Genomic DNA, 57,671 nt, shown 5'->3' with positions numbered 1-57,671 from the left:
AGACGCTGGATCCCAGCTTCCGCTGGGATGACGACTTCAGCGCGCAACGGCGGTTTCAGGCCCTGTCTCAGAAAGTGACTGGCGGAGCGGCTTCGCGAGGCGGGTGACCGAGGCGCTACGCACTTCTGAAACGTCATGATTGAAACGTCATCCCGGCGAAAGCCGGGATCCAGTGCCTTTACAAGCGCGGAGAAGGAGGCTGGATCCCAGCTTTCGCTGGGATGAAGACTTCAGCGCCAAACGCCGCTTTCAAGCCCTGTCTCATAAATTGAGACGACCCACCGGTGCAATGCCGTTCCACGACGGAGCGCACCCGATGAACGCCTTGCCCAACCCCCTGGCCCAACGTGCGGTGCGTCACGACGGCGCCTTGGCCGCGCCCGCCTCTGGTGGCGACCAGCTGGCGCGGCGACTCGCGAAGCGTTATGGCGACCGCATCACCGGCGCCTTCGTGCTGCCCGGCCGTGAGGGCCAGTACGCAGCACTCCCCGGTGACATGCCTCCCGCACTCGCGCAGGCCTTGCGCGCTCGCGGCATCGAGCAGCTCTACGCGCATCAGGCGCAAGCCTGGAACGCCACCGCCGCCGGCGAGCACGTGGTTATCGCCACACCCACCGCTTCGGGCAAGTCGCTGTGCTACACGCTGCCGGTCATCAGTGCAGCGATTCGTCAGCAGGCCAAGGCGCTGTTCCTGTTTCCCACCAAGGCGCTGGCGCAGGATCAGGTGGCTGAACTGCTCGAGTTGAACCAGGCCGGTGCGCTTGGCGTCAAGGCGTTCACCTTTGACGGTGACACTCCGGGCGATGCGCGACAGGCCATCCGGCTACATGGCGACATCGTGGTGAGCAACCCGGACATGTTGCATCAGGCGATCCTGCCGCATCACACCAAATGGGCGCAGTTCTTCGAGAACCTGCGCTACGTGGTGATCGACGAAGTGCATACGTATCGCGGCGTGTTCGGTTCGCACGTAGCCAACGTGCTACGGCGGCTGCAGCGCGTGTGCGCGTTCTATGGCGTGTCGCCACAGTTCATCCTGTGCTCGGCCACCATCGGCAATCCCGCCGAACACGCCAGCGCGCTGATCGAGCAACCGGTTACAGCCATCACCGAAAGCGGCGCACCCGTGGGCGAGAAACACGTGCTGCTATGGAATCCGCCGGTGATCAATCCCGATCTCGGCCTGCGCGCCTCGGCGCGTTCGCAGTCCAACCGCATTGCGCGCACGGCGATCCGCGCGGGGCTCAAGACATTGGTGTTTGCGCAGTCGCGTCTGATGGTGGAAGTGCTCACCAAGTATCTGAAAGACGTGTTTGACAGTGACCCCCGCAAGCCACCACGCATTCGTGCCTATCGTGGCGGCTACCTGCCGACGGAACGCCGCGCCGCGGAGCGCGAGATGCGTGCGGGACAGGTAGACGGCATCGTCAGCACCTCCGCGCTGGAACTTGGTGTGGATATCGGCGCGCTGGACGTGGTGGTGCTCAATGGTTATCCCGGCAGCGTGGCCGCCACCTGGCAACGTTTCGGTCGCGCGGGTCGCCGGCAGCAGGCATCGCTTGGCGTGCTCGTGGCCAGCAGCGATCCGCTCGACCAGTATCTGGTGCGCCATCCCGAATTTTTCCAGGGTTCGCCGCCGGAACACGCACGCATCGCGCCCGACCAGCCGCTGATCCTGCTCGACCATATCCGCTGCGCCGCCTTCGAGCTGCCGTTCAACCATGGCGAAGTGTTCGGCGCACAGGACGCCACGCCATGGCTGCAAGTGCTGGCCGAAGAAGGTGTGCTGCACCAGGAAGGCGAACGCTTCGAATGGATCGCCGACAGCTACCCGGCGATTGCGGTGTCATTGCGCTCGGTCGCGGACGGTAACTTTGTCGTGGTTGACCGTACCGACGGTCGCCAGACCATTGTGGCCGAAGTCGACTTCAGCGCGGCGTCCCTGACGTTGTACGAAGGTGCCATTCACATGATCCAGTCGGTGCCGTATCAGGTGGAACGTCTCGACTGGAACGGTCGCAAGGCCTATGTCACACGCACTCATGTGGACTACTACACCGACGCTATCGACTACACGAAGCTCAAGGTACTCAAAGCATTCGACGGATCGCCCGCCGGCAAAGGCAGCGCGCATCACGGCGAAGTGCACGTGGCGCGTCGCGTGGCCGGCTACAAGAAGATCCGCTACTACACGCACGAGAACATCGGCTACGGCCCGGTGAATCTGCCTGACCTTGAACTGCACACCACCGCCGTCTGGTGGCAACTGCCACAACGCGCGCTGGACCAGGCGTTCGATCACCGCCAGCAGGCACTGGACGGCTTCCTCGCCGCCGCGCATGCATTGCACATCGTCGCGACGGTGGCGGTGATGGCCGAGGCGCGTGACCTGCAGAAAGCCGTAGGCAGTGGCGATGGCGCATGGTTCGCCACACCCGATACCAACGGCCGCGCGCAGATCCGCGCCAACCTCGGCGAAGGCGATGGCGCCATGCGCGGTCCCTTCGTGCCCACGCTGTATCTCTACGACGCATTTCCCGGCGGCGTGGGCCTGAGCGCGCCGCTGTACGAACGCCGTGAAGATCTGGTGCGACTTGCGCGAGAGCTGGTACGCCGCTGCGATTGCCGTACAGGCTGCCCTGCCTGCGTGGGCCCGGTGCTGGCGGCCGATGAACAAGGCGACCATTCGCTGAAATCGCTTGCCACCCGCGTGTTCGACTTGATCGTCGCCTTGTGAGCGCGCTTGCCGACAAATTACGCGGCTTGCGTCGCCAGGCCGGTGTTGCAACCGTGGCGCAGCCACGGCGCCCGGAACCGCTACCCGACAACCTTCGCCAGTTGCTCGGCATTCGTCAGCGCGCCGGTGTCAAACCTCGCCCTTCGACCGAACTTGTGGCGCTGCCCGGAAGCACGATCGCGCCTGGCCTGCAGCTTTCCGAAACAGTCAGCGCGTGGCCGCCAACGCCGGCAACGTTTCATGCGGAGTTCGCGCGCGTTGATGAATGGATCGATCCCGAGCGTTTGCTGTTGTTCGATACCGAAACGACCGGCCTCGCGGGCGGCACCGGCACACGCGCCTTCATGATCGGCGTGGCCGACTGGCACGAGGGACAGTTTCGTGAGCGCCAGTTGCTGATCACCACGCTGGCTGCCGAAGCGGCCATGCTCGACTGCTTCGCTTCCTGGCTGCGACATGACACGGTGCTGGTGAGCTACAACGGCAAGTCCTACGACTCGCCGCTGCTCAAGACGCGCTTCCGTCTGCACCACCGAACCTGTCCGCTCGAAGGGCTCACGCACATCGACCTGCTGCATCCCGTGCGCCGCCGTTGGCGTGGCGCATGGGAGAACTGTCGCCTTGCCACCGCCGAGCGCCAGCTGCTGCGCGTCGCGCGTGAAGACGACCTGCCTGGCTCCGAAGCACCCGCGGCATGGCTAGGCTTCCTCCGCGGCGGCTCTGCTGCACCCTTGCACCGTGTCGCGCGCCACAACAGCCAGGATCTGCGTAGCCTCGGCGGCATTCTCAAGCATCTTGTGACGCAGCACGAAGCCCCACCACGGGAATAGCGCAAGCCATTGGCCATGCGGCAAACAGCGCCGCCATGAGGCGCCATAAAAAGCGAAGAGCCCGGTGATAGCCGGGCTCTTCTACATGCCAGTCTGCGCTAACGCATGCCGTCACTCGCCATCGCCACCTTCATCCTCGTAGCGCGCTCCATAAGGTGCGCCGTACACAACCGTGCGGGGCTGCTCAACGGGCGCGTCTTCATAGACCACCGTCGTTGGCTGGCGATAGACGACGGTGGTCGGCTGGCGATAGACCACCGGCGGGGCCTGTTCGTAATAGACAGGCGCCGGGGCCTGCTCGTAATAGACAGGTGCCGGTGCAATCGCACTCTGCACAAGCCCAGCTACCGCGCCCACCACAAGCGCACCGGCGATCCAGCGCCCGCCGCTCCAGTGGCCACCGTGATGCCCACCGTCATGTCCCCAGCCACCGCGATTGTAATAACCGTGATCGCGCCCCTGATGGTGCCAATCATCATGCCCCCGACCGTCACGTGCCGACGCGGCAAGTGGCGCCGCCGCCAGGGCGACTACGGCTAGGCCGATCAGTATCCGATTGCCAACAAAGCGCTTGGTCATGACATGTCCCCGTGGATTGGGAACGGATGCTCTGCTTGCGCAACTTAATGCGGACTGAAGTGTTCGCGGGCCCGCCACGCGGCAGAAATCCAGGAGCTGATCTTCGGAGAAACGGCACTAAGCGATTACTAAGGACGACGTATGGATTGCCTCTGATGTGGCGCACGCGCCAGCGATGGATCGGACCTTTTCATCGCGACTCGGAGCGCCCGCCCAGGTGCCTGAATGTCGACCCTGGGCTAGCCCTGGCCTGCCTTCCGGTAGCTCATCGGACCAGACGGATCAGTCCGCTCAGCAATACCGATCCGCCAGCGCGTCCGTGGCGGTAACCAGCACGTCAACGATCGCCGGATCGGCCGCGCTGTGACCGGCCAGCACAATATGGAGCTTCGCCTCGGGCCATGCGGTGGCGAGGTCGTATGCGCTCTTCACCGGGCAGATGATGTCGTAGCGGCCGTGCACGATGGTCGCGGGGATGTGGCGAACGTGCTCGATGTCGCGAAGCAACTGGTTGGGTTCGAGAAAAATGGCATGGCGAAAATAATGCGCCTCGGCGCGCGCCACGCTGATCGCCGCCTGCGGGTTCTCGAAATGGCCCGGCTCATCGGGATCGTGTATCAGCGTGGTGCTGCCGCCTTCCCAGTTGCCCCAGGCCATCGCGGCGGCGAAGCGCACCGCCTCATCGTCACTGTCGAGCCGGCGCCAATACGCCTCCACCATGTTGCCGCGCTCTTGCTCAGGGATATACGCCAGGAAACGTGCCCAGCGCTCGGGGAAGATCCGCGAGGCGCCGCCATCGAGTTCGTTGAACCAGCGCACCTCGTCGGGTGTACCGAGGAAAATGCCACGCAACACCAGCCCAAGCACACGCTCGGGATATTTCTGCGCATAGGCCAGCGCCAGAGTCGAACCCCACGAACCGCCAAAGACCACCCAACGCTCGATACCGAAGTATTCGCGGATCGCCTCGATATCGGCAACCAGATGCCACGTCGTGTTGTTGCGCAGTTCCGCATGCGGCGTGGACTTACCTGCGCCGCGCTGGTCGAACAGCACGATGCGGTAACGCGCGGGATCGAAGAATTGCCGGTGAAAGCTTGAGACTCCGGCACCCGGACCTCCGTGGAGAAATACCACGGGCACTCCCTTCGGATTGCCGCACTCCTCCACGTGGAGTTCGTGAACGTCGTCGACGGCAAGTCGGTGCGTGGCGTAGGGCTCGATGGCGGGATATAGCTCGCGCATGGCAAGTCTCCGTGGGGACTCCCCGAGCATAACTGCGCCCGCATGACCTGCGGAAGCCATCGTGCAAGAACACTTGCGCTTCCGAGACGACTTGAACCACCCGTCATTCCAGCGTTCGCTGGAATGACGGGCCAATCACCTCAGATTGTCCACGGTGCGAAACGCCCGCCCCGTGGTTCAGCTCAAAGCTTGTAGTTAATGCCGAACATTACCGTGCGTCCCCACGTGTTGTAGTCGAGCGGACGACCCACGATGACGTTGTTGGGCAGCGCGGAGATCTGTCGCGTCCTGACCGGCTCGTTGGTGAGGTTGGTGACCTGCAGCAGCACCGACAGCCCGTTCCACTTGCCTTCGGAGAACGCATAACCAGCCTGGAAGTCGGTGCCCAGCTCCGGAAGGATCTGGATGTAGCCGAGCTGGTCGAACAGTGCAACGGCCTCACCGGTGTACGAAGAGCGATAGCGTTCAGCGATGCGCGCAGACCAGCCGTTCTTCTCGTAATACAAGGCCAGATTCGCCACCTTGCGCGAGAGACCGGGCAGTGTGGACGGCCCACCGGGAATCGAGGAAACCGAACTCACCGGAATGCTGCTGTTGGTCAGCGAGAAGTTGGCTTGCACGCCAAAGCCATCCAGCGCGTGCGTCAGCAGTCCGCCTTCGAGGGCCGCCGCCAGTTCCAGGCCCTGCATCTTGCCGCCGGTACCGTTTTCTGGACGGGTGAACGAGCCGATGGGGCTCGTGGGCGTCAGCGTCGGGTTGTCGTTGATGAAGCCGGCCTGCTCGAAATTGAAGTCCAGAACAGTCTTGTTGTAGATGTAGTTGAGCAGGTTCTTGCCGAACACCGCGGCCGCCACGTAGCTGGACTGGCCGAAGTATTTTTCCCACGACAGATCTGCGCCCACGGCGACATAAGGCTTCAACAGCGGGTTACCGCCGCTACCGGACCACAGCACCTGCCCAGCGGCCGGCCCCTCCGTTACCTGTGACACGCTGGCCGAACTCGCCACCTTCTCGTCGTCGATACGGCCGCGCGCCATGGTCTTGGCCAAGCCGAAGCGAAGGTACTGGCGATCGGCGATCTCCGCATTCAGGTTGAGGCTGGGCAGCACATTGTTGTACGTGGTGCCACCGGTGAGCCTGCCGACCAGCGCGTCGCCATTGGTCTGCAATGCTTCGGACGACTGATCGGTATGCACGAACTGCACGCCCATGTTGCCGCGCAACGGCACGTCGCCCAGCATGGTGTCGATGTTGAACTTCAGGTAGGCGACCGGCACCTTCTCCTCGACCGAATAATTGCGGCTCCAGTCCGACTGGCCGTTGCGCTGCGTGAGATAGAACTGGTTCGACAGCGCATCAAGCACGTTGTAGTTGAGGATGCCGCCGATACCGCCATAGCCCAGATCAGTCGGGCCATGCAGGTATGCCGGATTGACCGGCACGCCCATCGTGTGGTCGTACGTGCCCGAGTCCGAGCCGTTGCCGTTGAGCCATGCGAAAAAGACATCCGCCGACTTGGTCTTCTTGCGGTCGGAGTAGTTCACGCCCAGGTCGAACGTGCTGAAGATCCAGCCCACCGGATGGGAGATCTGCAGACGGATGGCCTTGATGGTGTCCTTCTGCTTGTCGAACTCCTCGCGACCGTTGTAGCCGTAGTTGTCCGGATCGGTGAATACGACCGAGCCGGGATCCGCAAGGCTCACGTCCGGCCTGAAGTTCGGGAAGCCGAAGTTGAGCGGCGTGCTGTAGTTCACGCTGGTCGTGCCGCCATTGGCGAGGCCACTGAAGAGATACGCGTCGCGCAGGTCCACCTTGGCCGTCGAGTACGAGAGGTCGGCCAGGCCCTGCCAGCCGCTGCCGAAGTCGTACTGGTTGTTCCAGCCCGCCGAGAACAGCTTGTCGTGTTCCTTGTTGTAGTCGTTCTGCAGGATCGGCGCGATGTTGCCCATGGTGCCGGTGGTGACGATGGGATACGGCTGCGACGGCACCACGCCCACGTTGCTGTACACGGCGGGGCCTGCGTTGTCGTACGGGCCACTGGCCCACTGCGCGCCGTTGGTGAACTTCTTCTCGTTGAACGTGGAGTAGTACATGTCCAGCGTGGAGTGATAAGAGTCGTTCGGCGCCCACTCCAGCACGGCCATCAGGCCGTTGCGCAATTGACTCTCTGACTGCGCGCGAAGCTGCATGCCCTGTTGCGAAATCACGCCATCGGGCATGCCCGGGGAGTGCGGGCCGCCCCATGCCTGCTCGATGCTGCCCGGACCGTTGTCGATGCTCCACCACCACGCCTGGTACTGCTTTTCCTGAATCGGCGAGTCGAGCTGCGCAAAGCCAATGGCCAGTCCCAGCGTGTGATCGAAGAACTGATCGATGTAGGAGAAGCTGGCGCGATGGCCCAGGTCGCCCACGCCGCTGCCCGGATTGAGCTTGCCGTTGGTCGTGTATTCGCCGCGCAGGTTGGCGGCCATTGCACGACCGGGTAGATCCAGCGGCTTGATCGTGTGCAAATCGACCGTGCCGGACAGACCCTGGCCGACCAGACTGGCGTCGGGCGTCTTGTAGACCACGGCGCCGCTGATCAGCTCGGCCGGGTACTGGTCGTACTCCACGCCGCGGTTTTCACCAACGGTGGCCTGCTCGCGCGCGTTGAGCGTCGTGCCCGCGAAGTCGGGCGACAGGCCGCGGATGGAAATGAGATTCGCACGGCCATCGGCGCGTTGCGTCGCCAGGCCCGGCAGGCGCGACAGGCTTTCGGCGATGCTCGCATCCGGCAGCTTGCCGATGTCCTCGGCGGAAATCGCTTCGACGATGTTGTCCGAGCTCTCTTTCGTCTTCAGCGCGTTCTGGATGCTGCCCGCAATGCCCGTGACCACGATGGTGTCGAGGTTTCTTGCCGTGTCCTCTGACTTCCTGGCGGCGGGCTTGGCCGGCGGCTGAGCCGGTGCCGCTTTGGCATCGGCAGGCTTGGGCGGCGTCTGATCTTGCGTCTCCTGTGCGGAGGCTGCACTCACGGTGGCCAGAGCAAGCACTGCGGCCGCACAAGCGACGGCTAGTGGACGCCGGTGCCATCGATCGGAACACACGACCCGCACCTGCGGTAAGCGGCGATAGCTCATTCCCTTCCCCATATTGTTGTATTTAAAAGGCTGCGGCCCTTCGCAGCCAGGCGCGAAACGCATTCAGACACGCCGGCCATGTTCTTGCGCCAGCCGATCGGTCAGTGCGTTGTTTTATGTGCTGAAAGCATGATCGAGAGAAATTGCCGCTGTCATCATGCGTCGCAGCATCGTTCGGTCGCAACAACTCACGATTCGAACGCGATACCCCTGGGCACGGAAGGACCCGAGGCCAACTCACTTCCCCACGGCGGCCGTGCAACCCGCGACGATGGGGCCCGCATTCGGCCCGGCGGTGATGTCGTACAGGTTGCCGTTGTTGCCCTTGGTCCACCACGTGTAGCGGCCGGCCACGTATTTCACGCCGGAAGCGGCCACCGTATCGACAAAAAGCATCGGCTGGCCGTCCACCGGTACCAGCGCAAAGCTTTGCCCGGCGTGGCTGTTCCAGTAAGTCACCACCAACGACTTGCCGCCCTCACACTGGTACGTGTAGACCCGCGTGGAGTCCACCTGGACCTGGGGTACCTTCAGGGGACTGGCCGCCACGACTGCAGACAATAGCAGCGCCACACCGCCGAGCAGAACTTGAAGCCGGTTTCGTCTCGGCGGTGCCATGCGCTATTTCACCTCGTCGTAGTCGTACTCGTGCTGCCCGTCGCGCAACACCAGCTTGCGGCTGGCGGATGCTCCGGACACCACAAATTCGAAACCGTCCGAGCCCGGCGAGATGGTCACAAACGAGATGGAACCGTCGTCGTTTTTCCGCGAAGCCACCTCGCTATGCCAGGCGCCGAAGTTGAACACGGTGGCCTTGCCGCTGTGTTCCACCTGGATACTGCCGACCGCGGGGTTGCGATAGTTCTCGGCAAGCTTCGCCGACTCGGCAGCATCCGCCGGCACGGTGAGCCGCTTGCGCTCGGCGGCAATCTGCGCCTTGAGCCGCTTCACGCCAGCATCGATATCTCCCTGCGCGACGGGCTTGCCATCGAACAACACCTCCAGCAGACGCCGCTGAAACGGACCGCGGATAAACACACCAGCATCCGCGTTGGTAAGGATCACTGCGCCCACGCCCTGTTGCGGCAGCCACATCATGTCCGAATGGAACCCGGCCAGGTCGCCGCCGTGATGGACCACGGGAATACCCCAGGTGCGATCCACCATCAGGCCCATGCCATAGCTCGCCGTGGTGCCGATCGCAACATTGGGCTTGCGACGCTCAAGCAGCGCCTCCTTCGATACGTAGCGCTTGCCGTCCGGCAACACGCCGCTGTCCAGTTCCATCTGCACGTAGCGAAGCATGTCGCTCACCGCACTCCACGCCGCACCTGCAGGTCGCGCGGCGCGAATGGAATCGTTGATGCCCATACCGGCGACGGCTGTATGGCCGTCCACATCCAGCCCGTGTGGCGTGGCATGATCACCCAGCAGTGCGCGGTCATAATCGAACGTAGTCAAACGCATGCCCAGCGGATCGAACACCTGCTTCTGCATGGCCAGATCGTAGGCCGCACCCAGCTCCATGTTCGGATACAGCACATGCCCGCCGATGTAACCGGCAGCGGCAGCCATCAGGTTGGAATACTGGAACAGTTCACCGAACTTGCTGGTGGGCTGCATGCCACCCAGCGCCCTCATCACCGTATCAGGCGTTGCGTCCCGGCTATTAAGCAGCCACTCCATGTCTTGTCGCGGCATGCCGGTGCAAGCGCATATCAGATGGCGGATCAGCACCTGTCGCGTGGTGTCGGCATCGCCCAGCTTGAACGATGGCATCACCTGCACCACGGGCGTTTCCCAGCCGAACTTCTTCTGGTCCACCAGACGCGCCAGCATCAGCGTGGTAAGCGCCTTGGTGTTGGAGGCGATCATGAAGAGCGTGTCTGCATCGATCGGCTCGGGTTTGCCGATCTCGCGCACGCCCAGACCGCCGGCAAACACCACTTTGCCGTGATCGATCAGGCCGATGGCCACGCCTGGCACGTCATAAGCCTTGCGTGCTTCGTCCACAAATGTTTTGAGCGACTGAACGCGAGCGGCGTCCAGCGCATGCGCCTTCCTGCCGGCAAAACTTTCGCGCTTGTAACCCTTGGGCAACAAGCGGTCGGAAATGGCGCGCAACTGCGACCCGCGCTTCTCGCCCACCGCATTGGCCACGTCGTAGATCAGCACGGTGAATTGCTCGCCATGACGATAGGCGATGGCAGTAACGCCGCGCTTGTCGTTGGCGGACGTCTCGTAACTGTAGACGCGGACCTGATCCCAGTTGTCGCGCGGCGAACTATCGGTGGCTACCTGCAGCGGCCAGGTCTTGGCGGGTGCGTAGATCTTCCACGCCTGTGCCACCGCCGCATCAGCGTCCTTGGCCTTCACGTCGACCAATACAGCCTGTGACCCTGCCTCCGGCGGAGCGAGCGTTACCTTGGGGCCGCTGACGCGCACCGACCATTCAGCAGGAACCACAAACTGCGTGCCTGCCGATGTCGTCCTGGGTGTATCCGCCTTGACTGCTACCGCAGCAGCTCCCGGCGATGGCGTCGCCGCCAGCATGGGCGTGGACAGGCCAAGCAAACCCAGAAACACAACACATCGCATCAACATGGAGGTACCTCGTGTGTGGAGGAAACGCTCTGGTGTCAGTACATGCGCTGGATCGACGACCCACGCGCATTGTGGCGAGTGACATTGGGGACTCCGGCGGAGTCTACACAGGTTGGCTTGGCTTGCCAGTGCGGCCAGGAATGCTTTGGTGGCTGAAGAGGCTGCGACGCTCGCTTTCACCTCCGCGTTCGGCTCACTTCGCGCACCGACGGAAAGACAACGCCACGCAGCATGCCTGCAAGGAAGGACTCCTCGTTGGCGACGTCATACGGTGTTCTGGCCTGCTCGCAGTAACGGACCGACTTGGCGACCAAGCGTCATCGACCGGCGTGCACTACGCCGCTGGCGTATATCTGAATTCGATGCGCGTGCCGCCGGGCTCGCGCAACATGCAATGCACGTTGGGGCCCTTCCCCACCGACTCGGGCGCAAATTCGGTCACCACACCCGGCCACGCCGATACGCGTGCATAGACATCGTGCAGACTCGCCAAATCCGCCACTTTTAGCGCGAGATGATGCAAGCCGATGTTCTTTCGCCGATCGAACGCGACATAGCCGCCCGATTTGTCGACCTGCCACAACGTCAGCCGAAAGTGACCGTCCGAAACAAACACAGCCGGATAGTCCGGATTCTCGCCAACCACCTGCCATCCAAGGCAATCCGTGAAAAAACTACACGAGCGCTTGAGATCCTCCACAGTGAGACCTATGTGATCCACACCCATCGTCAAAATGTTCTGCTTCGGCATGGATTGCGCTCCCAGATCAAATGGCAGTGAAGAAAACGTAGCGGTAAACGGGAAGCCTCGCCCACGGCACGAAGCCAAGTTAAGTTGACTTGATGAAACGGTGAATAGATATCGCTCGGAAGAGGATCTTCCCTTCCGACCGAATCCGCCCATCGCATTCGCGATGGGTTATGGCTGAGATTGGCTTGAATAGACAACCATGTCGTGATCGCGCGACTTTCCATCAAAGACTCGTCCTTTCGCCAGGATCCTTCCGCGCCGAGGAAGGTCGACTATCGATGGATGGTTGTTCGCTCGAGGAGCGAACAGGCCTAGCGTCCACCGACCGAGATCGCACTTGGAATGCTGGGCCATCTTCACCCGCTACATGCGTGCGCTCACCAATATAAACCCCGCGACGAACGGGTGGAGCTTCTCCCATGAGCAAGAACCCTGTCAGACCACGCCCGGTGCGACTACTGCTCCTGTTGCCGTTCCTGGCATTGCTCTATGTGCCCTCGTATGACCGGGCCGAGCCTGCCCTCTGGGGCTTTCCATTCTTCTATTGGTATCAGCTTCTGTGGGTACCCATCACCGTCCTCCTGATCTGGGCTGTCTATCGGAGGACATCCCATGACGACTAAACCCGACTATGTGGCGATCGGAGTTTTTGTCGCCTTCTTTGTACTCGTCACCGTGATGGGCTTCTGGGCTTCCCGCTGGAAGCGGTCCTCGACGCAGACGAATCTGGACGAATGGGGTTTGGGCGGGCGCAGTTTTGGCACGTGGATTACGTGGTTTCTCGTCGGTGGTGACTTCTACACCGCCTATACCGTCATTGCGGTTCCCGCCCTGGTCTACGCTGTCGGCGCATACGGATTCTTTGCACTTCCGTACACCATCATCGTCTATCCCTTCGTCTTCGCCGTCATGCCCTTGCTTTGGCGAGTGGCGAAACAAAATGGCTATGTCACCGCGGCGGATGTGGTCTACGGACGATACGGTTCACGTGCGCTCGAACTCGCCGTGGCCCTGACGGCAGTACTTGCGACCATGCCCTACATCGCACTGCAGCTGGTCGGCATGACGTCCGTGTTCGTGGCGCTTGGCATGCATGGTGAAATTCCGCTCGTCATCGCATTCGTTGTATTGGCGGTCTACACGTATTCGGCTGGTATCCGGGCGCCGGCGCTCATCGCATTCGTGAAGGACATCATGATCTATATCGCCGTGATCGCCGCCGTGGCGGTGATACCGAGCAAGCTCGGAGGTTACGCGGCGGTGTTTGATGCGGCTGACCAGGCATTCAAGGCCAAGGGATCGGGCGGCATTCTGCTGACTCCCGACCAATTTGTTCCCTATGCCTCACTGGCACTCGGTTCGGCGCTCGCGGCATTCATGTACCCGCATACGCTCACTGGTGTCTTTGCAAGCAAGAGCAGCGACACCATTCGAAAGAATGCCATTCTCCTGCCGGCATACACGCTTCTTCTCGGCCTGCTCGCGCTGCTGGGATACATGGGGCATGCTGCGCACCTGCAGCTCGCAAGCAATAACGATGTCGTGCCAGCGCTGTTCAAGACGTTGTTCCCGAGCTGGTTTGCCGGCTTTGCATTCGCCGCCATCGGGATCGGCGCGCTTGTGCCTGCTGCCGTGATGAGCATTGGCGCAGCCAATATTTTTACGCGCAATTTCTGGAAGGCGTACGTCAACCCCGCCGTTACGCCAGAAGCCGAGGCTCGCGTAGCGAAGCTGGCGTCGCTGGTCGTGAAGGTGGGCGCGCTGCTGGCCATCTTGTTCTTGCCAACCCACTTCGCCCTCGATCTGCAATTGCTCGGCGGCATGTGGATTTTGCAGACACTGCCCGCAGTTGTGTTCGGTTTGTTCTGGCCGCGCCTACGGGCCTCGTCGCTCCTGGCTGGGTGGGCTGCCGGCCTGTGCAGTGGAACCTGGCTGATCTGGTCCGATGGCCTCAAGCCCATTCATCACCTTGCTATCGGAAGCTTCAGCGTGTCCATGTATACCGGCTTGATCGCGCTTGCCATCAACCTCGTCGTCATGGCGGTCATTCACCTCGCCGGACACCTGTCACCACTTTCCACCGTCCGTTCTAACCGCGACACATAGATCCCGGGCGACCGAAGTCTTACGACACGTCCGACCACATGCGCATCAGGTTGTGATAACAGCCGGTCAGTTCGATGCGCGTGGCCGGATCACTTTGGTTTGCATTGAGGCGCTGAATGCTTCGGTCCAGGTCGAACAGAAGAGCTCGCTGTTCGTTGTTGCGCACCATGCTCTGCACCCAGAAAAAACAGGCCAGTCGCGCACCGCGCGTTACCGGCGTGATCTGATGAAGGCTGCTCGATGGGTAGACGATCATGTCGCCCGCCGCCAGCTTCACCGACTGCGTACCGTAGACGTCCTCAATCAACAATTCGCCGCCGTCGTAGCTCTGCGGGTCGGCCAGAAACAATGTGGCCGACAGATCCGTGCGGATCTTGTCCTTGGTGCCCGGCAGAAGTCGTACTGATCCGTCGACGTGGCTACCGAAATGCATGCCATCCTGGTAGCGGTTGAACATCGGCGGATAGACCCGATGCGGCAACGCCGCGCTGATGAACAGCGGATAGCGCTCCAGCACCGCCAGGACGATATCGCCGAGCTCATGGGCGAGAGGTGTTCCCTCGGCGATCTGAAGATTGCGTTTGACCTGCGCGCCCTGGTGGCCGGCCGTTGCGCGGCCATCCACCCAGGGCGCGTCGTCGCTATCCAGACGCCGCCGGAATAATCCCAGCTGTTCTTCGTTGAGGATGCCTGGGATCACGACCAGCATGGCTATCGGTTCCTTGCGATCAAAGCCTATAGGTCACGGTCAGCATTTCCGTGGCACCCATGCCCGGAATCGAGCGACCGCCATCGGACTGGATGACGCCGACAAAATACTTCTTGTCGGTGAAGTTGAGCAGGTTCAGGCGAATATCGTACTTCGGCTGATGATAGGCGACGGTGGCGTCCCAGCGCGTATAGCCGCCCACGCTCACCAGGTTGTTGTTGGCCGCGTAGCGTTCCGACTGATAAGTCGCGCCACCTCCCACTTCCCAATGCTTGGCGAAAGTGTAGGTGCTCCAGGCCGTACCGCTGTTGCGCGGCGTGTTGGCAAGTTCGTTGCCCTGTGTGCCGTCCAGCGCCTTGACGATATCCGAGTTGAGATGCGTATAGCCGGAGAAGATCTGCCAGTGTTCCGTCAGGCGACCGGTCGCGCCCAGCTCGATGCCACGCACGCGCACCGTGCCCTGCAGTTCGTACTCGCCGGTGGAGGTCTGGGTTCGCGCGTTGGTCTTGGTGACCTGGAAGGCGGCGGCATTAAGCAGTATGCGATCGTCCGCCAGATCCCACTTGCCGCCCACTTCCTGGGAGCGGTTCTTCTCTGGCTGCAGAGCCTGCGTGCCGTTGGTCACCGTGAGCGTTTCGAGCGACGGATCGAACGACGTGCCGCACGAAAGGTAATACGACTGTTCTTCGCTCGGCTGGTAAATGAGGCCGCTGCGAACACTGGTGAAGTAAACCGTTTGCGAGGTTTGGAGCGGCGCCGAAATGGTATTACTCAGATCCGCCGAGAAGCGGTCACGCCGCAGACCAGCTACCAGCTGCCAATGATCGCCGAAGTGCATGGTGTCGTTGGCATAGACACCGGCGGTATCGGAACTGCCGAGCGCATGGTTGCCCACGGTGCGCGTGACGCTATCGGGCTGCGCTTGCAACACCGGGTCCAGCAACGAAACCAGTGGGAGATTGCCTCGGGTATAGGCCTGGTTGTCGTAGTTGTCGTGGCCGAGCTCGAGGCCGGTGATTACCGTGTGACGCACGCTGCCTGTATCGAAGTTGGCGACGAGATCGGTCTGGCTGTCGAACGATCGGTCGTGAATCACGCGATCGTGGCTGGCCAGCTGTACCTGCAGATCCTGCAGCGGCAGGTCCGTGGGGTTGCCCAGGTTCCTGTTGAGCGTCACGCCCGTATTGGTCACGATGGTATTGGGCGCCGTTTCGCGAGCATCGACCTTGTAGTTGCTGTACTGCACTTGGCTGCGCAGCTGCAGGTCGTCGCTGAATCGATGATCCAGTCGCGCGCTCAACACGTTGACCGTCTGCGTGGTGCGATCACTCGTAAAACCGTAGTAGTTGTCGTGACTGACATTGGCCGGGCGACCGTTGATGGGCGGCAGGCCGTAATCGGGCTGGTCGACGTTGCGCTGAATCAGCGCGGACAACGTAATCTCGGTAGGCGTACCGATGCCAAAACGCAGCGACGGCGCAATGCCACCATCCTTATTGGAAACGACATCGCGGGTGGAATGGATGTCCTGCGCAAAGACGTTCAGGCGACCCGCGGACGTGGCCGAGAAGGGCGTGTCGAAATCACCGCTGACGCGGTAGTGATCGTCAGTGCCGACGGTGGTCGAAATCTCGGCGCTGGGCTTGAGCTCGGGCACCTTGCTCACCTGGTTGATCACGCCGCCCGTCGAACCGCGGCCGAACAACATGGAAGACGGCCCCTTGAGCACTTCAACGGCGGCGAGGTCAAACGTATCGCGATAGTACTGACCACGATCGCGAAAGCCGTCGAGATAGATATCCGTGCGCGCGGTGAAGCCACGCAGGTTGATGTTGTCACCGATGGTGCCGCCTTCGGCAGCGGTGATGGTGATGCCCGGCACGTTGCGCAGCGCGTCAGCCAGCGATGTTGCGCCTTGCGCATCCAGCAACTCGCGATTGACCACCACCACGGACTGCGGGATATCACGCAACGCGGTGGGCACCTTGGCGCCGATGTTCGATGTGTCGGTGTCGTAGCTATTGCCGATGACGCTACCGGTGACGCGAACGGCACCCAATGTCTTGGCGCTACCGTCGGTGGTCTGTGTGTTGGCCGGAGTAGCCGATTGAGCCCATGCCGACGCGGGAAGCGCGAGCAAGGCGATGAGGGCAGCGTGCAAGGGGTTGGTTCGCAGATTTGTCATGGTTATTGGGGCGAATCAAGCTGACGGTAAAAGGGCATCCATCGCCGGTCTCACTTGGGGCGGAGAAAGCGGCGTGGCAAGTATTGCGAATAAGAATGGTTGTCATTATCAACCTCGATGATCCAACTGGAAAGCGTAATATTTTGCGATTCAGGCACAGTCCCCTGCTGCGCGTGGATGAAAGCAGGCCATCCGGGGGCGCCGTTCTGTTGGGTCTGCAGGTTCGGTTGACGGTGCGACGGCTTGGGAAACGCAACAGCTCACGTGCCGCGAGGCTTGGCCCGGTGTGTCGGCGCAGCGGTCCAAGGGTCGTCTGGCCACGGATGACGGGGATAGCGCCCTTTCAGCTCTTTCTTCACTTCGGGATAAGTGCGTTCCCAGAACCCTTTCAGGTCCTGCGTCATCTGGATGGGGCGGCCGGCGGGTGAGAGCAGATGCAAGGTCACGGGGATCCGGCCGTTGGCGATGCGCGGGGTGTCAGCCAGGCCAAACAGTTCCTGCAGCTTCACGGCGAGTACCGGTGGCTCACCTTCGGCGTATTCGAGGCGACGGTTCATGCCGCTGGGTACGGTGAGGCTTTCGGGTACCTGAGCATCCAATTGCCGGCGCTGTTCGTAGTCGAACAAGCTGCCCAGTGCCTGCGACAGCTCCTCGGCGCTCAATGCATCCAGACGTCGCTTGCCGTTGAGGTAAGGCGACAACCAGTCGTCTAGCGTATCGAGCAGCGCGATGTCGGAGACGTCTGGAAGGCCAAGCTCCGGCATCCATGCGCGCAGGGCCTGAATGCGCGCGCGAAGACGTCTTGCATTTTCGCTCCACGGCAGGGCATCGATACCCTTGGTGCGAATGGCGGCGAGCATGGCGGGCAGCGCATCTTCCGGCTTCACCGGCACACTGCGACGATCGAGCACGATGGCGGCGTAGCGTTGTTCCTCGAAGGCTTCCACGGCGTTGCGCTCGTCGTTCCATCGCAGCACGCGTTCGCGGTGGAATTGCGCGGGATAGTCACGCTGCAGCACGCGCAGATCGAGTGGCGCGGCGGCAAGGATCAGGCTGTCGCGCGCATCGAAGCGAAGATCGAGCGCGACGAGCCACGGCTCGCCGTGCAAGGCGGTGTTTTCATGCAATCGTGCGCCGCGGCCATTGGCCAGCGTGTAGCGCAGGGGATTGTTGTCGTCGCGACGAGCGACACGGTCGGGAAAGGCATGCAACAACAAATCACCCACGGCATGGCTGTCGGGTACGCCGCTCGCTGCCGAGCGCAGGTCAAGGCGACGACGCCAGCCCTTGCTGGCCTGTTCAATGGCGGCCAGCGCGCCTGCATCTGCACCGCCGCGTGCACCGGCCGTGTGGCGATCCCGCCAGGCATGCAATGCGTTGACGCGCGCGCGGAAATCGTCGCTACGCGCTTGCTCGCCACGCAGTGGCGAACGCGCTTCCATCAGCGCCAGCAGATCGGCCACCAAGGCACGCAACTCGGGCGCAGCGCGCAGCGCCGCTGCCCCAAGGCGCGGTGTTGCACCCAGTTCGAGCATTTCGCGGCCCAGCGCAGTGATGCGCCCATCGGCGGCGAGCGCGCCCAACTGGGTGAGCAGTTCGCGTCCCTGGGCCAGCGCGCCGGACGGCGGCGCATCCAGCCAGGGCAATTCGCTGCCGCTGTTGGCGGTGATGCCCCAAGCAGCAATTTCCAGCGCAAGACCGGAAAGTTCCGCCTGCGCAATTTCCGCCGTGCGCGAAGGATCAAGGCGCTTGCTCTGCGGCCACAGGCGATACGCTGCGCCTTCTGCGACACGGCCGGCTCGGCCGGTGCGCTGGTCGGCGGAGGCTTGGGAGATGTTGACTGTCTCCAGTCGCGTAAAACCCGAGTTGGGATCGAAGCGCGGCTCGCGAGCGAGGCCGCTGTCCACCACGGCGCGGATGCCTGGCAAGGTCACGCTGGATTCGGCGACGTTGGTGGCGAGCACGATGCGCCGCGTACCGAGCTCCGCAGGGCTTAGCGCGGCCTGTTGTTCGGCAAGCGAAAGCTCGCCATGCAGGGCAACGATTTCCACGTCGTTGTCGAGCGATTGATCCAGCACGGCTTGCGTGCGGGCGATCTCGCGGCGCCCTGGGAGAAAGGCGAGCACGTCACCGTCGTTTTCCTGCAGGGCCTGGCGTGCGATGCGCGCGAGGTGATGTTCCATGCTCTCCTGCACGCGTGCGTGCGGATACTCCACGCGCACCGGAAAGCTGCGGCCCGGACTGCTGATGCGCGGCGCATCCAGCCACTGCGCGATGCGTTCGCCATCGAGCGTGGCCGACATCACCACGATGCGAAGATCAGGCCGCAGCGTGCCCTGTACGTCCAACGCCAACGCTGCGCCAAGATCGCCGGCGAGATGCCGTTCGTGGAATTCGTCGAACAGGATCGCGCCGATGCCGGTGAGTTCGGGATCGTCCTGGATAAGCCGGGTGAGAATGCCCTCCGTGACCACCTCGATGCGCGTGGCGGCACTGATCCTCGATTCGAAGCGGATGCGGTAGCCGATGGTTTGCCCTACGTCTTCGCCTCGCTGCTTCGACATGAATTGCGCGGCGGCACGCGCAGCGATGCGCCGTGGTTCCAGCACCAGGATTTTTTGGCCGGCGAGCCATGGCTGACCCAGCAGTGCGAGTGGCACCTGGGTGGTTTTGCCGGCTCCCGGTGGCGCTTCGAGCACCAGCCGTGGATGGCAGGCGAGCGAGGCGCTGATCTCGGGGAGTAGCGGGGTGATAGGGAAGGAAGGCGAGGAACTCATGGCGCAGATGATAGCTGCGGGCGATGCGGCAGCCTTTGCGCAGCCTTGCTGGCGCAGATCGGCACTGCTAATTGGGGAGTTTACGCAAGCACCCGCCCCTCACCCCCAATCCTCTCCCCGAAGAGGAGAGGGAGCAAAGCAGCGGCTTCGCTTTAAGCCCTCAGTACATCAACGCGTTGCGGTGTAGCCACAGTCCTTGAGGTAGCACGCCGCGCGGCCGAAGCCCTCCGTAGCCAACGCTTGTACTCGGCATATCGCCCTGAGCCCTTCAGGCCATTTTCTTTGGGTTACTTTTCTTTTGGGCCAGCAAAAGAAAAGTGACTCGGTCGCCGGCAGGCGATCGAAATGCCCGCCGCATAGGCGGCAAGCTGGCGGAAGCACTCAATCCTGAAGCAAGAACCGGTCGCGCACAGGGTGCGCTCCTACATACAGGCAAAAAGGCAATAGGCGTCATCGCAAGACTGCCCCCTCACCCCAACCCTCTCCCCAAAGGGGAGAGGGAGCGAGGGATCAGGGATTCGTGCTGGTCTGCGCCCGTAGCGGTGCCAGCGATTCAAACTTGCGCTGGTATTCGTCCGTGACCTGCCTGGCTTCTTCGCCACTGCCGATCACGCGCGGCGTGATAAGCACGATCAGTTCTGTGCGATTGCGGTTGCGGCTGGTGCTGCCAAACAGGCGGCCCACTACCGGAATGCTGTTGAGGCCCGGAATGCCGGTATTGGTCGCCCCTTCCTGCTGCTGGATCAGGCCGCCCAACAACACCGTCTGCCCGCTCTGCACTGCCACTTGCGTCGCCATCTGGCGTTGGCTGATGGTCGGGTTACCGTTGACCGCGGCCACGGTCGGGTCCACCTGGCTCACTTGCTGGCTGATGTTCATGTAGACCAGCCCGCCGGGATTCACGCGCGGTTGCACGCTGAGGATCACGCCGGTGTTGAGGTAGTTCACCGAGTTGTAGACGGCCGTGCCCACGCCGGGATTCACGCTGGTCTGGTTGATCGGGATCTGGTTACCGACCTGGATCTGCGCCATCTGGTTGTTCATCACCACCATCGACGGCGCCGACAGCGTCTTGGTGTTGCCGCTCACTTCCAGCGCGCGTACCGCTACCTGCAGGTTGTGGTTGATGAAGGAATAGAAGAAGCCATCGCCCGGCGAGGTGCTGGTGCCCGGGTTGTACTGCGAGCCGCCCTGACCCAGTCCCCACTGCTGCTGGTTGCCGGGCTGGCCCGGCGTGTAGGTGCCGTTGCCGTTGTTGGTGCCGCCGATCAGGCCTTCCAGGTACCACTGCACACCAAACTGGAACTGGCCGGTGAGGTTCACTTCCAGGATGCGCGTTTCGATCTGCACCTGCAGCGGCGTGTTGTCCAGCCGCTTGATGGCGGACTCGATCTCGGCCCATTGCGAGGGGCGCGCACGCACCATCAACTGATTATTCGCATCCACCGAACTGATGCGGATGCTGCCATCCTCGGAGGTGTACTGCTGGCTGGCTTGCGCGTTGTTGTTGCTGCCGTTGCCGAACGCACCGCCGCCAAAATTCGACGTACCGATACCACCTTGCTGGCTCTGTCCACCCGTGCTCAGGCCGGTGTTGCTATTGAGCCCGGCATTGCCACCGAGCCCCGCACCGCTGCTGCCGCTGGCGCCGGTGTTGCCAATACCGCCGGTGGTGTTGCTGCCGAAACTGCCGGCGGTGCTACCCATGCCGCTGGCCGAGCCATTGGCGTTGTCCGACAAGCCGAGCGTGCCGGAGGTGAGGCCAGGGCCCACCTTGGCGCCCGTGCTGCCGCTGCTGGCATTGTTGGTGTAGATCTGCCCAAGGTATTGCGCGAGGTCGGACGCCTTGATGTTGCGCACGTCATACACGTACAACTCCGGCTCGTTGCCGCCGCCGCGATCAATGCGCGCGATCCATTCGCCCACTTCGCGCAGGTAGTTGGGTTGCGTGCTGATCACCACCAGCGCATTCGTGCGCTCGATCGGAATGAAGCGCAGCATGCCGGCCAGCGGCGTGTCGCCCTTGGGACCAAACATCTGGTCGAGCTGCGGCATCAGGTCGTTGACGCCCGCATGCTGCAGGCTGAAAACGCCGACCGACATACCACGCAACCAGTCGACATCGAAGGTCTGCACGGTGCGCTGGTAGTTGACCAATTCCTGCGGCGTGCCCGACAGCACGATCAGGTTGCGTGACGAGTCGACCAGCAGCACCGATTCGGGCCGTGCAAAGGGCTTGATCAGCTTCTGCATCTCGCTGGCGGAGATGTAGCGCAGCGGAAACAGCCGCGCCTGCAAGCCACCCTGCGGTGCGGCGGCGCCAAGGCTCGGCACCAGGTTGCCTGCGACGGCGTCCTTCGCCGGCATCACGATGTAGCGACCCTCACGCTGCACCAGCGCGTTGCCGGTCCACGACAGCAGCGTCTCCAGTATGGGCAGCGCCTGACTGCTGTCGACCGGTTCGGACGTGGAGAACGACACGTTGCCCTGCACGCCCGGCACGATGGTGTAGTTCTGCTTGAGCAGGTCGCCGAGGATCGCCTTGACCACCGCCTGCACGGGCTGGTTTTCGAAGTTGAAGGTGACGGCGCCATCGCCCGCCGCCGCCTTGCGCGGTTGCGCCAGCCCGGTGGCCTGCACGAATTGGCCGCTACCGCTGCTGATCTGTGGCTGCACCGTGGCGGGCTGTTCCGCACCACTGCTGCCGTGCGGCGTCGGCGCGGGAGCCGGCTTCTCGGTGCCGGCAAGGGCCTCCCTCTGCAGCTCCCCGTTGTCGCTGGGCTGCGGCAGTGTTTGGCAGCCGGCCAGCCATAACGCCAGAGTGAGCGTGCCGATGCGGTGGATCCGCGACGTGCGCTGGATGGTCATAAATCAGTGTGCTCCCTCGGGGTTCGCTGCCTGCTGTTGGGCGCGACGCTTTTGAATGGCTTCTTTCAGCTGGCGGATGCGGTCCGCCTGCGTGTCGGTGCTGGTGGCCGGCGGCAGCAGCGGATTGCCGGTGCTGGGGATGGGTCCGCTTTGCGCCGGCACTGGGCCGGTCATCATTCGCATCGCGCCCGGAGGCAGCGGCGCCGGCACGCCCGCTTGGCTCTGGGCGGGTGCGGGCGGCGTGTTCTTGGGCATGTCGATGGGCGCGCCGGCAGGGAGTTCCAGCTCGGTGCGTCCGCTGGTCGATTCGAAGACAGCGATACGCGGCTTGAGTTCGGCCAGGCGCCAGCTGCCATCGGGCAGGCTGTCGCCTTCGCGTACGCGCACTTCGTGGTCGCCGCTCTTGTCGTGCAGCAGCGCCATGTGCAGCTGCGGGGTAAGGATGATGCCGGTGAGCTGCATGTCGCCCAGGCTCGCGCCACCGCTGGCGGCACGCAGGCTCGCCTTGCGATCGGGACTGAACAGCGGTTGCTGCCACACCGCGGCGAACTGCGCCAACGGCAGCGGCGGTGGCAATCCCTGGTCATGCATCTGCGGCAGCGGCGTCGCGGGACGCGGCGGCCCCCAGTGCGCGCCACGGCCCACACCGGTCAGCAACAGCAACAACGACACGCCGAACACGACGGCCACGATACCGAGCACGGGGGTCAGGCGACGCTGCGCGGCGGCGTTCACGGCGGTGCTCCCTGCGGCGCATCGCCACCGGTCGAACGCGGCTGATGCACATAACCGGCCAGCGTGAACTGCACTTCCAATGGCGCGGCGGCCTGCTGCATCGCAGCTACCGGATTGCGATAGATGCTCAGGTCGTCCACGAACAAATACGGCGTGCCCTGCTCCAGATCGTGCAGCGTCTCGGCCAGCGGCTGCACCTCGCAGCGCAGGCTGATGCTCACGGCCACCTTGCGATACGGCTCGTCCGGCGCGGCGGGCGGATTGGGCACCGGCATCTTCTGCGTCACGTCGCACGCCCCGCCCTGCGGGTGGGCGGCGACGGCGTCAACGACGCGCTGCATCAGCCCCGCGGCCGCGGCGTTCGGATCATCCTCGGGCAGGAACGCGTGACTGGCCGCCTGCCCTGCACCCATCGCGGCGATGCGCTGTTGCAGCTGCGGCTTTTCGGCGATGGCGGCGGCGAAACGCGCATGCGTGTCGCGCAGGTCGTCCATCTCCCCATGGATGGACTGCAGCGGCGCCACGAACCACCAGTGCAGCAGCACGACATAGGCGATCAGCAGCACCACGAGCAACAACAGGATGGCGGCGATGCGGCTTTCGCGCGGCTTGAGCGCGGTCATCTTCATGGCGCGCCCCCCGTGGCAGCCGGTGCAGGCTTCGGCTTGGCCTCGGCGGGTTTGCGCAGCTGGGCGACCATGTAGAAGCGTTCCTTGCCGGTCGACGGATCGACCTGGATGGTGCCCTGGAAATTGGCGTCCGTGATGACCGGCGAACCTTTCAGCGCATCAACCAGGCGCGCCGCCTGCGGGCTCTGTCCCTGGAATCCGACCTGGCCGCTGTTGTCGATGCTCAAGCGCTCCAGCCACGCATTCATCGGCAGGCGCTGGCTGATGTCCTGCAATACGGCCAGCGCGGACACCGTGCGCGCCTTGCGCTGGGCAAGGAAACCGGCGGCGCCGGCGTTGTCCTGCAATTGCTGACGCAGCGTCGCTACCTGCTGCGCCTCGGCGCGCATGCCTTCGACCTCGCTACGCATCTGTTCCAGCGCGCTCTCGCGGTTGTGCAGGAACTGCAGCAGAGAAAGCAGCAGCAACACGATGGCAGCCACACCCAAAGCCAGATTGAGTCGTTGGCGCGGATGTTGGCGTCGTGGCAGCAACTCGGCGGGCATCAGGTTGACGCCCAGGCGATCGTTGCCCGCTGCCACGTCGACGGCATCCACCTGCAGCCCCGAGGACGACAACCGCGCCAGCAGCGGATCGAGCGTGGCGCGCGGTACTGCCACCAGCTCTGCCGCGAATCGACCCGCCGGAGAGGGCGTGCGCAACTCGCGCACGTCATAGCGCACCTGTTCGACACGGAAGGGCGTCTGGCGGTCCATCTCGAAGGCGCCGATCTGCTGCAGGTTGTCTCTTGCGGCCAACGGCAGGCTCAGGCGCGGCCGCAGGACATCGGAGGGATCGAGGCACAGCGCCACGCGCAGGTCCTCGCGATCGACCCCGCGCAATGCATCACCCAACGCCACCTGTTGACTGCCCGCATCGAGCTGGCTGCTCCAGCGAGACAGCGGATACATGTCACCGGCACGGCGCAGCACCCAGTCGTCGCCCTCACGCTGCAACAAGTGCCACGCCAGGCCACCGCCGAACAGCGCACGCCAGCGCGCGGGCAGCAACGCGGCCAACTGGCCGCTCCACCACGCCAGGAAACGCGGCAACGGCGAGACACGCCACGCACGGCGTACCCGGTCGAGCTGCGATCGCAGCGGCTGTGTTGCCGAACTCATTCCCCGTCTCCCTCCTGCCAACGCAGCACGGCATATGGCGGCGCGCCCGGGCGTATGCCCTGCAGCCTCACCGTGGCGCGCAGGATCGCACGCGTGCCGTCAGCCAGCGTGGCCTCCGCGCGGATACTATGCGTTACTCCCTGCATAGCAGCTAGAGCCGCCTGCGGCGGTCCCGCCGTCCGGGCAGCCACGATGGATTGCGCCTGTTGCGACGTCATGCCGGGAATGGCCTGCAGCGCCAGCAGTGGCGCGGTGGTGGGATCGGGACTTTCCCGGCCCGACCATAACGTGACCTGCGATGCCACCGTGCGATACACCCCCGGCTCCATGCCCAGCACCATCTGCAATTCCTCCACGGTGCCGAACGGACCGTGGCGGGGGTCATAGTCGCGCCCGGCCTGGACATAGGCGGCGTTTGGTCCGGTACCCGTGGTTGTCAGGGAGAAGCTTCGCCAATCCACCACGTTGTGGGTCAGCGCCTGCGCAGCGTTGTCAGCCATGCCGGCAGCGCGGAACAGGTTCTGCAGCACGTCCGGCGAGGCGGCATTGAGATCGACCTTGCCGTTTTCACTGACGACGCTCACGTTGACCTTGGCGCCGTCGAAGTCGAATGGATAGATGCGTCCATCGGGCAGCCAGCGCTGCTGCGTCTGTGGATCCTGCAGGGCGTAGACGGCGCGCATCACGCCCGCCTCGGCGGCGTAGTGGGCCTGCGTCTGCGCGAACTGGTAGCGCGCCTGCAGGCCTTCGGTGCGCGCGAGCATGGCATAGCCACCAACCAGGATCGCCAGCAGCGTGCATGCCCACAGCACGACCAGCAAGGCCACGCCGCGCTGATGCTGGAACGTCACGCGCGTCATTGCGTGCTCCGTCGCTGCAAACCCTTCAGCAGGTCGACCTGGCCCTGCACAGCAGAAGCGTCGACACGTAGCGGTGCATCGAGTTGCGGCCATACGGTGGTGCCGTCCAGCTGAAGAGCGATGCGCACGATGCGTGGCATGGCGCGGTTGTCGCTCCAGTGGTCGCTCCAGTCACCCGGGTGTTGCTGGGTGTCCGGAGCGCGATAGCTGAAGCTGCCGTTCTGGATGCCATCCACCAGCACCTCCGGCTCACCCAGCGAACGAGGCGCACTACCGTCGGGCGGCATTAGTGCAAAGCTCGCCTCCAGCCGCGTGCCACCTTTGCCGTTGGGCACCAGCTTCAGTTGCTGCAACTGTGGCCCCAGCTTGCCCACGTAGCCCGGAAGTGGCGCAACGAAACGCAGTTCATGCGCGTCGCCCGAGAAATAGATCGGGTCGCCGTTGTCGGTGCGGGCGAGCGGCACCGCGCGCGCCTGCGCCAATTCGCGACGCAGAAACTGCTGAGCCGAACGCACTTCGTCGAGACGTGCGATCGACGCCTCGCCCGAACGCACCGCGTGCGTCGCCGTGCGCACGCCCGAATAGACACCAAGCAGCAGCAAGGCGAGCAGCGCGAGTGCGCCCAGCACCTCAAGCAAGGTAAAGCCGCGCGACGCCACGGCGACATGACGTCTTTTCGCATGGGCACGCGCGACGGTCATGGCACTTTCGCCACCGGCGGGCTAAGCACGCGCAGCGTACTGAAGTGCGCGGAGCGCTCACGCGGACGATTGCCCCAGAACACGTCGAGGTCGAGCTTCACCATGCGCATCGGCGCATTCGCGCCGGCCTGGCCCGGGCTCCACGGTGTCACGGCAAGGCGCCAGCGATAGTGATCGTCGAAGCGTCCCTCGCTGCTGCCCGGCTGCAACGGCGTGGTGATATCCACCGTATCGAGCAGGCTGCGCGCCCACAGGGCTGCCTGGCTATGGTCTTCGGCGTTGCGCGTCAGGGTGATGGAACTCCCAGTCACCTTCATCAGCGCAGTGAACGCGATCGCGAGCAGCAGGATCGCTGCGATCACTTCCAGCAGGCTGAAGCCGCGCGCGCGCGTTTTCATCGACGCTCACTCACATCGGCCACGCTGACCGCACCAGTCAGCCACGACACATTGACCCGCCACTGACGGCGCTCACGCTGCAGTGTGATGTGCCCACCGGTGGAACTGCCGTCCGGAAAAAACCGGATGCGGCCGGTGGTGGCATTGACCTGATCTTCCTTCGCGCTGGTGATGCCTATGCGCATGCCCGATGGCAAGCGCACCGGCGCACCGTCATCGGCACGGTAGGTATTGGCGTGGGTGTCCACATCGAAGCGGTGTTCGTTGCCATGCACGATGGCTTGCGTGCGTGTGGCACGCAGCGCAGCGGCCAGTTCACCGCTGGCCGCACTGACACGAGCGCTGGCCAGGCCTTGTGTCACTGAGACAGCCACCGCCGCCGCCGCGATGCCGATCAGCAGGATGACGGCAAGCATTTCCAGCAGGGTGAAGCCGCGCTGCGCATTCCATCGCCTTTCCCCAGACATGGGAAGCGGCGACCCGACGCGTGGCGGCCTCATCGTCATGCTTACTGCCAGTTGCCCACGTCGGCGCTGTAGCCGTCACCGCCGGGCTTGCCGTCCTGGCCGTAGAAGACCAGGTCGAAGCTGCCGTGGTCGCCTGGGTACTTGTAGCCAAACTCATGACCCCACGGGTCATGCAGCTCCGACTCCTTCGAATAAGGACCCTGCCAGTTGCGCGCATTGGGGGGCTTCACCATCAGATCCTGCAGCTGGGCCGGCGGCGCGCCGTTGTCCAGCGCGTAGTTTTCGATCTTCTGGCTGAGCGTAGTGAGCTGCGCCTTGCCAGCGCCGTACTTGCCCTTGTCCACGTTCTTGCCGACCTGGGTCACTACCACCGCACCAATGATGCCAATCAGCACGATCACCGCCAGCATTTCCAGCAGGGTGAAGCCGCGGGTGGCGCGACGACGAAGATTCCTTTGTTGCATGGGCTGATACCTCGGTAATCGAAAATCGAAAGCTGCGTTATGGGGCAACGCGACTCATTGGATGTTGCTGGTGAGGCTGAGCAGCGGCAGCAGGATCGCGGCCATGATGATGGCCACCATCACGGTCATCACGATGGTCAGCGCCGGCACCAGCGCGGCGAGCAGGCGATCGATGGCGCGGCGGCTTTCCAGCTCGAAGGTATCGGCCACCTTCAGCAGCATGGTGTCGAGCTGGCCGGCCTCTTCGCCGACCTGCACCATCTGCAGTGCGAGGCGTGGAAAGCGCTGCGACTGCGCCAGCGCAAAGCTCAGACCGGCGCCGCCCTTGACCTGTTCGCTGGCCTGTTCCAGTGCCTGGTCGAGCGCGCGATTGGCGGTGACCTGGCGTGCGATGCCGAGCGACGTGAGCAGCGGCACGCCGTTCTTGAGCAGCGTGCCCAGCGTGCGTGCGATACGCGCGGTCTGCACTTTCAGCAGCAGTGGACCCACCACGCGCATCGTCAGCAGGCGTGCGTGCCAGGCCAGCAACATCGCCGGATCGCGCAAGCGCGCGCGCGCGATAAGCACGCCCATGACGAGCAAAATCAGCAGTGCCCACCACCAGGTCTGCAGCGTGCCACCCACGGCGAGCACGGCCTGCGTGATCCACGGAATGGGCACCTGCATGTCCTCAAAGATCGGCACGAACTGCGGCACCACGTAGGCCAGCAGCAACAGCAGCGAGCCAAGCACACCAACCAGCAGGAAGGCGGGATAGATCAGCGCGTTGATGATGCTGCCGCGCAGTTGTTGCGAACGTTCGAGGTATTCGGCCAGCCGGTGCAGCGTATCTTCCAGCGAGCCACCTGCCTCGCCGGCACGCACCAGACTGATATAGAGCTTGGGAAACACACCGTGCTCATCATCCAGCGCCTGCGACAGCGGCGTGCCACCACGCACACGGTCGCGCACGCGCTCGATCAGCTTCTTTGCACGCTCGCCTTCGGGCAGATCCATCAGGATGCCCAACGCACGGTCCAGCGGCTGGCCAGCGCCAAGCAGCGTGGCGAGCTGGTGGGTGAACTGCGCCAGCTGGTCGCCGGTGAACGGGCCGCGCTTGAGCAGGGCGGCCAGACCCGTGCCGCCCACGTCGGCATCGGCGGCGCGGGCATCGAGCGGCGTGTGGCCCTGGTCCTGCAGACGGCTCACGACCTCCTCGATACTGGTGGCCTCCATCTGCCCCTGCAGCATTTCGCCAGCAGCGCTGACGGCGCGGTAGCGGAACTGGCTCACGCTTGAAACCTCATCGCACTATGTGGAGCGGAAGCGGGCGACTCAAGTTCGTTGTTGCCTAGCCCACTCGTCATCCCAGCGAAAGCGGGGATCCAGTGTCTTTGGCCTGTGTGCGATACCAGAGCGCAAAGGCGCTGGATCCCCGCTTTCGCGGGGATGACGGTGAGGGATGGCCATGCTCCCGCAAGCACCCGCACGTCACCTCGACCCTCTCCCCAGAAGGGGGGGAGAGAAAGCTCACGATTCCTGCGTGACACGCAGCACCTCCTCGAGGGTGGTGATACCCGCCACTGCCTTGGCGATACCGTCCTCGTACATGGTGCGCATGCCTTCGGCGCGCGCCTGACGCTCGATCTCGCCCGCATCAGCGCGCTGCATTACCAGGCGACGCAGGGGATCGGTCATCACCAGAAATTCCATGATGGCCCGACGCCCGCGATAGCCCGTGGGATTGGCCGCACTGGTGCCCGGCTTCCACAAGCGAATGGGGCGCTCGTGCGTGTATTTGTGCAGCTCGAATTGCTCGATCACTTCCGGCAGCGCCTCGTAGGGCGTTGCGGTTTCCGGATCGAGCCGTCGCACCAGACGCTGCGCCAGGATGCCGTTGACAGTGGAGCCCAGCAGGTAATCCTCCACACCCATATCGAGCATGCGCGTAATGCCGCCCGCCGCGCTGTTGGTGTGCAGCGTTGAAAGCACGAGGTGACCCGTGAGCGCCGACTGGATCGCGATGCGGCAGGTTTCCAGGTCGCGCATTTCGCCGATCATGATCACGTCCGGATCCTGGCGCACGATGGATCGCAGCGCGCCGGCGAAATCCAGCCCGATCTGCGGCTTTACCTGGATCTGGTTGATGCCTTCGATCTGGTACTCCACGGGATCTTCGACGGTAATGATCTTCACGTCAGGCGTGTTGATCTGCGACAGCGCGGTGTACAGCGTGGTGGTCTTGCCCGAGCCGGTAGGGCCGGTAACCAGCAGGATGCCGTGCGGCCGTTCCAGCACATCGACGAAGCGCCGCTGGAAATGGTCGGTGAAGCCGAGCGAAGCGAAATCGAACACCACCGATTCGCGATCGAGGATGCGCATCACCACCGACTCGCCAAAGCTGGTCGGCACGGTGGACACGCGAAGATCCAGCTCCTTGCCCTGCACACGCAGCTGGATGCGTCCGTCCTGCGGCAGGCGGCGCTCGGCGATGTTGAGCTTGGCCATGATCTTCACGCGCGAAATCACCGCGGCGGTGGAGCTGGACGGCGGCGCTTCCACTTCATGCAGCACGCCGTCGATGCGGTAGCGCACCTTCAGGCGGTTCTCGAACGGCTCGATGTGCACGTCGGATGCGCGCTGTTCCACCGCCCGCTGCAGGATCAGGTTCACTAGGCGGATCACCGGCGCCTCGGAAGCGAGGTCGCGCAGGTGCTCCACGTCGTCTTCCACGGCGGCGCTGCCGTCGAGGTTCTCCACGATGGTGCCCATCGCCGAGCGGCCGGACCCGTAATAACGTTCGATCAAGTCGTCGATTTCCGAGCGCAGGCCAATGCGCAGCGTCACCGGGCGCCCGGCGGCAAGCTGGATGGCCTGCTGCGGATAGGGGTCGGCTGGGTCGGCCACCATCAGCGCCAGCCCATCTTCGCCTACGCGCACCGGCACCACGTGCTGCTGTTTGAGGAAGCGGCTGGAGACATCCAGCTCGGTGGGCGGCAACTCGGGGGCATCGCGGGCGGCCAGCAATGGCGTCTGCAGCAATTCGGACCAGGCTTCAGCCAGATCGCGCTCCGACACCAGCCCGAGCCGCGCCATCAGCGCGGTGAGGGTGCCTTCGGGGGATTCCTCATGCAGCCGGCGGGCACGCACGAGATCCGCATCCTTCAGCCGCCCACGGGAAACCAGCAGCGCGCAAACCGCCGCTTCACGGCTGTCCATCGCCACTCGCTCCTCGCTGGCCGCCGGCCCTGCGACTGCCGACATGCGTTCACCCCGCTTCCCGATGTAATACCGACGACGGCTTGCCGCCCTCAGACGGCACCGACCCGCATTGTTAACACACCCTTCGGTACACGCGCGAGCACGGTTTCTCACGGTGACTCACTACCATCGACCGCGTGTACGTCAGTGCGTTCCGCTTCGAGGCTAATTACCCCCGATGACCATTCGCTTGCCGTCCAGGGCTGGGCGTTCAGGAAGCAGCCATGGGAGAGGCTCCGTGATGACTCCATCTGGAAATATGCCCTTTCGTTCCGTTGGCACAGCCCCGAGAAATCTTGCACCACTCCCCATTTGCGCTTGCCACCTTCGCCCACGCTAGGAAAAATGGTCGTTTTTAGGGACCCTCCCCGCTCATGCAGCTGATCGATATTGGCGCCAATCTCACCCACGAGTCGTTTCGCCACGACTTCGACAGCGTATTGCAGCGGGCGAGGGACCATGGCGTCACCCGGCTGATGGTCACCGGCGCATCGCGCGACGGCAGCACGCATGCGTTGGCGCTGGCCCAGGCGCACCCGGGTGTGCTCTATGCCACGGCGGGCGTGCATCCGCACCACGCCGTCGATTACGACGACGCCACTGACGCGCTGCTGCGCGAGCTGGCCGCGCATCCGGAAGTGCGCGCAGTAGGCGAAACGGGGCTGGACTACAACCGCAACTATTCGCCGCGCGATGTGCAGCTGGCGGTGTTCGAGCGGCAGCTGCACATCGCGGTGGATGTGCGCAAGCCGCTGTTCCTGCATCAGCGCGATGCGCACCACGATTTCATCGCGCTGTTGCGCCGCTATCGCGACAGGATCCCTGGTGCGGTGGTGCACTGCTTTACCGACATCGGTGAGGCCATGCGCGACTATCTGGCGCTGGATTGTCACATCGGCATCACCGGCTGGATCTGCGATGAGCGGCGCGGCACCCATCTGCGCGAGCTGGTGAAGGAGATTCCAGCTAATCGCCTGATGATCGAGACCGATGCGCCCTATCTGCTGCCGCGCACGGTGCGGCCGCAGCCGTCGCATCGACGCAACGAGCCGATGTTCCTGCGGCATATCTGCGAGGAGCTTGCGCGGGATCGCGGGGAGTCAGTCCAAGTTACTGCGGCCAACAGCACGGCGACGGCCGAGGCGTTCTTTGGGTTTTCCGGAACCTCCGGCTGAGCGCTTAGCGCCCGTCATTCCGGCAAAACCCAGGCGAGGGCGTAGCCCGAAGAACGCCCGCAGGGCGGCCCCGAAGGGGCGAGCGAAGCGAGTCATCCGGCGCCTGGACGCCCGGAAAGACACTGGATTCCGGCTTTCGCCGGAATGACTGAGTTGTGCGAGGCGACTGTCTCCCCAAGCATCTCCCGTTCCATGCATCAGTCCAGGACGCGCGTGCCTCCAGGCCCCAATCCGTCCAGCGCATACGGCCCGATCCGCTCGCGGATCAGGCGCAACGTGGGGAAACCGACCGCCGCCGTCATGCGGCGCACCTGGCGGTTGCGACCTTCGCGCAGGGTAATGCGCAGCCAGCTGGTGGGGATGAGTTTGCGAAAGCGCACCGGCGGGTCGCGTGGCCACAGCCAATCCGGCTCCGTGGCATGTTCCGCACCGGCTGGCAGCGTCGGCCCATCGTTGAGCGTCACGCCTCGACGCAACGCGGCGATGGCGTCATCGGTGATCTGGCCATCGACCTGCACCAGATAGGTTTTGGGCTGCTTGTGCCGCGGATCGGTGAGCTGGTGTGCGAGTCGACCGTCGTCGGTGAGCAACAACAGGCCTTCGCTGTCGTGGTCGAGCCGTCCGGCCGGATAGACGTCTTTCTGCCTGACGAACTCCGCCAGCGTGCGGTGCCCGTCCGCATCGCTGAACTGGCAAAGCACGCCATAGGGTTTGTTGAGCGCAACTAACATGCATCAAGAGGTCGCGCGCCCCGGGCGCGCGACCTCGCAACGTCAATGTGCGGTCGAAGCGGAAGCCGGTGCTGCTGGCTTGACGAAGCGTAGAGTCATGCGGTCCGACTCGCCGATCGCGAGGTACTTCGCGCGATCCTGGTCACCCAGCGTCAAGGTGGGCGGCAACGTCCAGACACCCTTCGGGTAATCCTTGGTGTCCTTCGGGTTGGCGTTGATCTCGCTCTTATCGTCAAGCTTGAACCCTGCATCGGTCGCCAGCTTCACCACATAGCTGGTGGGCAGGTAGCCGCTGCGCTTGACCGAGTCGAGGCTGGCGTTGTCCGCCGCGCGATGGTCGACCACGCCGAGCACGCCGCCCGGACGCAGTGCCGCGTAGAACGCCTTGAACATGGCTGGCGCCGTGTCGGCCATCACCCAGTTGTGCACGTTGCGGAAGGTCAGCACCAGATCGGCCGAACCGGGCGCGCCGAGTACGGGCGCCTTGGGATCGAATTCCACGACCTGTGCCTTGCCGTAGTGCGCCGCATCGGCAGCGAACTTCCCACGCAGGCCGGTAAGGTCGCCGCTGGCCTCGGCGTCGCCGGCAGGCTTGGTCATGGCGGCGATGTAGTGCCCATTGTCGCGCAGCAGCGGCGCAAGGATCTCGCTGTACCAGCCGCCGCCCGGAGTAACCTCGATCACCTTGAGGTCCGGACGAATGCCGAAGAACTGCAGCGTTGCCTTCGGGTGCCGGTAGGCGTCACGCGCCTTGTGTTCCGGCGAACGCCAACTGCCCGCCAGCACCTGGTCGAGCTGCGTGGCGGTGAAGTCGCCCGCGGTGGTCGGCGGCACCAGCGCACCAGCTGGCTGGTCCTGTGCGTTGGCGGGCGTGGAAGTAGCGCTGCACGATGCCAGCAGCAGCGCCGCCAGCCCCAGGATCACACGGCTTTTCATTGAGAACCCCTAGCGAAAGACATCCGGACGACATTCACAGCATAGCGGCCCCAGCTTGCCGACCACTACGTATACAAATGGTGGATGGACAAGGTCATTCCCTTGCCCGGTCAACAGGAAACCACGACTGGCTGGAGGCGGCCTTTCATGGAGAAAGGCGGCCGGCCTCAGTAATGGATCACCGAGCGGATCACCTTGCCCTCGTGCATCAGGTGGAAGGCCTCGTTGATGCGTTCCAGTGGCAGCACTTTGGTGATCATTTCGTCGATCTTGATGTCGCCGGCCATGTAGCGGTCCACATAGCCCGGCAACTGCGAGCGGCCTTTGACGCCGCCGAACGCCGAGCCGCGCCACACGCGACCGGTGACCAGCTGGAACGGACGGGTGCTGATCTCCTGCCCCGCGCCGGCCACGCCGATGATGATCGACTCGCCCCAACCCTTGTGGCAGCACTCCAGCGCCGAACGCATCACCTGCACGTTGCCGATGCATTCGAACGAATAGTCCACGCCGCCGTCGGTAAGGTCGACGATCACCTGCTGGACCGGTGTATCCGGATAGTCCCTCGGGTTGATGAAGTCGGTAGCGCCCAGCGCCCTGGCCATCTCGAACTTGTCCGGGTTGGTGTCCACCACCACGATGCGCCCGGCCTTCGCCATCACCGCGCCCTGCACCACCGAAAGGCCGATGCCGCCCATGCCGAACACGGCCACGCTGGCGCCCGGCTCTACCTTCGCGGTGTTGAGCACGGCGCCGATGCCGGTGGTGATGCCGCATCCGAGCAGGCACACCTTCTCCAGCGGCGCAGCCTTGTTGATCTTCGCCAGCGAGATTTCCGGCAGCACCGTGTACTCACTGAAGGTGCTGGTGCCCATGTAGTGCAGCAACGGCTTGCCGTTGAGCGAAAAACGCGAGGTGCCGTCGGGCATCACACCGTTGCCCTGCGTCACACGGATCTTCTGGCAGAGGTTGGTCTTTCCCGAGAGGCAGAACTTGCACTCGCCGCATTCGGGCGTGTACAGCGGAATCACGTGATCACCCACTTTCAGCGAAGTGACGCCCTCGCCCACTTCTTCCACGATGCCGCCGCCTTCATGGCCGAGGATCACCGGGAACTGACCCTCCGGATCGGCGCCGGAAAGCGTGAACGCGTCCGTATGGCACACACCCGTGGCCACGATGCGCACCAGCACTTCGCCCGCCTTGGGACCAGCCACGTCGACCTGTTCGATGGAGAGGGGTTTGCCTGCTTCCCAGGCGACGGCGGCACGCGATTTCATGGGTGTACTCCGGGGGACGGGGTTATGCGAGGGGGAATGATGACGTCTTGGGGCGCCGCGTGAAAGCTTGCGCCTGCCTGTTTTGCTCCTCATCCAAGCGAACGCTGGACAAGGGCGCAGCCCGCAGGACGACCCCGAAGGGGCGAGCGTAGCGAGTCATCCAGTGACTTTTCCTGGTGTTCGCGAAAAGCGTAAAGACGCTGGGTCCCAGCTTTCGCTGGGACGACGAACAAAGCTCACGCTTGTGCAGTCACATCCACTCCCGACGTCGCATACGACATGGCTTCGTCATATTTCCCTGCCTCGCAAAGCAACCACTCGCGGAAGATGCGCAAGCCGGCGTGGTCCTTCGCGTGCTCCGGATACACCAGGAAATACGCCTCGGGAATCTGCTGGTAGCGATCGCCCAATACCTTGAGCAGACCAGCCTCGATCATCGGCCGCGCCATCACCATGCGCCCCAGCGCGACACCCATGCCTTCGAGCGCACCGCGTTGCAGCGCGTCGGTGTTGTCGAACTGCGCCACGTAACGACGAGGCGGCTGGCCACCGGTGGCCTTGAACCAGTCGGGCCAGCGATCGCCGGGGTCGCCCAGTAGCGGCCACTGGCTGAGATCGTTGGGATCGGCGTCGCCCATGCGTTCCAGCAATGCCGGTGACACCACGGGCGCGATCCACTCACCGAATAATCGCTCGGTGACGAGGCCGGGCCAAGGCCCCCGTCCATATCGCATGGCGGCATCCACCGGGTCGCGCTCGAAATTGACCAGCTCCACGCTCGACTGCAGGTTGAGTTCCAGCTCGGGGTGCGCAGCCACCAGCCGCGCCAGCCGCGGCACCAGCCAGCTCGACATCACGCCGGGTATCGCGCTCAGGGTCAAGGCGTCTTCGCGACGGCAGCGAAAGCCGGCCATGGCGCGGTCGATACCTTCGAAGTGGTGACCTACCGCTTCCATAAGCCGGCGCCCCTCGGCGGTGAGCTGCACGCCACGCGGGCCGCGTTCGAACAATCTGCGCTCCAGGCGCTGTTCCAGCTGCCGCACCTGATGGCTGAGGGCGCTGACAGTGAGGTTGGCCCGCTCGGCGGCGCGAGAGAGGTTACCCAGTCTGGCTACCTGCACGAACTGTTGGAGCAGATCCAGCGAGACGCGCGCCATTTGAAATTCCCTCAAGGCTGGCTTGCGAATATATCGCTTTTCCGCCGCATGAGAGGCTTCTATGTTGAACACGTCACCACATGGCAGCACAAAGGGAGGACGTCATGAGCTCGCTCTGGACCAACCTGTTGTTCATGCACGGCCACATAGCAGACGTCGATCTGGCACGCCGCCTGGCAAACACGCCCGCGCCTTCCGACCGCCCCAGCGGTAAGCGCCAGCGCGAAGTCCAAGTCGAAGTCACCAGGAACAACCGCGAGAGCACCGCGCCGGCCGTACTGGCTGAGGGCGGTTGCGCGTAACCGAAGTCCCCACGGTGCCAGCCCGGCGCCGCCCATTGGCGGCGGCGCCGGCAGTGGTCAGAGGCTGCCTGCCGGCAGCTGCACACTGACGGGCGCAGCCAGATCCTCGGACGAACGCCCCTCGACCACACTGTATTGCCCGCCACGCAGGACCCAGCCGTGCCTGGTTGTGTCGAAGTCGGCGAACAGGCGACGCTCCAGGGGAATGCTCAGCTCGCGATGTTCGCCCGGCTGCAGCAACACCTTGGCGTACCCGGCAAGACGCATCGCCTTGGCACCCGGCACCTGGACATAGACCTGCGCCACATCTGCGCCAGCGCGCGAGCCGGTATTGCTTACTTCCACCGTGGCTTGCAACTGGCCGTCATGTGTAACGACCTTCAGCGGACCATGCTGGAAGCTCGTGTACGACAGGCCATAGCCGAACGGGAACAGCGGCTTGATGCCACGCGACTGATACCAGCGATAGCCGACATCCGCGCCTTCGATGTTGTAGTCGACGGTGTCCGGCGGCGTGCCACCTGTCGCGGCGGGAAGCTCCGCGCGCGGCAACTGCGAGAGATCGCGCGGCCAGCTCAGCGGCAATCGGCCCGAAGGGTTGACCTTGCCCGAGAGCAGATTCGCGATCGCGATGCCTCCGTCGCCACCCGGATACCACGTCTCCAATACCGCCCCTACCTGGTCGAGCCACGGCATCGTCACGGGGCCGTTGTTCTCCAGGACCACGATGGTGTGCGGGTTGGCCTTGGCCACCTCGGCGACCAGCGCGTCCTGTCCGTCCGGCAGCGCGAGATCGGGCGCATCGACGGATTCGGCGGCCCACTTCTGCACGAACACAATGGCCACCTGCGATTTCGCGGCGAGCGCCGCAGCGGCGGCAACGTCATCACCTTCGGCAAACTGCACGTTCGCCTTTGGTGCCATCGTGCGAATTGCTTTCAGCGGCGCGTAGGGGTGATACATCACCGGACCCGGCCAGGTGGTGGGCGGCAGACCCGGCACGGCATTGCCGCCCATGGCCGTGACCAACGACGAACCGCCGCCGGCCAGCACGCCTTTGTCTGCATGCGCGCCGATCACCGCCACCGATTCGAGCTTGCCCGCGTCCAGCGGCAACAGATTGCCCTCATTGCGCAACAGCACCGCTCCCGCTTCGAGCGTTTCGCGTGCCACCGCGAGGTTCGCCTTGCTGTTGATCGGCGCCTTCTTGGCGGGATACTCGAACACGCCGGCGGCAAACATGCTGCGCAGGATGCGCTGCACCATGTCGTCGATGCGCGCCTGCTTCACCTTGCCCTTGGCAAGGGCTTCGCGCAGCGGCGCATCGAAGTACACCTCCTTGTCGAAGATTTCGCCGGCCGATTCCTGGTCAAGCCCCGCGTTCACCGCTTTCGCCGCACTGTGCGCACCACCCCAGTCGGACATCACGAAACCAGGATAGGCCCAGTCGCGCTTGAGCACCTGGTTCATCAGGTAATCGTTCTCGCACGCCCAGTCGCCGTTGACCTTGTTGTACGAACACATCACCGAACCCGGCTTGCCGCGCTCAATCGCCAGCTCGAATGCCAACAGGTCGGACTCGCGCATGGCGCGCTCGCCAATCTGCGCACTGATGGTGTTGCGACCGGTCTCCTGGTTGTTCAGCGCGTAGTGCTTGATGGTGGAGATCACGTGCTGGCTCTCGATGCCACGGATCGCCTCGCCGACGATGGTGCCAGCCAGCAACGGATCCTCACCGGCGTACTCGAAGTTGCGCCCGTTGCGCGGCTCGCGCATCAGGTTGATGCCACCGGCCAGCAGCACGTTGAAGCCCTTGCTGTGTGCCTCGCCGGCGATCATCGCGCCACCGCGATAAGCCACTTGCGGATCCCAGCTCGCGGCAGTGACCGGACCGGCAGGCAGCGGCGTGGCGCTGTCACCGGGACGCATGCGATCTGAACTGGCCACACCGAGACCCGCGTCGCTTTCCTCCAATGCGGGAATGCCAAGGCGCTCGATGGGCGGCACATAGCCCGCCGAAGCGATGGCGCCTTTGGGAAAGGGCTTGTCGGAAGGGCGATCCGGCCCAGCGTAATAACTGCGGATCAGCTGAAATTTTTCGTCCTGCGTCAGCTGAGCAACGAGCAATTTCGCGCGTGCATCGGGCGACAGCGTGACATCGCTCCACGGTTTTGCAGCGGGCACCTGTGCCGATGCCACACTCATCCACGTACACAATCCCATCACGATCGCGCACCGCAACACAGCTCCTGAATTGCACTTCATCTGGCTACCTCCGCGGTTGGCGTGGCAACGCGCTCGCCTCGGCATCACATGAGTGGCGCGTATACTTGAGCGTTCGAGTATGCATGAAACTCCCCGCCCCTTCATCGCACACGGAGCACATCCATGAATCTTCGTCCCCTCGGCCGGTCCACGCTCACGGTTGCGCCGCTCGCCTTCGGGGGCAATGTGTTCGGCTGGAGCGCGGACGAGCAGCGCTCGTTCGAACTGCTGGATGCGTTCGTCGATGCCGGCCTCAACCTGATCGATACCGCGGACGTCTATTCGGCGTGGGTGCCCGGCAATCGTGGCGGCGAATCGGAAACCATCATCGGCAAATGGCTCAAGCGCAGCGGCAAACGCGACAAGGTGGTGATCGCCACGAAGGTGGCCAAATGGGCGGAGCATCCGGGCCTGTCACCGATGAACATCAACCAGGCGGTGGAAGGTTCGCTAAAGCGCCTGCAAACCGATGTCATCGACCTATACCAGGCCCACGAAGATGATGCCACTGTGCCGCTGCACGAAACGCTGGGCACATTCGCCAGGTTGATCGAACAAGGCAAGGTGCGCGTGATCGGTGCATCGAACTACGGTGCCGATCGTTTCGCCGAGGCGTTGGCGATGTCGGCCAAGCTCGGCTTGCCGCGCTACGAGACACTGCAGCCGGAATACAACCTGGTAAGCCGCACGGGTTACGAGAAGGAGCTGGAGCCGCTGGTGGTCGCCGAGAACATCGGCGTGATCAACTACTACGCGCTGGCCAGCGGCTTTCTCAGCGGCAAGTATCGCAGCGAGGCAGATCTCGCCAAGAGCACGGCACGCAGCGGCGCGGTGCAGAAGTATCTCAACAAGCGTGGTCTGGGTGTGCTTGCTGCGCTCGACAAGGTGGCCGCCGCGCATGGCGCGACACCCTCACAGGTGGCCTTGGCGTGGCTGATCGCACGGCCCAGCGTGACGGCGCCCATTGTCAGCGCCACCAGCATTCCGCAGCTCAAGGAATTGTTGGGCGCGTTGGAACTGAAGCTTGACAAGGAAGAGATCGCGGCGCTGGATCAGGCCAGCGCCTGATGGGCGCGCGCTGCAACACGCTGGTCAGCGATCGGGTGATGGCTTGTCGGCAGTCCGCCCCTGCCATGCCTTGCCCTGGCTCGGTTCCAGCCAGTAACTGATGGGTGCGGGCTCTCCCAGCAGGTAGCCCTGCCCCATCTCGCAACCCATGCCCAGCAGCGCGTTGCGTTGGGCCTGCATCTCGATGCCTTCGGCGATCACCTGGATGTTCAGCGCACGGGCGAGCGCGAGAATGGCCTCCACCACCGTCGTGCTGTTGCTGTTGGCCTTGTCCAGCTCCTGCACGAACGAACGATCGATCTTCAGCAGGCGCAGCGGCAGCGAGTGCACGTAACTGAGTGACGAGTAGCCGGTGCCAAAGTCATCCAGCGCTGCACCCACGCCCACCGCGCGCAGGCGGTCGAGAATGCCGCGAACGGATTCGGGATTGTCCAGCAATGCGCCTTCGGTGACTTCCACCACCAGGCGCGATGCCCTCAATCCGCAACGGTGAAGCATCTCCACGATGCGCACGTCGAAGTCGCCGTGACGAAGATGAAGCGCTGAGACGTTCAACGTCATGAAGGAGTCGCCCTGGCCGCGCTGAGCCAGTGCATCGCAGGCCGATTCGAACAGGTACCAGTCGATGGCCTCGATCAGGCCACTGTCCTCAGCCACCTTCAGGAAATCCGCAGGCTTGAGCACGCCACGCTGCGGGTGATTCCAGCGAATCAGCGCCTCGTAACCCACCACGGCGTTGTTGCGCAGGTGCATGATGGGCTGGAAGTACGGCTCGAATTCGCCGCGCTGTAGCGCCTTGCGCAGCTCGCTCTCCATCGCCAGCACGTCGATGACGTCTCGCGCCAGCGTCTCATCGAACACGGCGTAGCGTTTTCGCCCGAGCTGCTTGGCCTGATACAGCGCCACATCGGCATCGCGCAGCAGTTCGTCTGCATCGAGATAGCTGGCGTCACCGATGGCGATGCCCACGCTGACCGATGGCTCCAGTTCCTTGCCGCCAATGCGCAACGGCGCGGCAATGATCTGCAACATGCGATTGGCGACATGCGTGGCCGTCGACACGGCCTCGACATGTTCCAGCAGGATGGCAAATTCGTCCCCAGACAAACGCGCCACGACCGCCGGCACGCCGACGTGTTCGCGCAATCGAGTCCCAACGGCACGGAGAAATTCATCGCCGGCCAGATGCCCCAGGCTGTCGTTGATCACCTTGAAGCGATCGACGTCCAGGTACAGCAGCGCACACCGACGATGGGGCTCGCGCTGCATCAGCTCCAGCACGCGGTCGAGGCGATCGCGCAGGTAGCCACGGTTGGGCAGGCCGGTGAGCGGATCGTGCATGACCTGGTGGCGCAGTTGCTGCTGCACCTGTTCACGCCGTGCGATCTCGGCGCGCAGCTCGCCCGTGCGCTCCTCCACACGATGTTCCAGCCGCACGTTGGCCTGATGCAGCGCCGTGGCGGAACGACGGCGGTAGATGCTGTTGGCGATCTGCAGTGCAGCGAACCCCAGCAGCTCCTGGTCGGACGGCCCATAGCTGACGTTGCCGTCATAGCTCTGGACCACCACCAGACCGATGACCTGCTCGTCCACCCGCAGTGGCACACCGAGCCAGCATGACGCCGGCCTTCCGATATGGAGCGGCACCACTTCGCCCGACTCGGTCAGCGCCGCGATGTCCGCCCGTGCGCCCAGCCAGGGGCGCCCGCGACGCAACACGAACTCGCTCAAGCCCCGACGCAGCGGGCGACTCATGGCTAGGCGCACGCCGGCATCAAAATAATAGGGAAACTCCAGTTGTTCGCCATCGCTGCTGAGCAGGGCGATAAAGAAGTTCTCGGCATCCAGCAGGCGGTCAACCACCTCGTGCACGCGCTCGTAGAACGTGTTTTCGTCGATGTCCGCCGTGGCCAGCTGCGCCAGCTGGAACAATGCCTCCTGCAGGTGCTCGGCTCGCTGCCGCTCAAGCACTTCCTGCTGCAAGCCCTTGTTCACCTCGGCCAGTTCCTGCGTGCGCTCGTGCACGCGCCGCTCCAGCTGTTCCTTGCTCTCGCGCCGCTCCAGAGCGGTAAGGATGTGGCTGCCGACGAATTCCAGCAGCGACATGTCTTCGTGCGTATAGACGATGCCGTTGCCGTAGCTCTGGACCACCAGCGCGCCGTATACCTCGCCGTCCCGATGCATGGGCACGCCGAGCCAGTCGTCACTATCCGGGCCTGACAGGATGAGTGGACCATTCACCTGTTCGAGCAGCTGATCACCGCTGCCCATCAGCGGCTTACCCTGGGTCAGCAGATACCACGTGAGCGTATGGCGCCGCTCCTCCAGCGAGCTTTCACGGCTCGTGTCAGGACTGTGCTCGTCCTGGGTGTCGGCATAGTAGAGAAAGCGCAGAATATCGCGCTCGCGCGAATACCTGACAATGAAGAAATTCTCCGCGTACATCAGCCGGCAGACGATCTCGTGGAAGCCGCGGAGCATGTCCGGCATGTCCAGGTCCGAACCGGCCAGATCGGAAATGGCGAACAGCGCGCTCTGCAGGTTCTCCGAATGCGCCAACTGGCTGTGGGAGTTCTGCAGGTCGGCCAACCGCATGGCATTGCGCAGCTGGGTGACGGCTAGTTGCAGGTGCGGGTCAGCCAACATGGCCGAGACGTCGGCGCCCTTGACCGGCGTCCACAAAAGCACCACCCGCTCCTTCTCCAACAGACGTGATGCACATTGCTGCCCGTTCACCGAGGCCTCGATGCCGCCTGACATCAGGGCCGCACGGGCAAGCGATAGCGCTTCGGGATCGGGCGCCATGGCCGCCGTGCTGTCTGCAACGTCCAGCTCGTCATCAAACCAAAGCGCGATGGCGCGCGTACCAGGCGCATGCACTTCGACCGCCTCGACCAGCAACCGGCCCACGTCGAGCGGCACCGTCGCCTCGATCAGACGAGCCAACCATGCCGCCCGGGATTCCCCGGTGTGGTTCATCAGCTTGAGCGGCAGGCGGATCATGGCGACGACATTGCTACAGACCCTGATGGGATCCTGTCAATGTCGGGTGTAACCATGTGGCGAAACGGGATACCCATGTTCTGGGTATCGGCCCCCGCAGGGGGGGCTTTAAAGCCTGGGACGTCCCACGGCCGTCAGTCGTGGCTGGGCCGGACCCGTCATGGCTGGGCCGGCTGGGCGACAGTATCGCCAACGTCGCTGCCGTCTGGCGCTTCCACCTGATAGCCCCTGGCCTTCAGTCGGGCGATCAAACCGTGAGGCGACAGCACTTCTTCCATCGGCAGCATGGCGAATGTCTGTGCATTGGCGCTCAACGCCTGCACGGCGGCATCCAGCCACATCGCCTGCGCCTTCTGCTGCACGTCGCTGAAGCCCAGTTGCTTGGCAAACCCGGCTTCAGTCACGGCGGAAATGCAGGCCTCGCGCTGGTCGTTCATCGGCAGGCTGCGCAGCATGTCGATATCGCCGGTGGCCCAGGCATTCGCACGCTCGGTGATACGGCCCATGTCGCGCTCGACAGTGTCCAGCGTGCGGCCGAAGCACTCGCGATCATCCATCGGCGAAGACTTGAAGGTCTTCACCGCATTGCGCGGCTCCTCTACCAGCATGGTGTAGCGCGCTGTGGTGAACTTCACGTTGTGCTTCTTGGCCAGGCTACGCACCGCATCCTTCACGCCTCCCGAAGTCGTGAGGCCGTGGCGTTTGATCGCCTTGTCGTAGAGCTCCACCGCCGCGAAGATCGGGCGCCACCCTTCCACGCTGCGGTCATTGCCCAGGTACTGCTGCTTGAGCGTCAGCCAGCGCGCATAGTCCGGGGCTGGCACGAGCTGCTGCAGCGTCTGGCCGTCCGGATTCTTGCGGGCGCCCACCAGCGAGGGAAGCAGGAACAGCTTGCCGAAGAAGTTCGTCTTGGGCTTGAGCGCGATCGAGGGCGGACCCAGCACTTCCTGCGAACTGGCAATGGCCTGCTCCACGTCGTCGGTCTTCCATTCGATGCGATCGGGCAGTGGCGACAAGGTGCCCAGCACCAGCATCACGTGATCGCCCTTGCTTACTCGCCAAAGGCCCGGACCCGGCTGTATGCCGCTGACCGTCACGGCCTCGAGATTGGTGACCTGCCCGGGAGCCGTGGCGGCCGGAGCGGGCGCGTTCTGCGCGAACACAGCTGTCGATGCGAGCACAAGCAGGCCCATGACCATCGCCAGACGCAGGCGACGCGGCGGATGCAGGATGGCGGTCGGATTCATCACGTCGTTTTCCTTGCAGTGACCGCGTTGTGACCGCCTGCGTACCAGCACGGTTCCATACGCGGCATTCCTTTGTTCAGTGAGCAAGCCATGCGCCAGCACTGGTCGCTACCACGCACCACAACACCGCCACCCAGGCCGGCTGTCGAGCCACGACCAGCATGATGAAGCCACATGCGGCGATCAGGATATCCGCGGGATTGCGTACGGTCCCTGTCCACACGGGATTGTAGAACGCAGCGGCCAGGAGCCCGACAACCGCCGCATTGATCGACGCCACCACGCGCATGGCACCGACGCGAGCGGACAGCCGCTGCCAGAATGGCAGCACGCCGCTCAACAAAAGGAAGCCCGGCAGAAATATCGCGACGAGTGCGACCAGCGCACCCGCGATGCCGCCCTGTCCACCTGACATCTGGCTGCCAAGATACGCGGCGAGTGAAAACATCGGCCCCGGCATCGCCTGCGCGGCGCCATAGCCCGCAAGAAAGCTGCCCTCATCCACCCAGCCCGGCACGACCAGCGCCTGTCGCAGCCACGGCAACACCACATGACCGCCACCGAACACCAACGCTCCCGCGCGATAGAACGCGGCGCCGGTTTGCACCCACAAGCTGCCGTGCGTGGTGATGGTGAACGCAAGCACGAGCAACACGGTGTATGACCCCAACAGCATGATGGCGACGCGACGTCCATAGCCCGGCGCGGGCGCCCGGTCGTGATGCGCTGTGACATGACGGCACAACCACGGTGCCAGCAATGCGGCCAGCACGATCACCAGCCATTGCATCCCTGCCTGCGGCTGCCAAAGCACGATCGCGGCTGCGCCGATCGCCAGTGCACGTCGCGGCCAGTCGGGTGCCAGCGAGCGCCACATACCGAATACGCCCTGCGCCACCACAACCACCGCCACCAGTTTCAGCCCGTGCAACAACGACTCGCCCCATGGGCCGTGCAGATACGGTGCCCACCAGGCGAATGCCAGCATCAGCAACGCGGAAGGCAAAGTGAAGCCAATGAATGCGGCGAGAGCACCGCGCCAGCCTGCACGCAAAAGGCCGATGGCAAAACCCAGCTGACTGCTCGCCGGCCCTGGCAGGAACTGGCACAGGGCCAGCAGCTGCGAGAAACGCGCATCGTCCAGCCAGCGGCGCTGCTCGACAAACGCCTGCCTGAAGTACCCCAGATGCGCGATCGGACCGCCAAACGAACGCAGGCCCAGACGCAGGAATGCCACGAACACTTCGGCGGGTGAGCCGTCTGGATCGGTGGCGGTGCGAACTGTCGGTGCGCTCATTGGCGCGAGCCTAGCGCAGGATGTTGACCGTCGCGCATCGCTTCAACGAAAGAAGGCCGCTTGCGCGGCCTTCTTTCCACACTCGATGCAGACAACTATCAGCCCAATGTCGCCAGCGCGGTGTTGAAGGTGGCGCTCGGGCGCATCGCCTTGCTCACCAGCTCCAGGTTCGGGTGGTAGTAGCCCTTGATGTCCACCGCCTTGCCCTGTGCACCATTCAACTCGCCGACGATCTTCGCTTCGTTGTCGGTGAGCGCCTTGGCCAGCGGCGCAAATTTCGCCTTCAGCTTGGCGTCGTCGTTCTGCTCGGCCAGCGCCTGCGCCCAGTACATCGTCAGGTAAAAGTGGCTGCCGCGATTGTCCAGCTCACCGACCTTGCGTGCCGGCGACTTGTTGTTGTCGAGGAACTTGCCGGTGGCCTGGTCCAGCGTCTTGGCGAGCACACGGGCATCGGCGTTGTCGTAGCGGTTGGCCAAATGTTCCAGCGAGGCGGCCAGCGCGAGGAACTCACCCAGCGAATCCCAACGCAGGCAATCCTCTTCAAGGAACTGCTGCACATGCTTGGGCGCGGAGCCACCCGCACCGGTCTCGAACAAGCCACCACCGGCCATCAGCGGCACAATGGAAAGCATCTTGGCGCTGGTGCCCAGCTCCATGATGGGGAACAGGTCAGTGAGGTAGTCGCGCAGCACGTTGCCGGTCACCGAGATGGTGTCCTGGCCCTTGCGGATGCGCTCCAGCGAGATCTTGGTGGCTTCCTCCGGCGACAGGATGCGGATGTCCAGGCCGGCGAGGTCGTGATCCTTCAGGTAACGCTCGACCTTCTTGATGATCTGCGTATCGTGCGCACGCTGCGGGTCGAGCCAGAACACGGCGGGCGTGTTGGAGAGACGCGCACGCGTCACGGCGAGCTTCACCCAGTCCTGGATCGGCGCGTCCTTCGTCTGGCACATGCGCCAGATGTCGCCGGTTTCCACGTTCTGCTCCAGCAGCACGTTGCCGGCTTCATCGGTGACCTTCACCACGCCGTCGCCGGCGATCTTGAAGGTCTTGTCGTGCGAACCGTATTCCTCGGCCGCCTGCGCCATCAGGCCCACGTTGGGCACGCTGCCCATGGTGGCCGGATCGAACGCGCCATGCGCCTTGCAGTCGTCGATCACCACCTGGTACACGCCGGCATAGCTGCGATCGGGGATCACCGCCTTGGTGTCCTGCAGCTTGCCTTCGGTGTTCCACATCTTTCCGGAGTCGCGAATCATCGCCGGCATCGACGCATCGACGATGACGTCGCTGGGCACATGCAGGTTGGTGATGCCCTTGTCGGAATTGACCATGGCCAGCGCCGGGCGCTTGGCATACTCGGCCGTGATGTCTGCCAGGATCGCGTCCTGCTTGTCCTTGGGCAGCGAACCGATGCGAGCGTACAGGTCGCCGATGCCATTGTTCGGCTCAAAGCCGATGCCCTTGAGCGTATCGGCGTGCTTGGTCAGCACATCCTTGTAGAACTCATTGACCACCACGCCGAACATGATGGGGTCGGACACCTTCATCATGGTGGCCTTCAGGTGCAGCGAGAACAGCACGCCTTGGCTTTTCGCGTCTTCAACCTGCGCGTCGATGAAGCTGGCCAGTGCCTTCTTGCTCATCACCGCGGCGTCGATGATTTCGCCATCCTTCAGCGTGGTCTTCTCCTTCAGCACAACACTGCTGCCGTCCTTGCCGAACCACTCGATCTTCACAGCGCCGGCCTTCGACACGACCGTCGATTTCTCGCTGCCATAGAAATCACCGCCATCCATGTGCGCCACGTGGGTCTTCGAATCCTTGCTCCACGCGCCCATCTTGTGCGGATGCTTGCGTGCGTAGTTCTTCACGGAGAGCGGTGCGCGACGATCGGAATTGCCTTCTCGCAGCACCGGATTCACCGCGCTGCCCTTGACCTTGTCGTAGCGCGCCTTGACGTTCCACTCGCTGACGTCCTTGGGATCTTCCGGATAATCCGGCAGCGCGTAACCCTGCCCCTGCAGCTCCTTGATCGCGCTTTTAAGCTGCGGCATCGAGGCGCTGATGTTGGGCAGCTTGATGATGTTGGCTTCCGGCGTGGTGGCCAGCTGGCCCAGCTCGGTGAGGTCGTCGGCGATCTTCTGGTTGTCCGGGAGGATGTCCGGGAACTGCGCGATGATGCGGCCGGCCAGCGAGATGTCACGGGTTTCCACGGCAATGCCGGCAGTGCCGGTGAAGGCCTGGACGATCGGCAGCAGCGACGCGGTGGCGAGGTACGGCGCTTCGTCCGTGAGCGTGTAGATGATCTTCGGCGTGTTGGACATGGTCTGCATGGGCCTCTATTGCAACAGCAAATCGGGAAAGGTAAGCACCGCACCCTTGGCTGGCCCGGAATCACGCAGCGCACACACGTTAGCGGCGCGCGCGGATTGTCCTGAGTCGACCATCGAAAAGGCGACGGGAATCCACAAAAGCTTCCCATTGTCGCGTTTTCATTGAGCAGGGGAAAGCGCGGACCCGTCGGTGGGTCTGGCTTTCAACGTCCCGCGAGACATTCGTCCGCGCAGGTCAAACCTAGGTTGGGGCGGCCCTGCGAACCTCAACACCTCGTGCACCTGAGCCACGTACGACGACGTATGGACCGTACCAACAGTGCGCGCAGGATCAGGCAATCGCCACCGCGACATGGCGCATCCATCCATGAAAAAGGGCGCGGCATAACCGCGCCCTTTCGCCCGCTCGCGCAAATAGCCTTACTTCACCGAAAAGTCCTTGCTACCCGCGGACTGGCCATTCAACGAGATCTCGACCTTGTAGCCGCCCACCGGCCAGCCGCTTGGCTTGCTGATGTGGAACTCCGTGGTGGCCGGGCCCGTTGCGTGAATCGTCTTGCTGTCCTCCTTGACGGTCTGCCCGTCCTGATAAGTCCATTTCACGCCGAACGCGGCATCGCCCGTGCCCGTCGTGGATATGGACGCGTAGATGGTGTCGCTTGGTGCGAAGGTGGTCGTTGCCGCACTCATCTTCTCTCCGGCGTCGACGGCAGTGCCAATATCCACAGATGCCACGGCGACGGGAGCGGCTGCAGCGGGAGCCGGCGCCTGCTCGGCTGCAGGCGTCGCAGCTGGTGCGGCGGGCGTGGCCTCTTCCTTCTTGCCGCACGCACTCAGCGCGAGTACGGCAACAAGCGATACGGTGAATACCAGGGCTTTGCGATGGATTTTCATGCGTATCTCCTGCTCACGATTTGGCGGGAATTTTGAGTACCTGGCCGGGCTTGATCCGGTCCGGGTCGCTCAATTGATCGGTGTTGGCATCAAAAATCTGCTTCCACGCGTTGGCGTTGCCGTAGAAATGCTTGGCGATTTTCGACAGGTTGTCGCCCGACACAACGGTATAGGTCTGTACGGGATCCGCCGTCGAACTTGATCCGGATTGCACGTCGCTGAAATCGGCCTTGGCCGGTGCATCAGGCGCCGTTGAACTGGAGCCGCTCTTTACGTCCGAGAAATCCGGTTTGTCGGTCTCATTGCCCATTGAACACTCCTCCGTCCCAAAGGGATGGTCAGTGTTACCGCCGGGACAGTTAACGACCTGTGATTGCGACGAAGGCGATCAGACCTGTCGCGCCAATGCGCCCCGGGCCTGGCGACGCACACGCCAGGCATGAAAACGGTCGGCCAGGCACGAGAAGATCACGTACAGCGCTGGCGTGCTGAGCAGGGTGAGGCTCTGCGAGATGATCAGGCCGCCGATCAGTGCGATACCGAGCGGACGACGCAGGTCGGAACCTTCGCCCAGACCCACCGCAATCGGCACTGCCGCGAGGATAGCCACCATCGTGGTCATCATGATCGGGCGGAAGCGCACCATGCTCGCCTCATAGGCCGCTTCCATCGCACTGAGGCCGTGTTCGCGCCGCGACACCAGCGCGAAGTCGATCATCATGATCGCGTTTTTCTTCACGATACCGATCAACAACACCAGCGCGATCTGCGCGATCACCGAAAGCTCGGTATCGGTGATCCACAGTGCCATCAATGCGCCCACGCCCGCCGCTGGCAGGGTGGACAGGATCGTGACCGGATGGATCAGGCTCTCGTAGAGCATGCCCAGCACGATGTAGACCGTGACGACAGCACCCAGCAGCAACCACAGCATGCCGCTCTGCGACTGCTGGAAGCGCCGGAAGTCACCGCCGATGTTGATGCGTATGTCACCGGGCAGGCGCATCTGCGAACCGGTCTGCTGGATGATCTGCAACGCCTCGCCCATGCTCACGCCCGGCGCGAGGTTGAAGCTGATGCTCATCGTCGTGTACTGGTTTTCGTGCGTAATCTGGGTGGGCGCCAGGCCGGGCTGCTGGCGCGCAAACGCAGTGAGCGGCACCATCGCACCACTGTTGCTGGCCACATAGACCGCGTTGATCGAAGCAGGCGTGGCGGTCTGGTTCGGCAGCGCGTTGACCACGACCTTGTACTGGTTGAGGTCGGAGTAGATGGTGCTGATCTGGCGCTGACCGAACGCGTTGTACAACGCACCGTCAATGGTGCCGATGCCCACACCCAGTCGCGCGGCCTTGTCGCGGTCGATCACGATGTTTTGCTGCAACCCGGCGTCGTCAATGTCGCTGCCCACGTCCTTGAGCTTGGGATTCTTCTTCAGCTCGGTCACCAGCTTGGGCAGCCACAGCTGGAGCTCGTCGGGGTTGTCACCCTGCAACGACACCTGGTACTGCGCACCCTGACTGGAACCACCGCCGCCGAAGCTCGGCAGATCCTGGATCGGGCGAAGACGCACGTTGAGATCGGGGTAACGTGAGGCCTTGGCGCTCAGTCGCGCCAGCACGGTGAAGGTGTCGTCCTTGCGGCCCTGCGCATGCGTCTTCAGTTCGATATCGAACGTGCCCGACGCACCCTGGCGACTACTGCCCAGGCGCGAACCCACGCGAATCACGTCGTGATCCTTCAGCAGCATGTCGATCAGTCGCTGCTGGCGTGCTCGCGCATCCTGGAACGAAACGGTAGCGCCGGAAGTGGCGCGACCGCGGATCAGGCCAGTGTCCTGCGCCGGGAACAGACCGGTCTTGACCATGCCAAACAGGAATATCGTCACCACGATCAGCGCAAGCGGCGTCAGCGAGAAAGCCAGTGCGTGCTTGAGCGAGAACCGCAACGCCTTTGAGTACAGGCCGAACAAGCCCGTCTGGAACGACTCCAATGCCCTGCCGATGCGAGTGGTCGGCTTGTCCTCGTCGTGGCCGCTGAGGAACTGGCCGCACAGCGAAGTGGTGAGCGTCAGCGACACCAGCGCCGAGACGATGATCGCCGCCACCAGGGTGATGGTGAATTCCTTGAAGAACAGTCCGGTGATGCCGCTCATGAACAGCAGCGGGATGAACACGGCCACCAGCGACGCGGTAATCGACACGATGGTGAAGCCGATCTCCTTCGCTCCCGCGAGCGCGGCCTCCATGCGCGTCATGCCCTGGTCGATGTGGCGCACGATGTTTTCGATCACCACGATCGCATCATCCACCACGAAGCCGATGGCGATCACCAGCGCCAGCAAGGTGAGGTTGTTGAGCGTGAAGCCGAGGATGTACATCACGATGGCGGCGCCAGCTAGCGACAGCGGCACCGCGGCGGTGGCGATCAGCGTGGGCGCGAGACGACGCAGGAACAGCGCCATCGTGAGCATCACCATCACCAGGCTGATCAGCAGCGTGGCCTGCACCTCGTGCAGCGAAGCGCGAATGGTCGGCGTGCCGTCGAAATACGGAGTGAGCGTAGTGCCCGGCTGCAGATAAGCCCGCAGCAACGGCACCGCAGCTTTCACGCGATCCACGGTGCCGATGATGTTGGCGGTGGACTGCCGGTAAACATACATCAGCACTGCCGGCTTACCCTGGAACCATGCCGCCTGGTACGCGTCCTGCGTGCCGTCGTAGACCTTGGCCACGTCAGAAAGACGAACCGGCACGCCATTGTTGGAAGCGATCACCAGGCTGGCGAAATCCGATGCCGAGTGCAGCGAATCATTCGCGGTCACCGACATGGTGGTCTTGCCGTTGGAGAGGAAGCCCTGCGGCGATGTCACGTTGGCGGCGGTCAGCGCATTGCGCAACTGGTCGGGCGACAAGCCCAGCGCATTGAGCTGGCGCAGATTCACGTCAACGCGAATGGCTGGCGTGGCGGCGCCAAGGATATCCACCTCCGACACGCCTTCGAGCTGGCGCAGGCGTTGCGCCAGCAGCGAGTCTGCTACGTCGTAGAGATCGCGCGCCGACTGCGTGTCGGACGTCAGTGCGAAAGCGATGATCGGGTCATCGTTGGGGTTGGCCTTCTGATAGCTCGGCGGCGCGTTGAGGCCACTGGGCAAGTCAGACTGCGCGGCGTTGATGGCTGCCTGCACATCGCGCGCGGCCGAATCCAGATTGCGCCCGGCCTGGAACATCAGAAACACCTGGGTGCTGCCCAGCGAACTGGACGAGCGCATGGTGTCGATGCCAGTCACCTGGCCCAGATGGCGCTCCAGCGGTGCGGCCACGGTAGTGGCCATGGTGCTGGCGCTCGCACCCGCCTGCTGGGCCTGCACGAAGATCACCGGGAACTGCAAGTTGGGCAGCGCAGCCACCCCCAGCAGCATGTAGCAGATCAGGCCCACCGCGAAGACACCCATCGCAAGCAGCGAGGTGCCGATCGGGCGGCGGATGAAGGGGCCGGAAATATTCATGCCGTCAGGGAACCAGAAGCGTTGCCCCGCAGGCAGGGGCTGTCAAAGAAGCAAAGCGCCGAGCCGTGGCGCACGCACGAAGAGACGTATATACCGCACATCGCCTGTTGAACGCATGACGATGGATTTGGTTGATGGCGCGGGGTGCGCTGCAACCGATGGCAGTGTGGTGGCTGGAAACGCCGAAAGGGGCACGCCCTGTTGGCCGCGCCCCTTTCGTGGTTTTACTGACGGCCCGATACGCATCGGGCCGTCGTGGTGACCTCACATCGCTCCCCGTGCCTGCGCACGGTTGAGTTCTCGCTGCTCGCGACGCTCACGCAGCCAGTCGGAGAAACGTTCCATGTAGAGGTAGATCACCGGCGTCGTGTACAGCGTCACCAGCTGCGACAGCAACAGGCCGCCCACGATGGAGACACCCAGCGGTCGACGCAGCTCTGCGCCGATGCCGTTGCCCAGCGCCAGCGGAAGTGCGCCGAGCATGGCGGCCGCGGTGGTCATCATGATCGGACGGAAGCGCAGCAGGCACGCACGGCGGATCGCCTCGTGCGGCTTCATGCCTTCGCGCTGCGCCTCGATCGCAAAGTCGATCATCATGATCGCGTTCTTCTTCACGATACCGATCAGCAACACGATGCCCACGATGCCATCCACCGACAGGCTCATGTTGCACAGGATCAGCGCAAGCAGCGCACCCACGCCGGCCGGAGGCAGCGTGGAAATGATCGTGAGCGGATGGATGTAGCTCTCGTACAACACACCCAGCACGATGTAGATGACCACGATCGAGGCGATCAGCAGCAGCACTTCGTTGGTCAGCGAGGTGGAGAACTCCGCTGCCTTGCCGATGAACTGACCGCGCACCTGCGGCGGGAAGTTGAGCTGCTGCTCCACTTCGTTGATCCCCTTCACCGCCTCGGACAGCGAGTATCCCGACGCCAGGTTGAACGAAATGGTCACGGCCGGCAGCTGCTGCTGATGGCTCACCACCAGCGGCGCATTGGTGATCTCGGCTGTCGCCAGCGATGCCAGCGGAATGGTGCCGCCCGCGCCGATGACCACGCCGGTGTTCGCTACGCCCAGACCGGTGCTGGTCGATGAGTTGCTCGACGCCACCTGACCGAAGCTGGTGGCATTGCTGCCGGTAAGCGCACCGCTGCCATTGCTCTTCACGGTGAGCTGGTTGAGCAGCGCCGTGCTGCTGCGGAACTGCGGCGCAACCTCCAGCACCACGCGGTACTGGTTGAGCTGGGTGAAGATAGTGGAGATCTGACGCTGGCCGAACGAGTCGTACAGCGTGTCGTCGATAGTCTGCACCGGCACACCCAGGCGACTCGCCTTCTCACGGTCGATGGTGAGCTTGAGCGACGTGCCCTGGTCGGCGAGATTGTTGTCCACGTCGGCCAGTTCGGGACGCTGGCGCAGCGCCTGGGTCATCTGGTTGGCGTAGCTGGACAGCTCGGCCGAATTCACGTCGGACATCGAGTACTGGTACTCGGTAGCCGACACCCGGCTATCGAGCGTCACGTCCTGCACCGGTTTCAGATACAGCGCCACACCCGGAATGTCGGCCGCTTCCTTCTGCAGTCGGGCCAGTACTTCGTCCAGGCTGTCGCGATCGCCGCGATCCTTCAGCACGATGCTGAGCTGGCCCTGGTTGAGCGTGGGGTTGATCGAGCCGGCGCCGATGAAGGCCGCCACGCCGGTCACTGCCTTGTCGCGACGCAGTGCTTCGGCCACCGCCTTGGTGCGCTGTTCCATCTGCGGGAAGGCAACGTTCTGGTCGGCCTGCACCACGCCGGTCACCAGGCCCGTGTCCTGCTCGGGCAGCAGACCCTTCGGGATCACGATGTACAGGAAGACCGTAAACACCACGGTGGCGCCTGCCACCAGGATGGTCAGGCGCTGGTGGGCCAGCACCCAATCGAGTGAACCTTCGTACAGGCCCACGAGACGCGACCACCAGGTGCGCTTGCCAGCCGCGTGATGGCGCTCGTGCGCATCGTCGCCCTCGGGCAGCGCATCGGGCTTGAGCAGGTAGGCGCACATCATCGGCGTCAGTGTCAGCGACACCAGCATCGAGATCGTGACCGCGATGGTCAGCACCCAGGCGAATTCGTGAAACAGGCGGCCAGTGACGCCCGGCATCAGCAGCAGCGGCAGGAACACCGCGACCAGTGACACGGTCAGCGACAGCACGGTGAAGCCGATTTCCTTCGCGCCAATCTCGGCCGCTTCCTTGCCGTCCTTGCCCTGCTCGATGTAGCGCACGATGTTCTCGATCATCACGATCGCATCGTCCACCACGAAGCCGGTAGCCACGGTCAGCGCCATCAGCGAGAGGTTGTCCAGCGACATGCCGGTGAAGGCCATCACGCCAAACGTGCCCATCAGCGACAGCGGCACTGCCACCGACGGAATCACCGTGGCCCACAGGCGGCGCAGGAACACGAAGATCACCGCCACCACCAGGCAGATGGTGAGGATCAGGGTGAACTGCACGTCCTCTACTGAGGCGCGGATGGTGATGGTGCGGTCGGCGAACACCTCAAGGTGCACATCGGCCGGCAACACCGCGCGCAACTGCGGAATGATGTTGCGGATCTGCTCCACCGTTTGCACGATGTTCGCGCCCGGCTGGCGACGGACGTCCAGCAGCACGGCAGGCTTGCCGTTGGCCCACGCGGCGAGCTGATCGTTCTCCACGCCATCGAGCACGGTGGCTACGTCGGACAGACGCACGGGCGCGTTGTTCCTGTACGCGATGATGGTGCTCTTGTATTCCGCCGCATTGGCCAGCTGGTCGTTGGTGCCGATGCTGTAGGACTGCGTGGCGCCATTGAGCGTGCCCTTGGGCGCGTTCACGTTGGCCTCGGTGAGCGCGCTGCGCACGTCTTCCATCGTCAAGCCGAGGTTGGCCAGCTGCGACGGATTCACCTGCACACGCACGGCGGGGCGCACGTTGCCGGCGATCGACACCAGGCCCACGCCCTGCACCTGCGAGAGCTTCTGCGCCAGGATCGAATCAGCGTAGTTGTTCACGTCGCGCAGCGGCAGGCTGTCGGACGTGAGCTTGAGCGTGAGAATGGGCGCGTCAGCCGGGTTCACGCGGTTGTACACCGGCGGATACGGCAGCGTGCTGGGCAGCGTGCCGCGCGCCTGATTGATGGCCGCCTGTACGTCCTGCGCCGCGATGTCGATGTCACGGTCCATCGCGAACTGCAGCACGATGGTGGACAAGCCCGCCGACGAGTCGGAGGTCATCATGGCCAGGCCGGAGATCTGGCCGAAGTTGCGCTCCAGCGGCGTGGTAACCAGCGAGGCCATGGTCGACGCGCTGGCACCCGGGTATTGCGTGGTGACCACCAGGCTGGGCGCGTCGATCTCAGGCAGCGCCGATACCGGCAGCTGGCGATAGCCGAGGATGCCGAGCAGCAGCACCGCCACCATCAGCAACGAGGTGGCGATCGGTCGACGAATAAAGAGTGTGGAGAAGCCCATCGGGAATGCCGTCACTTAAGGCTGATTGGAGAGGGCGCGCATCCGGCGCACCGCGCAGGCTCGAAGAGGTGGGTGGCGAGTCGCGTGGGCGAAGCCCCGGACTGGCCAGCGCGAGGCTGGCCATTCGGGGAAACGCCGGGTTTTCGCAACTCGCTACTCATCCCTCGTCCCTATGTCGTCATGTCGATCAGCCGCCGCGACGACGGCCACCGCCCTGCTGTGCCTGCTTCTTGGCCTTGTCCATCTCGGCCGTCGTCGGCGCGGCTGGCACTTCGCCCGGCTTGAGCGCCTTGACCTTGCTGCCCGGCTTCAGGCGGAACTGACCTTCGGTCACCACCTTGTCGTTGAGCGCCAGACCCGAACCGATCATCACGTGGCTGTCGCCCACTTCGCCGGCGACCTTCACCGGATTCATCTTGACCGTCTGGTCCTGCTGCACGAGGTACACGTAGTCGCCGTCAGGACCGCGCTGCACCGCCTGCGCCGGAATCACCAGGCCGCCAGCCACCGTGCGTACCTTGAGGCGCACGTTGACGAACTGGCCCGGCCACAGATCGGCCTTGGTGTTCTGAAAGATCGAGCGCAGCTTGAAGGTACCGGTGGTGGTGTCGATCTGGTTGTCCACCACGTTGAGCTGGCCGTCATCGGCGATGGTGTGAGCATCGGCGCGATCCAGCGCCAGCACTTCCAGCGCATCGCCCACGCCAGCAGCCTTGCGCACTATTTCCAGGTTCTGCTCAGGCAGGTTGAAGGTGACGTAGATCGGATGGATCTGCGTGAGCGTCACCACCGCCGTGGTGGTGGTCACCACGTTGCCCGGGTCCACGTTGCGGATGCCGGCCACGCCGTCGATCGGCGAGATGATGTGGGTGTAATCCAGGTTCACCTTGGCCGAACGGACGCTGGCCCTGTCTGCGGCCACGGAAGCGATGAGGTTGGACACGTTGTTGCGGAAGGTGTCCATGTCCAGCTGGGCGACGTAACCCTTGGCGACCAGCGCCTCGTTGCGCTTGAGCGTGCTCTGCGCGGTGGAGAGCTGGGCTTCGTCCATCTGCTGCTTGGCCGCGGCCTGGTCATAGGCGGCCTGGAAGGTGCGCGGGTCGATCTGCGCCAGCAGGTCGCCCTTCTTCACTTCCTGGCCTTCCTTGAAATTGATGCTCAGCATCTGCCCGCTGACCTGCGGGTTGATGGTGACGGTATTGAGCGCCTGCACGGTGCCCAGCGCGGTCAGGTAGACCGGTACATCCTGCTTGACCACCAGCTCGGCGGTCACCGGCACGGGCGTGTCCTTGTCCTTGTCCTTGCCTTGTCCCTGATCACCGTTCTGACCGGCCTGCTGCCCAGCGCCACCCTCGGCACCCGGCTTGCGCAGCAGACGGAAGCCGACCGCTCCCACTACGATCACGGCCACGACGATCAGCGCGATCTTCCAAAAACGCGACATGAAAAACTCCCAGAGTAAAAGGCGGGCCACCCGACCCCACCGGCGCAGCTTGCGCACATGACTTGTACGTCGGATGAAAGGATAGGGTCAGTTCAACGGTAATGGACAATGCCAGTTGACATGGGTGCCCTATGACCGATGGCAGGGTTTTGCAAGCCTATCGCATCAAGATGACGAAAAATGCGCGAAATCTGCGCACTTGGCAACCGTGGAAGCGCCGTCCGAAGCGGCCTGAAACTTGCCGCGGGGTTCGACTATAATCCGACGCTTATTGCCTGAACCTGTGCCTAACCCGGCTGCAAGGCCGTCCATTAGAAATGGAGTAATTGCGTGAGTGGTTCCCTGACCAAATCCGACCAGAGC

42 protein-coding genes (1 of these 42 running past the window's edge) are annotated in these 57,671 nt (G+C 63.6%); 8 read left to right on the top strand and 34 right to left on the bottom strand.

Going from position 1 to position 57,671, the window contains the following annotated elements; all coding sequences use genetic code 11:
* Positions 1 to 325: 325 nt before the first annotated feature.
* Together AC3CBN_RS06910 and AC3CBN_RS06905 are read left to right on the top strand one after the other, a co-directional pair.
* The gene (locus AC3CBN_RS06910; protein ID WP_488636677.1) at positions 326 to 2,737 is read left to right on the top strand and encodes a DEAD/DEAH box helicase; all 2,412 of its coding nucleotides are present in this window, start codon (positions 326 to 328) and stop codon (positions 2,735 to 2,737) included.
* A complete protein-coding gene (locus AC3CBN_RS06905; protein WP_488636072.1) occupies positions 2,734 to 3,567 on the top strand; it encodes a ribonuclease H-like domain-containing protein in 834 nt (277 codons plus the stop codon). Before AC3CBN_RS06910 ends, AC3CBN_RS06905 begins: the two co-directional genes overlap by 4 nt.
* A 111-nt stretch (positions 3,568 to 3,678) precedes the next feature.
* Here the strand turns inward: AC3CBN_RS06905 and AC3CBN_RS06900 are convergent, their stop codons facing one another.
* The 6 genes from AC3CBN_RS06900 to AC3CBN_RS06875 all read right to left on the bottom strand — a co-directional run bounded on the left by AC3CBN_RS06900 (position 3,679) and on the right by AC3CBN_RS06875 (position 11,865).
* Positions 3,679 to 4,146, bottom strand: a complete 468-nt coding sequence (locus tag AC3CBN_RS06900; protein ID WP_488636071.1) for a hypothetical protein — start codon at positions 4,144 to 4,146, stop codon at positions 3,679 to 3,681.
* A 291-nt stretch (positions 4,147 to 4,437) separates the two neighbouring features.
* Complete coding sequence (gene pip / locus AC3CBN_RS06895) at positions 4,438 to 5,391, bottom strand: prolyl aminopeptidase (RefSeq protein ID WP_488636070.1); 954 nt, start codon at positions 5,389 to 5,391, stop codon at positions 4,438 to 4,440.
* A 182-nt stretch (positions 5,392 to 5,573) separates the two neighbouring features.
* On the bottom strand, positions 5,574 to 8,510 hold the full coding sequence (locus AC3CBN_RS06890) for a TonB-dependent receptor (RefSeq protein ID WP_488636069.1): 2,937 nt from the start codon (positions 8,508 to 8,510) through the stop codon (positions 5,574 to 5,576).
* Between the two features lie 237 nt (positions 8,511 to 8,747).
* Positions 8,748 to 9,128, bottom strand: coding sequence for an MliC family protein (locus AC3CBN_RS06885; RefSeq protein WP_488636068.1), 381 nt, complete (start codon positions 9,126 to 9,128; stop codon positions 8,748 to 8,750).
* A 3-nt stretch (positions 9,129 to 9,131) separates the two neighbouring features.
* Positions 9,132 to 11,114: a serine hydrolase domain-containing protein gene (locus AC3CBN_RS06880; RefSeq protein WP_488636067.1), complete on the bottom strand. Its 1,983-nt coding sequence runs from the start codon at positions 11,112 to 11,114 to the stop codon at positions 9,132 to 9,134.
* 334 nt (positions 11,115 to 11,448) lie between these two features.
* Positions 11,449 to 11,865 (bottom strand): VOC family protein, encoded by a 417-nt coding sequence (locus AC3CBN_RS06875; RefSeq protein WP_488636066.1) that lies wholly within the window; start codon positions 11,863 to 11,865, stop codon positions 11,449 to 11,451.
* Between the two features lie 419 nt (positions 11,866 to 12,284).
* Here AC3CBN_RS06875 and AC3CBN_RS06870 point away from each other — a divergent pair, with 419 nt between their 5' ends.
* The gene (locus AC3CBN_RS06870) at positions 12,285 to 12,488 is read left to right on the top strand and encodes a DUF3311 domain-containing protein (protein WP_488636065.1); all 204 of its coding nucleotides are present in this window, start codon (positions 12,285 to 12,287) and stop codon (positions 12,486 to 12,488) included.
* Positions 12,478 to 13,971 (top strand): monocarboxylate uptake permease MctP, encoded by a 1,494-nt coding sequence (gene mctP, locus AC3CBN_RS06865; RefSeq protein ID WP_488636064.1) that lies wholly within the window; start codon positions 12,478 to 12,480, stop codon positions 13,969 to 13,971. The genes AC3CBN_RS06870 and mctP overlap by 11 nt, the downstream gene beginning before the upstream one ends.
* Before the next feature lie 19 nt (positions 13,972 to 13,990).
* Here the strand turns inward: mctP and AC3CBN_RS06860 are convergent, their stop codons facing one another.
* The 14 genes from AC3CBN_RS06860 to gspE all read right to left on the bottom strand — a co-directional run bounded on the left by AC3CBN_RS06860 (position 13,991) and on the right by gspE (position 31,167).
* On the bottom strand, positions 13,991 to 14,680 hold the full coding sequence (locus tag AC3CBN_RS06860; RefSeq protein ID WP_488636063.1) for a Fe2+-dependent dioxygenase: 690 nt from the start codon (positions 14,678 to 14,680) through the stop codon (positions 13,991 to 13,993).
* 19 nt (positions 14,681 to 14,699) lie between these two features.
* A complete protein-coding gene (locus AC3CBN_RS06855) occupies positions 14,700 to 16,865 on the bottom strand; it encodes a TonB-dependent receptor (protein ID WP_488636062.1) in 2,166 nt (721 codons plus the stop codon).
* A gap of 260 nt (positions 16,866 to 17,125) precedes the next feature.
* Positions 17,126 to 19,642 carry an ATP-dependent helicase HrpB gene (gene hrpB, locus AC3CBN_RS06850; RefSeq protein WP_488636061.1) on the bottom strand — a complete coding sequence of 839 codons (2,517 nt, stop codon included), beginning with the start codon at positions 19,640 to 19,642 and terminating at the stop codon, positions 17,126 to 17,128.
* Positions 19,643 to 20,152: 510 nt separating this feature from the next.
* A complete protein-coding gene (gene gspD / locus AC3CBN_RS06845) occupies positions 20,153 to 22,510 on the bottom strand; it encodes a type II secretion system secretin GspD (RefSeq protein ID WP_488636060.1) in 2,358 nt (785 codons plus the stop codon).
* Positions 22,511 to 22,513: 3 nt separating this feature from the next.
* Positions 22,514 to 23,245, bottom strand: a complete 732-nt coding sequence (locus AC3CBN_RS06840; RefSeq protein ID WP_488636059.1) for a hypothetical protein — start codon at positions 23,243 to 23,245, stop codon at positions 22,514 to 22,516.
* Positions 23,242 to 23,874 carry a type II secretion system protein GspM gene (gspM, locus tag AC3CBN_RS06835; RefSeq protein WP_488636058.1) on the bottom strand — a complete coding sequence of 211 codons (633 nt, stop codon included), beginning with the start codon at positions 23,872 to 23,874 and terminating at the stop codon, positions 23,242 to 23,244. The genes AC3CBN_RS06840 and gspM overlap by 4 nt, the downstream gene beginning before the upstream one ends.
* On the bottom strand, positions 23,871 to 25,034 hold the full coding sequence (locus AC3CBN_RS06830; protein ID WP_488636057.1) for a PilN domain-containing protein: 1,164 nt from the start codon (positions 25,032 to 25,034) through the stop codon (positions 23,871 to 23,873). Before AC3CBN_RS06830 ends, gspM begins: the two co-directional genes overlap by 4 nt.
* Positions 25,031 to 25,894: a type II secretion system minor pseudopilin gene (locus AC3CBN_RS06825; protein WP_488636056.1), complete on the bottom strand. Its 864-nt coding sequence runs from the start codon at positions 25,892 to 25,894 to the stop codon at positions 25,031 to 25,033. Before AC3CBN_RS06825 ends, AC3CBN_RS06830 begins: the two co-directional genes overlap by 4 nt.
* A complete protein-coding gene (locus tag AC3CBN_RS06820) occupies positions 25,891 to 26,595 on the bottom strand; it encodes a type II secretion system protein GspJ (RefSeq protein WP_488636055.1) in 705 nt (234 codons plus the stop codon). Before AC3CBN_RS06820 ends, AC3CBN_RS06825 begins: the two co-directional genes overlap by 4 nt.
* Positions 26,592 to 26,993, bottom strand: a complete 402-nt coding sequence (locus tag AC3CBN_RS06815) for a prepilin-type N-terminal cleavage/methylation domain-containing protein (RefSeq protein ID WP_488636054.1) — start codon at positions 26,991 to 26,993, stop codon at positions 26,592 to 26,594. The genes AC3CBN_RS06820 and AC3CBN_RS06815 overlap by 4 nt, the downstream gene beginning before the upstream one ends.
* Positions 26,990 to 27,460 carry a GspH/FimT family pseudopilin gene (locus AC3CBN_RS06810; RefSeq protein WP_488636053.1) on the bottom strand — a complete coding sequence of 157 codons (471 nt, stop codon included), beginning with the start codon at positions 27,458 to 27,460 and terminating at the stop codon, positions 26,990 to 26,992. The genes AC3CBN_RS06815 and AC3CBN_RS06810 overlap by 4 nt, the downstream gene beginning before the upstream one ends.
* Positions 27,461 to 27,501: 41 nt before the next feature.
* The gene (gspG, locus tag AC3CBN_RS06805; protein WP_488636052.1) at positions 27,502 to 27,924 is read right to left on the bottom strand and encodes a type II secretion system major pseudopilin GspG; all 423 of its coding nucleotides are present in this window, start codon (positions 27,922 to 27,924) and stop codon (positions 27,502 to 27,504) included.
* Positions 27,925 to 27,978: 54 nt separating this feature from the next.
* Complete coding sequence (gene gspF / locus AC3CBN_RS06800; protein ID WP_488636051.1) at positions 27,979 to 29,196, bottom strand: type II secretion system inner membrane protein GspF; 1,218 nt, start codon at positions 29,194 to 29,196, stop codon at positions 27,979 to 27,981.
* 237 nt (positions 29,197 to 29,433) lie between these two features.
* Positions 29,434 to 31,167 (bottom strand): type II secretion system ATPase GspE, encoded by a 1,734-nt coding sequence (gene gspE, locus AC3CBN_RS06795; protein ID WP_488636050.1) that lies wholly within the window; start codon positions 31,165 to 31,167, stop codon positions 29,434 to 29,436.
* Between the two features lie 371 nt (positions 31,168 to 31,538).
* Here gspE and AC3CBN_RS06790 point away from each other — a divergent pair, with 371 nt between their 5' ends.
* Positions 31,539 to 32,339, top strand: a complete 801-nt coding sequence (locus tag AC3CBN_RS06790) for a TatD family hydrolase (RefSeq protein WP_488636049.1) — start codon at positions 31,539 to 31,541, stop codon at positions 32,337 to 32,339.
* Between the two features lie 197 nt (positions 32,340 to 32,536).
* Here AC3CBN_RS06790 and AC3CBN_RS06785 read toward each other — a convergent pair whose 3' ends face one another.
* From AC3CBN_RS06785 to AC3CBN_RS06770, 4 genes are all read right to left on the bottom strand, one after another.
* Positions 32,537 to 33,070: a pseudouridine synthase gene (locus AC3CBN_RS06785; protein ID WP_488636048.1), complete on the bottom strand. Its 534-nt coding sequence runs from the start codon at positions 33,068 to 33,070 to the stop codon at positions 32,537 to 32,539.
* 42 nt (positions 33,071 to 33,112) lie between these two features.
* Positions 33,113 to 34,006, bottom strand: a complete 894-nt coding sequence (locus AC3CBN_RS06780) for a class I SAM-dependent methyltransferase (protein ID WP_488636047.1) — start codon at positions 34,004 to 34,006, stop codon at positions 33,113 to 33,115.
* A 167-nt stretch (positions 34,007 to 34,173) separates the two neighbouring features.
* The gene (locus tag AC3CBN_RS06775; RefSeq protein ID WP_488636046.1) at positions 34,174 to 35,286 is read right to left on the bottom strand and encodes an S-(hydroxymethyl)glutathione dehydrogenase/class III alcohol dehydrogenase; all 1,113 of its coding nucleotides are present in this window, start codon (positions 35,284 to 35,286) and stop codon (positions 34,174 to 34,176) included.
* A gap of 236 nt (positions 35,287 to 35,522) precedes the next feature.
* Entirely contained in the window at positions 35,523 to 36,443 is a 921-nt protein-coding gene (locus tag AC3CBN_RS06770) for a LysR substrate-binding domain-containing protein (protein ID WP_488636045.1), read from the bottom strand.
* Positions 36,444 to 36,547: 104 nt separating this feature from the next.
* Here AC3CBN_RS06770 and AC3CBN_RS06765 point away from each other — a divergent pair, with 104 nt between their 5' ends.
* On the top strand, positions 36,548 to 36,745 hold the full coding sequence (locus AC3CBN_RS06765; RefSeq protein ID WP_488636044.1) for a hypothetical protein: 198 nt from the start codon (positions 36,548 to 36,550) through the stop codon (positions 36,743 to 36,745).
* Between the two features lie 57 nt (positions 36,746 to 36,802).
* Here the strand turns inward: AC3CBN_RS06765 and AC3CBN_RS06760 are convergent, their stop codons facing one another.
* Entirely contained in the window at positions 36,803 to 38,950 is a 2,148-nt protein-coding gene (locus tag AC3CBN_RS06760) for a beta-glucosidase family protein (protein WP_488636043.1), read from the bottom strand.
* A gap of 183 nt (positions 38,951 to 39,133) precedes the next feature.
* Here AC3CBN_RS06760 and AC3CBN_RS06755 point away from each other — a divergent pair, with 183 nt between their 5' ends.
* Positions 39,134 to 40,078, top strand: a complete 945-nt coding sequence (locus AC3CBN_RS06755) for an aldo/keto reductase (RefSeq protein WP_488636042.1) — start codon at positions 39,134 to 39,136, stop codon at positions 40,076 to 40,078.
* Between the two features lie 24 nt (positions 40,079 to 40,102).
* Here the strand turns inward: AC3CBN_RS06755 and AC3CBN_RS06750 are convergent, their stop codons facing one another.
* The 9 genes from AC3CBN_RS06750 to AC3CBN_RS06710 form a co-directional block, all read right to left on the bottom strand.
* Entirely contained in the window at positions 40,103 to 43,081 is a 2,979-nt protein-coding gene (locus tag AC3CBN_RS06750; RefSeq protein WP_488636041.1) for an EAL domain-containing protein, read from the bottom strand.
* Between the two features lie 158 nt (positions 43,082 to 43,239).
* A complete protein-coding gene (locus AC3CBN_RS06745; protein WP_488636040.1) occupies positions 43,240 to 44,328 on the bottom strand; it encodes a TraB/GumN family protein in 1,089 nt (362 codons plus the stop codon).
* A 76-nt stretch (positions 44,329 to 44,404) separates the two neighbouring features.
* Positions 44,405 to 45,625 (bottom strand): chromate efflux transporter, encoded by a 1,221-nt coding sequence (gene chrA, locus AC3CBN_RS06740; RefSeq protein WP_488636039.1) that lies wholly within the window; start codon positions 45,623 to 45,625, stop codon positions 44,405 to 44,407.
* A 98-nt stretch (positions 45,626 to 45,723) separates the two neighbouring features.
* Positions 45,724 to 47,952: an NADP-dependent isocitrate dehydrogenase gene (locus AC3CBN_RS06735; protein ID WP_488636676.1), complete on the bottom strand. Its 2,229-nt coding sequence runs from the start codon at positions 47,950 to 47,952 to the stop codon at positions 45,724 to 45,726.
* A 429-nt stretch (positions 47,953 to 48,381) separates the two neighbouring features.
* Entirely contained in the window at positions 48,382 to 48,855 is a 474-nt protein-coding gene (locus AC3CBN_RS06730; protein WP_488636038.1) for a hypothetical protein, read from the bottom strand.
* Positions 48,856 to 48,868: 13 nt separating this feature from the next.
* Complete coding sequence (locus AC3CBN_RS06725) at positions 48,869 to 49,165, bottom strand: LysM peptidoglycan-binding domain-containing protein (RefSeq protein WP_488636037.1); 297 nt, start codon at positions 49,163 to 49,165, stop codon at positions 48,869 to 48,871.
* 78 nt (positions 49,166 to 49,243) lie between these two features.
* Positions 49,244 to 52,363: an efflux RND transporter permease subunit gene (locus AC3CBN_RS06720; RefSeq protein ID WP_488636036.1), complete on the bottom strand. Its 3,120-nt coding sequence runs from the start codon at positions 52,361 to 52,363 to the stop codon at positions 49,244 to 49,246.
* 264 nt (positions 52,364 to 52,627) lie between these two features.
* The gene (locus tag AC3CBN_RS06715) at positions 52,628 to 55,864 is read right to left on the bottom strand and encodes an efflux RND transporter permease subunit (protein WP_488636675.1); all 3,237 of its coding nucleotides are present in this window, start codon (positions 55,862 to 55,864) and stop codon (positions 52,628 to 52,630) included.
* Positions 55,865 to 56,051: 187 nt separating this feature from the next.
* Positions 56,052 to 57,308: an efflux RND transporter periplasmic adaptor subunit gene (locus AC3CBN_RS06710; protein WP_488636035.1), complete on the bottom strand. Its 1,257-nt coding sequence runs from the start codon at positions 57,306 to 57,308 to the stop codon at positions 56,052 to 56,054.
* A 342-nt stretch (positions 57,309 to 57,650) separates the two neighbouring features.
* Here AC3CBN_RS06710 and AC3CBN_RS06705 point away from each other — a divergent pair, with 342 nt between their 5' ends.
* Positions 57,651 to 57,671, top strand: the 5' portion of a protein-coding gene (locus tag AC3CBN_RS06705; protein ID WP_488636674.1) for a c-type cytochrome. Its footprint extends 501 nt past the window's final position; the window shows 21 of its 522 coding nt (coding positions 1-21); the start codon lies at positions 57,651 to 57,653; its stop codon lies off the right edge, out of view.

This window comes from Dyella sp. OK584 (genome assembly GCF_057787755.1).
Note: the sequence above shows the minus strand (reverse complement) of the source record. Positions and strands in the feature narration are given on the sequence as shown.

Bases quoted from the DNA above. Each gene is read 5' to 3' on its own strand.
- AC3CBN_RS06780 (WP_488636047.1), bottom strand. From the start codon at position 34,006: ATGAAAAGCCGTGTGATCCTGGGGCTGGCGGCGCTGCTGCTGGCATCG.
- pip (WP_488636070.1), bottom strand. From the start codon at position 5,391: ATGCGCGAGCTATATCCCGCCATCGAGCCCTACGCCACGCACCGACTT.
- AC3CBN_RS06820 (WP_488636055.1), bottom strand. From the start codon at position 26,595: ATGACCGTCGCGCGTGCCCATGCGAAAAGACGTCATGTCGCCGTGGCG.
- gspG (WP_488636052.1), bottom strand. From the start codon at position 27,924: ATGCAACAAAGGAATCTTCGTCGTCGCGCCACCCGCGGCTTCACCCTG.
- AC3CBN_RS06830 (WP_488636057.1), bottom strand. From the start codon at position 25,034: ATGAGTTCGGCAACACAGCCGCTGCGATCGCAGCTCGACCGGGTACGC.
- chrA (WP_488636039.1), bottom strand. From the start codon at position 45,625: ATGAGCGCACCGACAGTTCGCACCGCCACCGATCCAGACGGCTCACCC.
- AC3CBN_RS06810 (WP_488636053.1), bottom strand. From the start codon at position 27,460: ATGTCTGGGGAAAGGCGATGGAATGCGCAGCGCGGCTTCACCCTGCTG.
- AC3CBN_RS06760 (WP_488636043.1), bottom strand. From the start codon at position 38,950: ATGAGTGTGGCATCGGCACAGGTGCCCGCTGCAAAACCGTGGAGCGAT.
- AC3CBN_RS06880 (WP_488636067.1), bottom strand. From the start codon at position 11,114: ATGTTGATGCGATGTGTTGTGTTTCTGGGTTTGCTTGGCCTGTCCACG.
- AC3CBN_RS06860 (WP_488636063.1), bottom strand. From the start codon at position 14,680: ATGCTGGTCGTGATCCCAGGCATCCTCAACGAAGAACAGCTGGGATTA.
- AC3CBN_RS06730 (WP_488636038.1), bottom strand. From the start codon at position 48,855: ATGAAAATCCATCGCAAAGCCCTGGTATTCACCGTATCGCTTGTTGCC.
- AC3CBN_RS06825 (WP_488636056.1), bottom strand. From the start codon at position 25,894: ATGACGCGCGTGACGTTCCAGCATCAGCGCGGCGTGGCCTTGCTGGTC.
- AC3CBN_RS06875 (WP_488636066.1), bottom strand. From the start codon at position 11,865: ATGCCGAAGCAGAACATTTTGACGATGGGTGTGGATCACATAGGTCTC.
- gspM (WP_488636058.1), bottom strand. From the start codon at position 23,874: ATGAAGATGACCGCGCTCAAGCCGCGCGAAAGCCGCATCGCCGCCATC.
- gspD (WP_488636060.1), bottom strand. From the start codon at position 22,510: ATGACCATCCAGCGCACGTCGCGGATCCACCGCATCGGCACGCTCACT.
- AC3CBN_RS06775 (WP_488636046.1), bottom strand. From the start codon at position 35,286: ATGAAATCGCGTGCCGCCGTCGCCTGGGAAGCAGGCAAACCCCTCTCC.
- AC3CBN_RS06900 (WP_488636071.1), bottom strand. From the start codon at position 4,146: ATGACCAAGCGCTTTGTTGGCAATCGGATACTGATCGGCCTAGCCGTA.
- mctP (WP_488636064.1), top strand. From the start codon at position 12,478: ATGACGACTAAACCCGACTATGTGGCGATCGGAGTTTTTGTCGCCTTC.
- AC3CBN_RS06815 (WP_488636054.1), bottom strand. From the start codon at position 26,993: ATGAAAACGCGCGCGCGCGGCTTCAGCCTGCTGGAAGTGATCGCAGCG.
- AC3CBN_RS06755 (WP_488636042.1), top strand. From the start codon at position 39,134: ATGAATCTTCGTCCCCTCGGCCGGTCCACGCTCACGGTTGCGCCGCTC.
- AC3CBN_RS06890 (WP_488636069.1), bottom strand. From the start codon at position 8,510: ATGAGCTATCGCCGCTTACCGCAGGTGCGGGTCGTGTGTTCCGATCGA.
- AC3CBN_RS06770 (WP_488636045.1), bottom strand. From the start codon at position 36,443: ATGGCGCGCGTCTCGCTGGATCTGCTCCAACAGTTCGTGCAGGTAGCC.
- AC3CBN_RS06745 (WP_488636040.1), bottom strand. From the start codon at position 44,328: ATGAATCCGACCGCCATCCTGCATCCGCCGCGTCGCCTGCGTCTGGCG.
- AC3CBN_RS06765 (WP_488636044.1), top strand. From the start codon at position 36,548: ATGAGCTCGCTCTGGACCAACCTGTTGTTCATGCACGGCCACATAGCA.
- AC3CBN_RS06750 (WP_488636041.1), bottom strand. From the start codon at position 43,081: ATGATCCGCCTGCCGCTCAAGCTGATGAACCACACCGGGGAATCCCGG.
- AC3CBN_RS06785 (WP_488636048.1), bottom strand. From the start codon at position 33,070: ATGTTAGTTGCGCTCAACAAACCCTATGGCGTGCTTTGCCAGTTCAGC.
- AC3CBN_RS06855 (WP_488636062.1), bottom strand. From the start codon at position 16,865: ATGACAAATCTGCGAACCAACCCCTTGCACGCTGCCCTCATCGCCTTG.
- gspE (WP_488636050.1), bottom strand. From the start codon at position 31,167: ATGTCGGCAGTCGCAGGGCCGGCGGCCAGCGAGGAGCGAGTGGCGATG.
- AC3CBN_RS06725 (WP_488636037.1), bottom strand. From the start codon at position 49,165: ATGGGCAATGAGACCGACAAACCGGATTTCTCGGACGTAAAGAGCGGC.
- AC3CBN_RS06720 (WP_488636036.1), bottom strand. From the start codon at position 52,363: ATGAATATTTCCGGCCCCTTCATCCGCCGCCCGATCGGCACCTCGCTG.
- AC3CBN_RS06710 (WP_488636035.1), bottom strand. From the start codon at position 57,308: ATGTCGCGTTTTTGGAAGATCGCGCTGATCGTCGTGGCCGTGATCGTA.
- AC3CBN_RS06735 (WP_488636676.1), bottom strand. From the start codon at position 47,952: ATGTCCAACACGCCGAAGATCATCTACACGCTCACGGACGAAGCGCCG.
- AC3CBN_RS06885 (WP_488636068.1), bottom strand. From the start codon at position 9,128: ATGGCACCGCCGAGACGAAACCGGCTTCAAGTTCTGCTCGGCGGTGTG.
- AC3CBN_RS06790 (WP_488636049.1), top strand. From the start codon at position 31,539: ATGCAGCTGATCGATATTGGCGCCAATCTCACCCACGAGTCGTTTCGC.
- hrpB (WP_488636061.1), bottom strand. From the start codon at position 19,642: ATGAGTTCCTCGCCTTCCTTCCCTATCACCCCGCTACTCCCCGAGATC.
- AC3CBN_RS06715 (WP_488636675.1), bottom strand. From the start codon at position 55,864: ATGGGCTTCTCCACACTCTTTATTCGTCGACCGATCGCCACCTCGTTG.
- AC3CBN_RS06870 (WP_488636065.1), top strand. From the start codon at position 12,285: ATGAGCAAGAACCCTGTCAGACCACGCCCGGTGCGACTACTGCTCCTG.